The following is a 56,132-nucleotide window of genomic DNA, read 5'->3' as shown; positions in this document are numbered from 1 at the left end:
CTCCAGTGCCGGGAACCGTGCCTTGAGGCGAGATTCCAGCTCGGGCCGCCCGAACGTGTCGGTGGACGAGAGGCCACGCAGCAGCAGGCGCAGCGCCTCGACGATCGGCATCGACCGCGCGTGCATCTCGTCACGCGAACTCAAGGCGACCTCGGTCGAGGCCGCCTCCGAGATCCGCAGCAAAGTGCGCGCGGGGATCTCCATCTCGGTCACCTCGACATCGAGCAGCGTCGCTGCGACCTCGCGCAGTTCCTGTTCGGATTCCTCGGTCGACACCAGCGGGGCACCCTGTGCCTTGGCATCGGCCACCAGTTGTTCGGCGCGTGCCGCGAGCAGCGCGGGCAGTCGGCGCAGCAGCGACGAGGTCGAGATCATCGCGACCGTTCCCGCTCCCTGCCTGCGCACCATCTGCACCGTGACCGGCCGCGTCTCCGCGTCATCGGTCTCGGCTTGCGGTGGCGAGGCCAGCAGTAGTCGCAGCACGCCGAGCGCGGTACGTTGCGGATCGGCCAACCCGTCGGTGTGCAGAGCACCGACCAGCTCGCGGGCCAACAGTTCCGGCGTCGACGCGCCGCCCGAGGTTTCGAGCAGGGTGAGCAGTCGGCCGTTCAGCTCGGCGACGGTTGCCCCGAGCTGCGGATTCTTCGCCCACAGGGTGGGGAACTCACCGAATATCTGGGCGATCCGGGCCGAGGTGACCCCGGCTCGCGGGCCCAGCGCCTGGTAGGTGATGAAGGGATCGTCGGGGCTGTGCGCATGCGATCCGAGGATCATTTCCACGACCTGCCTGCGCATCGCCGACGGTTTCGTCGCGGCGGCGTGCGCGAACATCTCGGCCAGCAGCGAGAGTGAGGTGTAGGTCGCAGACGGCTCGGGCGCGGGCGTCGGAACCGGCGCAGACACCGGCTTCTTCACCGTCGGTGTCTGCCCCACCTGTGGCGCGGTGAACACCGCGACCCACGCATCGCGCATCGCGGCAGCCGTGTCGAACCGCTGTTTGACGTTGCGAGCCAACGACTTCCGGAAGAACCCGGCCAGCGCTTCTGCGCGCGTGCAGCTCATCCCGGTCGACGTGAAGTCCTCGGTGGTGACGGCGACATCGTCGTCAAGAACCTTCGGATCGCTCAGACCGTCCCCGTAGACGGGAGTCCCGGCGGTGGCCATCTCGTACAGAACCACCGCAGCCGAATACCGCTCCGCGGCCGAATCGTAGGACGTGCGAATACCCGTGCCCAGGAAGGGATCACGGTACGGAGGGGTACCGGCATCGGTCTGCTCGACCGGTGCCCGCGAGAGCGAGAAGTCGAACAGCGCCAGCCGAACCTTCGCCTTCGCCTTACCCTCCGGCTTTGCCAAACCGAGGTTGGACGGCTTCAGATCACGATGGGTGATACCAGCTGCATCGAGCGCGACCACCACGTCGAGCAGTTCCCTACCCCAGGTACGCAATTGCGTCTCGCCGAGCGGGGTGTACCGCACGACATCGGCGAGGGTCTGTTCACCACAATTGCTCAGTACCAGGGCCGTACGATTCGCCAGCTCGATCGGTCCCTCGATCAGCTCGACCACACCGGGAACCGGCGGATTCTGCTTGGCGAGTTCGACGAGGACCTGTGCCTCCTCGTGCAGGCGTGAGGTGGATGCTTCGTCCAAACCGACCTTGAGTACCCGCATGCGATCGTCGTGCTCGCGATCGGTGACCAGCACGCCGCGGGCGGTCGAACCCGCGCCGAGTACCCGGACCACATCGAACCGGCCACCGAGCAGCGACCCCGGCGCGGGGTTCAGCGGATCGACCTCGGGAGTCGCGAGGGCGGCGAGTTGAATGTGGCGGTAGTCGGCGAGCTTCGCGGCGAACTGTTGGGCGTCGAATCGCGGGCGGCCCGATTTCGGGTCGGTATCCATCCGCTTCGACACCGACGGGTTCGTCGCTTGCAGTACCGCCGTGCGCAGGGTTGCATCGATGTAATCGCTGCCCGATGCGGCGAGATCCAGGCCGTGTTCGTTCCGCAGACGCTCCTGCAATTCCGCACGGTCGCGGGCCGGAGCTTGGCCCCCGGACAACAAGTAGTAGGCGAGTGCGCCGAGCGAGAACATGTCGAGCGCGAGCCGGTCTGCGTCCGGTGCCCACCGGTCTTCCGGTGCCTGATACACCTCGTCGGCCGGCGCACTACCAGGCTCGGGCGGGGTGCCGATCGGGGTCGTCGAGCGGGTGTCGGCACCGTGGACTCGACCGGCCCAAGACCAGCCGGCCACGCGCACCCGCAGTTCACCGCGGTCCAGCGCATCGGTGTGGATCAGGACGGCACTCGGTCCCAAGCCGCGATGCGCGACGTGGTTGCGATGCGCGTACTTCACCGCTTCGGCGATCTGGGTGAGGACGTCCAGCTGCTGGTCGACGGTCAGCTTGCGCGTGGCCAACGCCAGATCGAGCGGTTCGAAGCCCTGCATTTCCGGGTAGACGATGACGGTGTTCCCGTCGTCGTCCTGCACAAGGTCATGAGGCGCGACGATCGCCTCTTGTCGGAGTGAGGACAGCAATGCGAACTCGCGCTGCATGCGGCGATGCGCCGCCGCCCTTGCCTGGTCCGGCGTACCACGACGGAACGAGACGACACGCGCGCGGCCGCCCTTTCCGGTGCCCTTGTGGGTGGCCGCCCACTCCTGCCAGTCGTCACCACTGGCAAGCGGGGTGCCCGTGGTGATGGTCCACGATCCCGCGTCGCGCTCCGCTCGACGAGCGATCCCCAGGTTCTTCAGGGCCAACGCGATGATGATCGAGAGATCTTCGTCCACCCGTTTGGCGTCGGAAGGAGGTTCGAGGATGCGGGTCGAAATGGCGGGCAGTCCCGTTTCCTGCTCGAATCCGTCCGGCCCGAAGAGACTCGACTTCGCCAGATCGGACATGTCGACCTCGAACGGCGAGCCGTGCAGAAAGACGGATTCCTGCACGTGCGGTAGCGCGCGCTGTACCTTACCCACATCGAGCCCGTACTCCTGCGCGACCTTGCGGGCTTCCTCGCCGATCCGCGTCGCGAGTCGCTGTGCTTTGCGGCGAGTGAGCAACAGCGGGGAACGCTGGGTGCGCTTCTTGCCGCTCGGCAGGGTTCGGACCCAGCTCGACTCCGTACCGCTCAGCTTGCCGACATAGTGCTTCAGCTCGATCAGGTGCAGGCGGCGCCGCCCGAGCACCAAGGCGTCGATCTCGTGCCACTGGCCGTGGTTGTCCATGAACTCGAAGTTCGTCCACGCCCGGTACGGGGCAGCCTGCGGGACGACGTAACGAAGCATCGCCAAACCGTCCGCTTCATGCGGAAATGCCGACTTGGAGACCTCGACCCACCGGTCATCACTCTGCGTCACGTCACCACCTACCGCTCGTCCCCCCGCGGCCGAAGGCGGGTCGCGTGCTTGAACGGCTGACCTTACCAATCCGACTGCAATACCGAGCATCGGTCCGCGGACGGTTCGCCGTCGTGTGATTTCGGTCCTTGACAAAGGCGTTGCATGTTGACATTCCACGGGCATCGTCCCGCATCCATGCGAGGTCCTCTCGGTGCCGTGTCCATCCGGATGCGACTCGGCCGACCACCAGTGGCCGCGAGGATCTTGTCGAGCACACCGACTATCTGATCGGGCGAGCACGCCCGCAGCCGGTGGCTTCGGCCTATGTCGATCCGTCGCTTCTTGTAGACCCCTGGGCGGCCGCTGCAATCCCTAGCCTCGCTTGCCACAACAAGTGACGAGTCGAGATCGCTGTCGTCAGTGATGGAGTGAAGCAGCGTTATTTAGACCCGGTGGGATGTGGGTAGTGGAATCTGGACCCGTTACCGGTGCAGCTATCGATGGCGGTGTACTGGTAGACGCGCTTGCGGCGATGAGGCCGGTGGTTGTGGCATTTGTAGCGTTGCGAGGCCGGCAGCCGGTTCATGCCGAGCCATTCAGGAGGCGCTCTGCCGCGGACTGGCTTGTCAAGACGTCGTGTTACCCCGCAGATACATCGAGATCTCCAACGGCCCGAAGTGATAGTGGCAGCGTACTCGCCCAGTCCTCTACCCCGTCGAGGCCTCTCGTCGTCGTAGTGGTGTTTCCATCGGTAGAGGACATTTCCGCTGACCCTATTTGGCACGACGTAGCACGGACGAACGTCGGTTCGCGGGTCTGACCAGCTCTGTCTCGCTCCAGACCCGTTCGGCCCCAAGGCCACTCCCTACTCGCCTAGAGCGCAAACCGTCAACAACCTCTGCCAGTTTTTAACTAGCGGACTCGCATTCAAGATGCGCTACGATCTTGGTCGTTAGGTTGCGGCCCGACGGGCTTCCGCTGATCGGATATGCCCCTGCTGCACGAGGTTTCGTGCTGCCAGGGGGTACTGGGCGTGTTGGAGAGGACTCTGCGGACGACTGCGGCAGAGGTATTGGAGTGGTCCCTGGAGGCAGTACTAGTTGACATGATCGTGGAGCGTCAACGGAGGAAGCCGGGGCAGGACAACGCACAGACGAAGTCGTGGGCGGCCAGCCTACCTGAGATCGCCGGCGATCTGGTCGAAGCGGGTTTGGGTGAAATCGAGATGCTGGTCGAATTTCGCCTGCCGGAGACGACATCACGGGCAGATGTGATTCTCGCCGGGGCTAATCCTGTGACCGGCGCCGACAGCTACGTGATTGTGGAACTCAAGCAGTGGAGCGAGGCGGAGCTGGTCCACAACTGCGATCGCATCGTCCGCGCGAGCAACGTGGTGGGCGACCAGCTTCATCCGATCGAGCAGGTACGCGGGTATTGCAGGTACCTCTCTCGCTATGTCGAGGTGCTACACAATCGGCCTCAGGCCGTCCACGGTGCCGCCTACTTGCACAATGCGACCGAGAAGTCGATCAGCACGTTGAGGGCCAGGCACGGCGACCAGTTCGGAAGGCTCTTCACGGGAGAGGGGCAGGTCGAGTTTCAGAAATTTCTCGCGGCCCGACTTTCGCCGGCGCCGAGCGATGCCGCCCAGCGGTTGCTGGACAGCAAGATCCTGCCGAGACCACACCTTTTCGAGTTCACCGCATCGGAACTCCGCCATTCCACCGAACTTTCATTGCTGGACAATCAGGACCTGGCCCTCCAGCGAGTGCTCGAGCAGGTCCGCTTGTCGCATGAGCGTGCGCAGAAGAGCGTTGTGATTGTGACGGGCGGGCCAGGTAGCGGGAAGAGCCTGATTGCGGTCAAATTGCTCGGTGAGCTGGGGCGACGTGGGTTCAGGGTTCGACACGCGACCGGATCGAATGCGTTCACCCAGACGCTTCGGAAGTACCCGGCGAAGGGCTCGGCAGAGCGGAAGGAACTCTTCCAGTTCTTTCGGACTTTCGCTTCGTACCGCACGAACGAGCTCGATGTGTTGATCTGCGACGAGGCGCATCGCGTCCGCGAGGTGTCAACGAACCGCTTCACTCCGAAAAAGGAGCGGGAGAAGCAAAAGGCTCAGCCACAGATCGATGAGCTTATGAATGCTGCTAGGGTCCCCGTGTTTCTGTTGGACGAGCATCAAGTTGTCCGCCCAGGCGAGGTCGGGACGTATCACGAGATCCAAGCACATGCTGCACGTGCAGGGAATTTGGTTCACACGATCCCATTGTCGGGGCAGTTTCGGTGCGGCGGTAGCGAAGAGTACGACGAGTGGGTGCGGCGACTCCTTAGAATGCGGCCAGGCGGCCCGACCTCCTGGGCTGATGATCAGCACTTCGAGGTCCGGGTGGCGCAATCGCCTCAAGAAATGCAGGACTTCCTGCGCGCAAAGTATGACGCGGGTGCGACGGCGCGCATCACCGCCGGATACTGCTGGCCGTGGAGCGAACCGAACGCGGATGGCACGCTCGTCGATGATGTTCGAATCGGGTCGTGGTCGATGCCATGGAACTCCAAAGCCACTCGGGAACTTCGTGGCGCACCATCCAGTCCGTTCTGGGCGACAAACCCCGCCGGGTTCGAACAGGTGGGCTGCATCTATACGGCACAAGGTTTCGAATACGACTGGGCAGGAGTCATCATCGGCCCTGACCTGGTGTTCCGCGGCCGACGTCTGGCTACAGTTCGGGACGGAAATCTTGACAAAATAATGAAATTGAAGAGTCTGCACGACGACCGGTTCGACGAGCTGATCCGCAATGTTTACCGGGTCTTACTGACGCGTGCCATGCGGGGTGTTGTCATCTACTCGACCGACGAGGAAACTCAGCAGTTCCTAATGGAACTGATGCCTGGCTCAAAGGTGTAGAGGCTCAATCGTTGGGCACCCGTATACCCGATAGCCGGTCAGATCGGTGATTGGTGTTTCGACGTACGATCCCCCGACTGTGTTGACGGGTGTCGCGGCGCCTGCCTACGGGGACAGTTGGTCCGGCAGTTGGTGAGTTGACTGCCGGATCTGCTGCACGATCGGGGCTGCTTTCCGGACCAATCATTGGGTTGGGCCGAACGTCTCGACTGCGTCAAACCCACGGAGTGACCACTTGACGAGGCTCGGTGCAGGAAATTCCAGCAGGCACCGAGTTTGCAAGAATTCCTTCAGCAGGGCAACGGTGGATTGACAACGGATTCCGTGGGGAGTGGCCGGTCGGCAGTGCTAGTCGCTTCGATGAATCAGCGGCGCAACATTGCGGCCAGCTGACCGATCGCTACATCGAAGCGTTGTCGGGCAGCCTTCGGGGCCAAGCCTCGCTGGGAACAGTGCGGCACGCCTTCCGGGAATACGTAGAGATCCGGGCGGTGGATGGCGGCCCGGCGCCAGCCGTCTTCGGCTGCTCTGCCCAGGCAAAGAACGATTTCCAGGCCGGGGCACTGGGCGATGAATTCGCGGGTCCATCGGGTGCCTCGGTCGCGTTCGGAGGCCAGGGACGCTCCGTTTTCGCGGCCGGTGGGGAATGGGCAGACGTTCCAGTTGACGACTGAGTGCCAGTCGATGCCGTGGGCGGCGTAGGCCTCGCGGCAGTTTCTTGCCGTCGCGTCGTTGTTGTCGGGGCTGATCAGGCCGGAACCTCCGTTGCGGGCGGCCTCGGCTTTCGTGGACGGATTGTCGAGCAGGACGAGTGCTCGTGCCTTGATTCCACCTAGATCGGGGTCGACGTAGGGCACGTGGCCGTGCGGAATTCCCTCGGCGTCGGCGATCCTGTCGGCTAGGTCGTTCAGAGGTCGAACGTGGGGTGCGCGGATGCGGGAGTGCTTGTCCGCCAGGACATCGAGTAGACATTGCGTCCGTAGACCGTCATATGGGGAGTGTGACAGTGGCCGCCGACATGTTCGGATCATTGGCCGAATGAGCGTCGGAGGTTTGCGTTGATCAGGGTGTTGATGCGGTGGCGGAGGTGGCCGACTGTTGAGGTGTCGAGGTCTGGGGAGGTGACGTAGAGGGTCCAGCGGAGGTGAGTGCCGCCGTGGTTGTCGGATGGGAGGTCGAAATGTAGTTGGGCGGTAGGGTGTTTGGGCCACAGAGTTGTCCAGATGACGCGGTTGGGGTAGGTGCTTTCGAGGACCTCGGGCCGTTGTTCGTCTGTCAGCAAGATGAGCCAGGGTCGGGTGGGGTCGCGATCGGGGTTGGTGAGGGCGGCGAAGACTGCGTGAGGTGGGGCGGGTTGGCTTCGCCGACGGCTGCCGATGGCGTGCATAGGCAGAGGGTAGTTGGCGGCGGCTCAGCCGGCGGTCAGGTCGATGCCGAGTTCGGTTCGGCCGCACTGGGTTGCTTGGTTGGCGAGGAGTGTGCGGAGGGGTTGGGGGATTTCCTCGCGGGCTTCGGAGATCGATTGCCAGATCGCCGGGTCCTGCGTCGTGACGGTGGCGACGAAGAGTTCCAGGTTGTCGGATTCGTTGAGGAGAGTCAGGGAGCGGAGTCGGGATGAGACGTCCTGGCGGAGGGCGATTTGTATCAGGGTTGTGGTGCAGTCGGCGGTGGGGGCAGCTTCGAGCGCTTCTCGGAAACTGCTGTCGGTGAGGGTGTTTATGGCGGTGGCGAGGGTGTCGTGGGTGGTGGTGGGGAGGTCGTTGAGGAGGGGGAGGGCTTCGGGCCAGAGGTTGTGGGTGGCGGTGGCTTCGATGGCGGCGGTGAGGTAGGCGGGGCGGTGCATTACCGGGAGGGAGGCCAGGCGTTTGCGGTCCGGGTCGGTGAGGGCGAGGGCTACGGGGAGGAGGGTGGGCCAGTGGTTTTCGGTGTGGGCTTGTTCTATGAGGGTGGTTAGGGAGTCGTCGGGTTCTGTGGCTACTCGGGCGGCGACGGTGTGGAGTTGGGTGGGGGAGAGGTGGGTGGCTAGGGGGAGTAGGGAGAGCCAGAGGTTTTGGGTTAGGGCTAGGTCGGCGATTTTGGTGAGGAGGGTGGGGTTTTGCATGGCTGGGCGTTGGGCCAGGCGTTGTAGGGGTTGCGGGGACATGCCTGCTGCTACGGGGAGGAGGGTGTCCCAGGCGTCGACTTCTTCTACTGCGGTGATCAGGCCGTCGATGACTTCGTCGTCTTGGGCGGCTACGACATCTGCCAGTTTTGAGCGTTCGGTGGGGCCGAGGAGGGCTAGCAGGGTGATTGCTTTGGGCCATTCGCCTGCGTCGTGGGTTGCGCGGATAACTCCGGGGACGCGGTCGGTGACGATGGTGAGGAGACGGTCGGCTGCTGAGGTTTCCTCGAGGTAGTAGCCGACCTGGAGGATGTCGAGATCGGAGGCGTGGGGGAGGGCTGCGCGCAGAACCGAGTCGGGGACCGAGCCTGCGAGGTTGCCCATGGTCAGATAGTCGCCGCGGCTGATCAATTCGCTGGCGACGGCTGCGGCCATCGGGCCGGGGACCTGGGCGATCAGTTCGACTGCTCGGCGGGGGTCGAGGGTGAGGGTGGCGTCGGCCAGGAAACTGGGAGAGAGGGCGCTGGCGATGGCTACGGCGCGGGCTGGGTCGACGGAGCCGGCGAGTGCGGCGGCGAGGACGGGGCCGAAGGCGGCTTCGGTGATCTTGGCGGCGATGGGGGCGGGGACAAGTTTGGCGGCGGCGCCGACTCGCTGCATGCGGCGGGCTTCGCGGCGGGCGGTCAGATCGGTGATCTGGTCGCGGAATTCGCGGAGGGCCGCAGGCGGGAGGGTGGCGAGGAATGCCAGGTCGGCGGGGTCGCGGTCGAGGACGCGGGCCAGTTTGGCTAGTTCGACGGTGGTGTGGTGGGTCGCGGTCATAGTCCGAGCACCTTCTTCACGGCGGGGCGGGCCAGGCGGGGGATGAGGCGCATGCCGGAGTCGAGGGCACCGTCGAGGGCGGTCTTGCGGTGGTCGAGGGCGGCGCGGACGTAGTTGTCGAGGAGTGCCAGCTCGTCGGGGGTGAGGGCGGCGAAGTCGGGTGGCGGTGGGGCGCCGAGTGTTGCGGTGAGTTGGCGCAGGGCATCCGACACGGACCGTCTCCTTCGATGCGATGTCCGGAAGTTCGTACTGCCGGTACGGATAACGATACTGCCGGTACGTGGTGTCTTCTGTAAAGAGTCCTTTGCCCTCGATGCATGGATTTCCTCGATCGTACTGCTGGTACGTGTATCGTCTCGACCGTGACCCGCGCCAGTCGACGACCTCCGCCGGTGAGCCGGGATGTCATCGTCGACGCCGTGATCCGGGTGCTCGATCGTGACGGGCCTCATCCGAGCATGGAGGCTTTCGCGGTCGAGGCCGGGATCACGAAGCCGCGGCTGTATCGGCAGTTCACCGACAAAGGTGACCTCTACGCCGCCATCGGTACGCGATTCGCCGACTCGGCGTTCGCGGCGACGGGAACCGACCTGACCCTGCTGTTGCAGCCGCCCAACGCCGCAATCGATCGTGCGCTCACCGACTATGCCGTCGGAATTCTGGCCCACCCCAATGTTTTCCGGTTCCTGACGCAGACGAGTGCGAATCGCGAGGGTGCGACGGGCCAGTACGACCTCGCCAGTGCGGTGGCGGGTCGCTTCGCGGAAAGAGCTCGGGCGGTAGCGGATTCGATTCCGTTGGATGCCGAGGGGATCGAATATCTGGCGCGGGCGATCGTCGGCGTGATGATCGTGCTGACTGATCTGTGGCTGAGTGACCCGAAACCGGATTCCGGAGAATTCGTCAGCAGGGTGCACGAATTGGTGTGGGGGATGATCGATGCGTTTCTTCGGGGGCGGGGGATCACGGCCGATCCAGAGGTGCCGATCTTTGTCACCCTGGCCGCGTTGAACCCGGATGCGGGCGAAGTCTGAGGCATCGGCGACGTGGCTTGCGGTATTGACTGAAATGGCCACGACCTGGGCCGACGACCAGGTGGAACCGCCGCAGGGTGCGGTTTGCTGGCGAAACGTCCGGCGGATGTCGAGTTGCCGGACGAGTCACCTTGTCAGTCACGAGGTCGGTGGGGGAGTGCGAATGTCGCGAGTGCCTCCTCGATCCGCTCGACGCGCTCCGGTGGCATGTGGTGTCGGACGTCGTGTGTCGGTCGGGACAGGCGGCGCACCAATTCATCAACGGTGTGGACGTAGCGGCGGTTCAGTGCGGGCAGGTTCAGTTGGACACGGTTTTCGGTGAAACAGACCCCGGTACGCACGATCGTGGCCTCGCCTGCGCGCTGAAGCTGCTTCATCAACAGCGTGCTCTTGAAATAGGCCAGCTCCAGCACATTTCCGTGGTCGATTCGCCGACCGTTCGCCGCGGTCTGGATCCAGTGGTCGGTCTCGATATCGACCGAGCCGGACCAGGCTTTCAGCTCGATCATGTGCAGGCCGCTCGGAGTGGTCAGCAACAGATCGATCTCGTATGGCTTCACGCCGGTCGCCGGGAACTCGAAGTTCGACCAGGCACGCCACGGACTGGCGGACGGTAGTCGTTCGAGGATCGCGGCGAGTCCGCGGCGTTCGTGGATGTGTTCCGATTCGGTGATCGGAGTCCAGGCCATCGTCGTCGGCTTGTCGATGGGTGACGGGCGGTGCCGCGGCATAGCGGCCGGGTTGGGCCGCGATGGGGGCGTTACCGGGACTCAGCCGAGCCGGCGGATGTCGCCGCGGACTCGGTAGAAGCCGCCTCGGGCGGATTCGGAGACCGCGTCGACGACGTAGCGGGCGCCGGCGAGGCGGATGTCACGGGGGAACTGGACGTTCCAGCCGGGGTCGTAGCCGGGGGAGATGACGTGGACGCGGAGGGAGTCGCCGTGTTGGAGGCATTCGACGATGACGCCGGTGCCGACGTCGGTGGTGAGTTCGAGGGTGGTGCTGGGGGCTACGGCGGAGAATTCGGGGGCTTTCACCGAGCGGGTGGTGGGGAGGACGCCCTGGTCGGCGTCGCGGATGGCGGATTCGCTGACATCGAGGCAGGCCAGGGCGCCGGAGGTGGTGACCAGGTAGAGCTTTTCGTCGTGGTACTGCATGGAGTAGGCGGAGCCGCAGCCGGTGGCGAGTTTCCACAGGCGGGTGCCGGTGGCGTCGAAGCAGTAGACCGAGGAGTGGGAGTCGCCGGCGAAGACGTAGCGGCCGTCGGGGGAGGCGGCGCAGGAGAAGACGGCGGCGTCGCACTGGTAGGTGCGGGTGGCGGCGCCCTGCTTGGTGATTTCCTCGACCTGGTTGTGGGAGGTGCCCGCGTAGACGGTGTCGGATTCCTGCCAGCCGAACAGGACCGCGCCGCGGGTGGACGAATTCCACTGGGAGCGACCGGTTTCCAGGTGGTACTTGGTGACGCCGGCGCTGTGGCCGTGGTAGACGCCGGTGGGGTCGACGCGGACCATCCAGCCGGAGTTGCCCTTGCTGCGAGCGGACCAGAGGGATTCCTCTTCGTGGTCGATGACGGTCAGGCCACCCGCGGAGTCGGAGGCGGCGAGGATGCCGTCGTGGATGTCGAGCCAGTAGACGTCGTCGGCGGAGACGTCGTAGGCGGCGCGGGGGACCTTGCCGGACAGGTCGTAGACGCGGCCGTCGTCGCAGCCCGCGTAGATCCAGAAGTCGTCGGCGACGATGCATTTGACCGCGTCGGGCAGTCTGTAGCTGTTGGTGACGACACCGGCGGGGGAGAGGGTGAAGACCTCGCCGTCCTCGTTGCCGACCCAGCAGCGCTGCTCGTCGACGAAGATGCCGAAGGCGGCGGCGCCGGAGTCGAAGCGCCACAGCACGGGGGCCGACTTGGCGGTGGAGCGCTGGCTGGTGATGCTGCGGCGGGTGACGGTGCGGCGTTCGCGCGCGCCCATGACGGCGGGGGCGTAGCCCTTACGTACCTTTTCGCCGATCTTCTTCTGCGCGGCCGACTTCGCCTTGTCCTCGGTGGCGAAGGAGCTCGCTTTGGACTGGCCCTGCTCGCCGATGCGGCCGTAGCGGATGTTGACGTTCGTTCCGGTGACGATTACCTCGTAGAACTTGTGCGAGGAGCCCGCGTCGTCGGACAGTTCGAGATAGGTGGTTTCGGCGGTCATGCGTCCTCGCTGAGCTCGTGGAGATCGAATGCACGAAAAGTAGCAAGGGGCACCGACATTCGGTGCGGTGCTCGTCAGAGGTGGTATATCCGGCAGTCGGTGGGGTGGACGGATGCAGTCCGGGTGCGCTGGACCGCTGCCCGGCGAACAAGCCGGTAGCGCGCGTCGGCAGTTCGACCCGACTACAGAATCCGGCTCCCAGATGGTGGGATCGAAGAGTTCCACGCAGACGCGGGATCGGCGAGGACCTCGCGATGCCGATCCTTGACGGGTTTGGTCCCGGAGAGGTGAGAAACCACTGCGCCGATCATCGCGACAGGCCGTCTTTGTAACGACACGCGGCGAAAGGATTGCGGGATCGCGTCGGGTGATAGATGCTGGTCCAACTGTTGGTGCGTATCTGGGCGTGACTTTTCCGCGACCATTTCGTAATCTTACGGTGACCTGCTCTCGACAATGACTGGTGATAGACAACGTGACTGCTTCGCATCGCAAACCGTCGGCTCCCAAGAGTCGGCTGCCGCTCGCCGTATGCAGTCTCGCGGCGACAGTTCCCGGCATGTTGATGATGGTGATGCGGCCGGGTGCGCAGGTCGAGGCGGTGGCTTCGGTCGAACCGCTGTCGACGTCGGCCATCGAGGTCGACCCGATCGCCGCGGCGCCGACGCACGATGCGCCGCAGCCGGGGCCGATCGTCAGGGCGGATGACGAGATGGCGGCGTTGTCAGCGCTGAAGGTGAAGGTGTTGTGCGGGACGGAGTTCAACGGGACTCTGCCGCATGTGGCGCAGGTCGGTAACCTGCTGCAGAAGATGTTCGGGGTCTCGGACATCGGTGGTGCGCACGGTCGCTACGACGGTGACCATGGTGCGGGGCAAGCACTCGATGTGATGACGGGCAACCTTGCCCTGGGCAATACGATCGCCGATTTCGTGCTGGCCAACAAGGCGCGCTTCGGTGTCACCTACGTGATCTGGCAGCAGCGATACAACGACGGCAACGGCTGGTCCTACATGGAGGATCGCGGCAGCCCCACGCAGAACCACTATGACCACGTGCACATTTCGTTCGAGTCGTCGGGCGCGACCAACATCGCCTGCTGATCGCGCGAAGTCAGGATCTCGTCTCGAGCTCGGCCAGAATCGGTTCGGCCTGGTTTCGCAGTAGTTCCAGCTGACGGTCCGGGGGGAATCGTTCGGGGTCGAAGACTGCCTGGATGCCGATGCCGTCGATGAGGATCGTGAGGGATTCGGCCGCGCTGTCGAGATCGGGGCCCGGTCGGTAGCCGACGGAGGTCAGGACCAGTTCGAGTGCCTCGCGCCAGGCTCGGTAACGCGCGCGTTGTTCGCCGGCGAGCTCGGTGTCGTGGGTGGCCCAGTCCCAGAAGGCGATCCACACCTGCCATTCGACACGACGGGTTCGATCCATCGGCAGGCACTGACTCAGCAGCTCGTACAGATCGGCGGACTCGGGGGCCATGCGGGTCACGCGGTCCGCGACAGCGGTGGATGCCGCGCCGAGCGCCGCCCGCAGCACGGCGCGTTTGTCCGCGAAGTAGTGCACGACCATGCCGGTGGTGCATCCGGCCTCGGCCGCGATGTCGCGGACGGTGGTGTGCGCCAAGCCTTTGGTGGCGATGACCTGGCATGCCGCAGCGCTGATCGCGCGGCGACGCTCTTCGTGATCGACGATTTTCGGCATTGACACGAGAGTTTACATACCCGTTATTATGTAACCGTGGTTATGCAAAAACTGCGGGTGGTGAAGCGACTGATGTGGGTGACCGACCTCGGCTTCCTCGCCTACTGGGTCGTCACCGCACTGGGGCTGATCAGCGTCGGGTCGGATGAGTTTCTCCAGCAGTGGAACTGGTCGTTTCTCGGACTCGATGCCGCGGCGATCGGGTTGGGGTTGGCCGGACTCGCGCTCGGCAGGCGCTCGGCCCTCTCGATCCCGCTGATCATCGTGTCGTTGTCGCTGACCTCCGCCGCAGGGCTGATGGCGCTGAACTTCTACGTGATTCGGGGTGAGTACAGCCTGATGTGGTGGATTCCCAACCTCTGGTTGTTCCTGTTTCCGGTCGTGGCGCTCGCCGGGATCGTCCGCGCATGGAGCGAAATTGGAACGCGTTCTAGCAATGCTGCCCATCGTGTGGGCTGTCCTCCTACGGTGTGAGGAGGTTCGGTTTCTACGAAGGAGTATGTGGACATGGGACGGTTGGCCGGCAAGGTCGCGGTGATCAGTGGTGGTGCGCGCGGGATGGGGGCGGCGCATGCTCGGCGGTTTGTCGCCGAGGGGGCGTCGGTGGTGATCGGGGACGTGCTCGATGACGAAGGCGCCACGGTGGCAAAGGAACTCGGGGACGCGGTGACCTATCGCCATCTCGACGTTCGTGAGCCGGAGCAGTGGGCGGGGATCGTGGCTGCCGCGGTCGAGGAGTTCGGTGGGCTGCATGTGCTGGTGAACAATGCGGGGATCGTCAACGGGAATCTGTTGGTGGACTTCGCGTTGGACGAGTGGCAGCGGATCATCGATATCAATCTGACCGGGACGTTTCTCGGGATGCAGGCGGCCGTTCCGGCGATGAAGGAAGCCGGTGGCGGGTCGATCGTGAACATCTCCTCGGTCGAGGGGATGCGGGGGAGTCCTGGCCTGCATGGGTACACGGCGACGAAGTTCGCGGTGCGTGGGCTCACCAAGTCGGCGGCGCTGGAGCTCGCGCCGCAGGGAATTCGGGTGAATTCGGTGCATCCGGGCCTGATTTCCACGCCGATGACCGAGGGGATCCCGGCGGACTTCCTGCAGATTCCGCTCGCGCGGGCGGCCGAGCCGGATGAGGTGTCGGCGCTGGTGGCGTATCTGGCCTCCGACGAGTCCTCGTATTCGACCGGCGCGGAGTTCGTGGTGGACGGCGGTCTCACTGTCGGTGTACCGCACAAAAGCTTCTGACCTGGCGTGCAGCCCGTTGTGGGCGATCTACTCACCGGAACGGGTGATTTCGGCGCGCGAAAGCGAGGAAGATGGAAGGTATGGCCCCCAACAGTGCGAAATATCTGATCAGCAACGGCACCGACGACCGGGTGTCGCTTTTCGATGACGGGCGCGTGAAGGTTTGGTCGACCACCCATTTGTGGACCGAAGAAGGTCGCGAGCGGCACAACGCCCTCGGCGAGACCGTGCTGCTCGGCATCGGGCGCACGCTCGGTGAGCCCGGCCCCGTGGATCGGCGCCAGCAGTGTGACGCGGAGTTCGAGCTCGACCCGGAGAAGGGTCACACGGTGGCTGCCACCGTCGGCGCGGACAACGGGACGTTCGTGCAGTTCTTCCATGACGGCAAGATCGCGGTCGGCAACGACGGACGCGATGTGGCGACTGTGTTCAACGCCGGCCGGGAAACGACGTCGGCTCGCGGGACGACCGGAGTCGGTGGGTCGGTGATGGTCACCTTCGGTGGCAGCTACCGACCGAGGACCAAGCGCGAGAGTGACTTTCAGGTGGAATTGAGCGAGGCCACGGCCCCGCGGCCCAACCGGCTGTACAAGGACGAGTTCCTGGTGAAGTAGATCCGGCGATCCGGGGCGACCGATCTGGTCGCCCCGGCTCCGGGTTCGTCAGCCGTAGTAGCAGACGTAGTGCATGGTGTCGACGACCTCGATGTCGAACGAGCTGTCGCCGGGGACCTTGAACGACTCGCCCGCACGGTAGGTGATGGGCTCGGTCGTACCGGCCAAGGTCACGTTGGCCTCACCCGCGACCAGCTCCATGATCTCCGGAGCGTTGGTGGTGAAGGTGAGCGACGACGGCTGGATCACGCCGACCGACACCGAGGCGCCGTCGGGCAACTCGAGGCTGTAGCTGACGCACTTGCCGTCGAAGTAGACGTTGGCCTTCTTGCTGACGGAGACGTTCTCGAACTTCGACATGGGTCCTTCCGAGGGGGTGAGGGGACCCTTAGTCTAGGTCAGCTGCCGAAGCGGGCCAGGACCGAGCTGGCTTCCTGAGAAGCGGTGCCTTCCTTGGCGAGGTGGGCCATGGCCTCGGGGATCTCGCGGCCGTGGTGGGCCATCGCCTGGGCGTAGAGACGGCCTGCCCGGTACGAGGAGCGGACCAGCGGGCCTGCCATCACACCGGCGAAGCCGAGTTCTTCGGCGACCTTGGAATGCTCGACGAATTCCTCCGGCTTCACCCAGCGGTCGACCGGGTGGTGGCGGGGGCTCGGACGCAGGTACTGGGTGATGGTGAGGATGTCGCAGCCCGCTTCGTGCAGGTCGCGCATCGCCTCGGTGACCTCTTCGGGGGTTTCGCCCATGCCGAGGATGAGGTTGGACTTGGTGACCAGGCCCGCCTCGCGGGCGGCGGTGATCACGGCGAGGGAGCGCTCGTAGCGGAAGGCGGGGCGGATGCGCTTGAAGATGCGCGGCACCGTTTCCAGGTTGTGCGCGAGGACCTCGGGGCGCGAGGAGAAGACCTCAGCGAGCTGGGCCGGGTCGGCGTTGAAGTCGGGGATGAGGAGTTCGACGCCGGTAGCCGGGTTGCTCGCTTTGATGGCGCGCACGGTCTCGGCGTAGAGCCAGGCGCCACCGTCGTCGAGGTCGTCGCGGGCGACGCCGGTGATGGTGGAGTAGCGCAGGCCCATCGCCTGGACGCTCTCGGCGACGCGGCGGGGCTCGTCGCGGTCGAGGGCGGCGGGCTTGCCGGTGTCGATCTGGCAGAAATCGCAGCGGCGGGTGCACTGCTCACCGCCGATGAGGAAGGTGGCCTCGCGGTCTTCCCAGCATTCGAAGATGTTGGGGCAGCCCGCTTCTTCGCAGACGGTGTGCAGGCCCTCGGACTTCACCAGGCTCTTGAGCTCGGTGTATTCGGGGCCCATGGTGGCGCGGGTGCGAATCCACTTGGGTTTGCGCTCGATCGGTGTCTCCGCGTTGCGCGCTTCGATGCGCAGCAGCTTGCGTCCGGCGGGGGCAGAGGCGTCGACGGAAGTCACCGCACCGACTCTACGCTCGGGGCCTGCGCGTTCGCAGGGGCGGTGGTGCGATCAATGTCATGGGGCCGAACGGGAATTTCACCGTCGAGCGCGGCAACAATCGCGGCGGCCACGAGGGGCTTGAGTTCGGCGACGGTGACTTCGCGGCCGAGTTCGCGGGTCAGCGTGGTGACGCCGGCGTCCTTGATGCCGCAGGGCACGATCGCCTGGAAGCCGTCGAGCGCGGAATTGCAGTTCAGGGAGATGCCGTGCAGGGCGACACCACGCTGCACGCGCACCCCGATCGCGGCGATCTTGCGCTCGGCGAGCAGCTCGGTGGCGGGCAGCCACACACCGGAGCGGCCTTCGATGCGGCCGCAGGTGATGCCGAGCCCGGACACGACCTGGATCAGGGCCTCTTCCAGGCGCCGGACGTAGTGGACGACATCGACCGGCTCGGCGAGGCGGATGATCGGGTAGCCGACCAGCTGGCCGGGCCCGTGCCAGGTGATCTTGCCGCCGCGGTCGACCTCCACCACCGGGCTGCCGTCGATCGGCAGATCCTCGGTCTCGGTGCGGCGGCCCGCGGTGTAGACCGACGGGTGCTCGAGCACGAACAGCCGGTCGGAACCTTCGCCTGCGGCGCGCTGATCGGCGGTCTGCCGTTGCAGTTCCCAGGCGGCGTGATAATCGATGAGTCCGAGATCCTCGACCACGATCGGGGTCGTATCGAATCGAGCGGACGCGGTGGGGCGCGTGTCGTTCACCGTTGTGACGTTACGCCGGGGGCCCGGCGCGGCCAAAGAGGGTCTCAGGGTTCGATCGGGAAGTTGCGCTGCATCAGGGTCAGGTCCATCCAGCGGCCGAATTTGTGGCCGACCTCGGGGAGTTCGCCGACGGTGTGGAAACCGAAGCGTTCGTGCAGGACTATCGACGCGCTGTTGGTGGACTCGATGGCGGCGATCATGGCGTGCACGCGGCCGGAATCGATGGCGCGCGCGATCAATTCGGTGAGCAGGGTGGTGGCTACGCCGCGGCGCTGAAAACGGCTGTCGACGTAGACCGAGTTCTCGACGGTGAAGCGATAGCCGGACTTGGGGCGCCACTGGCCGTAGGAGGCGTAGCCGGCCACCTCGCCGTCGATTTCGGCGATCAGGATCGGCATGGCGGCGTCGGTGCGGGTGGCGAACCAGGTGAGGCGGTCGTCCAGGTCCACTTCGTCGGTGTCCCAGATCGCGGTCGACTCGGCGATGTTGGTGTTGTGGATGGCGAGGACCGCGGGGAGGTCGGCCTTGTCGGCGTCGCGGATCAGCATCGGCTCACCCTCTGCCGACAGCGGCGGCCAGCGCGGCGCCGATGGTCGGGTGCTGGTAGGCGTACCCGGCCTCTTCCAGCACCGCGGGGATGGTGCGTGGGCCGTGCAGGATCGCGTCGGCCAGCTCGCCGACGAGGGCCTGCAGGGCGAAACCGGGGACGATGAACGGGGTCGGCCGGTGTAGTGCGCGGCCGAGGGCGCGGTTGAATTCCGCGTTGGTGACGGGGGCGGGGCCGGCGACATTGATCGGGCCGGAGATCTCGGGGTGAGTGAGCGCGAAGACGATCGCGCCGACCTCGTCGTCGAGGGAGATCCACGGGAGGTACTGGCGGCCGCTGCCGAGGCGTCCGCCCAGACCGACCCAGTACAGCGGGTGCAACTTGCCGAGCATGCCGCCGTTGCGGGCCAGCACCACGGCACTGCGGAGCAGCACGATGCGCGCGCCCGCTTCGGCGGCCGGTTCGGTGGCGGCTTCCCAGTCCCGGCACAGAGTGGCCAGGAAATCCGTTCCGGCGGGCGACGTCTCGTCGATGATCGCGTCACCGGTCTCGCCGCCGTAGTAGTGCGAGCCGCTGGCGTTGACCAGGGTCGGAACACCGGTGGCGGCCACCGCGGTGGCCAGGACATCGGTGGGGGTGATGCGGCTGTCACGCAGCAACTGCTTGTAGCCGCCGTTCCAGCGACGGTCGGCGATGCCGGCACCGCACAGGTTCACCACCGCGTCGGCCCCGCGCAACGCCCGCTCGTCGAGCTGGGCGCGCGCGGGATCCCACGCGAATTCGTCCGGTGCGGCGGGAGTGCGCCGCACCAGGCGGGAGACCTGGTGCCCGTCGCGGCGCAGTGCCGCGACGAGCGCCGTCCCGATCAGGCCGGACGAACCGGCGATGACCACCTTCATGAATTCCTCGACTACAGGCCGAGATCGGCCTCGAACGCCGAATCTTCCAGCCGGTGCTTGATGGTGGAGACGAACCGGCCCGCGTCGGCACCGTCGATGAGACGGTGATCGTAGGTGAGCGGCAGGTACACCATCGAGCGCACGCCGATGGACTCGCCACCGGCCTCGTCGGTCACCACCACCGGGCGCTTGACGATCGCGCCGGTGCCCAGCATGGCCGCCTGCGGCGGAACCAGGATCGGGGTGTCGAAGAGCGCGCCCTCGCTACCGATGTTGGTGATGGTGAAGGTGCCACCGGACAGCTCGTCGGGCTTGAGCCCACCGGTGCGCGCGCGGTTGGCGATGTCGGCGATCGCGCGGGCCAGACCGGCCAGCGACAGGTCGCTGGCGTTGTGGATGACCGGCGAGAGCAGACCCTGCTCGGTGTCGACCGCGATCCCCAGGTGCACCGACGCGTGGTAGGTGATTTCCTTGGTGTCCTCGTTGTAGGACGCGTTCACGTTCGGGTGCACACCGAGCGCCTCGACGACGGCCTTCGCGAAGAACGGCAGGTACGTCAGGTTGACGCCCTCGCGCGACTTGAACGAGGCCTTGGCGAGCTGACGCAGATGCGCGATCTTGGTGACATCGGCCTCGTGGACCTGGGTCAGCTGCGCGGTGGCCTGCAGCGATTCGCGCGTCTTGGTCGCGGTGATCTGGCGGATCCGGCTGGCCTTCTGCGTGGTGCCGACGAGGGCGGCCAGCTTCGGGGCGGCGGACTGTTTGGCCGCAGGCGCGGGTGCGGCGGCGGCCGGAGCCGGAGCGGCGGCGGGCGCCTTCTTGGCCTCGGCGGCGGCGAGCACGTCCTGCTTGCGGATGCGGCCGCCGACACCGGAACCGGTGAGGGTCGACAGGTCGACGTTGTTCTCGTCGGCCAGCTTGCGGACCAGCGGGGTCACGTACGGGGTGCTGCCGTTGGCCGACGCCGGGGCGGGAGCTGCCTTGGCAGCCGGAGCCGGGGCGGGCTTGGGAGCCGGAGCCGGCTTGGGAGCCGGTGCCGGTTCGGGTTTCGGCGAGGGCGCCGCGGCGGCGGGCGCGGGAGCCGGTGCTGCCTTGGGCTCGGGTGCCGGTTCGGGCTCGGGGGCAGGCGCGGGGGCGGGCTCGGCGGCCGCGGGCTGACCGCTACCGATCACACCCAGCTGACCACCCACATCGATGACGTCGTCTTCCTGCGCCGTGATCTCGAGCAGCGTGCCGGCGACCGGCGACGGGATCTCGGTGTCGACCTTGTCGGTGGACACCTCGAGCAGCGGCTCGTCGACGTCGACGGTGTCACCCACGGCCTTGAGCCAGCGGGTCACAGTGCCTTCGGTCACCGACTCGCCCAGTTCGGGCATCTTCACGGGCGTGCCGGAAGCAGCGGACGCGGCAGGCGCGGCGGCCGGGGCGGGTGCCTCGGCGGCAGGTGCCTGCGCGGCGGGCGCGGGCTCGGGTTCGGGGGCCGGCTCAGGCGCGGCGGGTGCGGCAGCAGGCTCGGGTGCGGTGGCGGGGGTCTCGCCGGCATCGCTGATCACGCCGAGTTCACCGCCGACCTCGACGATGTCGTCTTCCTGGGCGACGATCTTGGAGAGCACGCCCGCGGTCGGCGACGGGATCTCGGTGTCGACCTTGTCGGTGGAGACTTCGAGCAGCGGTTCGTCGACCTCGACCGTGTCTCCTTCCTGCTTCAGCCACCTGGTCACCGTGCCCTCGGTGACGCTCTCACCAAGGGCTGGCATCTGGACGGAGAAGGCCATGTCCTCTGACTCCTCTGAGTGTGTACCCGGCGGACATCCGTCGCGGGTCGCGGCTTTCGTCCACCCCACCGGTCTCGGCGGAGCACCCGGGAAACGTTGGTTCTTGTTCCGGCAACCATCCTTGCACTCGTCCGTCGCGGGTGTAGCGCAGGGCGGCGATCCGGGCGAAGCTGGCACCATGGAATGTACGGCGGTGAGCAGAATTCCGCCGGAATGTAGGAGGTCGAGCCGGATGGGTTTGCTGGATCGTTTCCGTGGTGGGCGCGGTGCGAGCAGGTCAGGCGCGCGCGAGACCGCGTCGGAAGTGAGCGCCTTGGCGGACTGGGCGCGGACGCGGCGCGGCGTCGAAGCCTTCGTCGAACCCAAAACGACTGTGACCGATGTCACAGCAGTGCTGGTGGCCGCCGACGGTGAGTGGACCCGTCGCATCGTCGGGGAGAAGGGCGCGCGGCGGTTGGCCGGCGCGTTGAAGATCCCCGTCTACGACGTGAACCGCACCGGCTATCCGCAACGCATGCGCGACTTCGATGCCCGCCGCCGCATCGAGGAGCGGCGGGCTCGCGAAGCCGAGCTGGAGGAGTGACTACTCCGCGCCGATCTCCTCGATCACGGTGATCAGCGTGCGGACCGGAACGCCGGTGCCACCCTTGCCGATGTAGCCGAACGGTCCGCCGGTGTTGTAGGCCGGACCCGCGACGTCCAGGTGGGCCCACTGCACGCCCTCGGGCACGAAGTCCTTGAGGAACAGTGCGGCCGAGAGCATTCCGCCCCAGCGGTGCGGCGCGACATTGGCCAGGTCGGCGACCTTGGAGTTGAGGTCGGCACGCAGTTCCGCGGGAAGCGGCATCGCCCAGCCGTTCTCGCCGACCGAGCGCGAGATCGCGGCGACGCGATCGCGGAACTCGTCGGTGCCCATCACGCCCGGGGTGCGGGTGCCGAGCGCGACCATCTGCGCACCGGTGAGGGTGGCGACGTCGATCAGGTAGTCGGGCTCGTCCTCGATCGCGCGCACGATCGCGTCGGCCAGGATGAGACGGCCCTCGGCGTCGGTGTTGATGACCTCGACGGTGGTGCCGCCGTACTGGGTGAGCACGTCGCCGGGGCGCTGCGCGGTAGCCGAGGGCATGTTCTCCGCCATCGGGACGGTCGCGGTGACGGTGACCGGCAGGCCGAGCCGCGCGGCCAGCAGCACGGTGGCGATGACCGCCGCGGCGCCCGCCATGTCGGAGGTCATGTTCTCCATGTTGGCGGCGGGCTTGATCGAGATGCCGCCGGTGTCGAAGGTGATGCCCTTGCCGACGAGCGCGATCTTCTTCGGGCCGCCCGCGTAGGTGATCCGGATCAGGCGCGGCGGACGCGAGGAACCCTGGCCGACGCCGATGATGCCGCCGTAGCCGCCTGCGGCGAGCGCGTTCTCGTCGAGCACCTCGACCTCGAGGCCCGCCCCGACGGCGAGGATCCGGGCCCGCTCCGCGAACTCGGCCGGGTAGAGCGCGCTCGGCGGGGTGTTGACGAAATCGCGTGCGGTGGCGATCGCTTCGGCGACCAGCTGTGCGCGCAGGAGCTCGAGAGTGCCGAATTCCGGCCCGGGCACCAGCAATTCGAGGCGGACCACCGGGCGCTCGTCCGGCTTGGGCGCGCTCTTGGACTTGAACGACGAGAAGGTGTACGCGCCGAGGTAGAACCCTTCGGCCGCCGCACCGAGATCGATGCCGGACAGGGTGGTGGCGACGAGTTCGGTGCCGCTGAGCGCGCGCCCGGCCACACCGGCGCTACGGCGCACCTGTTCGGCGTCGACCTTGTCGGCCGCGCCGAGTCCGACGGCGAGCACGCTGGTGACGTCGGCCAGCGCGGCGGGCGCGGGCACCCGGGTGAGTTCCTCGGGCTTGCCCTTGGCGCCGACCGAGCCGAGAGCGTCCAGCAGTTCCGCGCGAACCTCGGCGGTGAGCACGTCGCCGAACAGGTCGGCGGGCACGATGGCCGGTCCGTTCTCCGAGGACGTCAACCCGATCACCAGCACGTCGGTGTCCGCGGCGATGGTTTCGGTACGCGCCAGTTCCGGTCCGAGTGAACGATCTGCAACAGCTGTCATTGCCCCAGGTTATTCGGTCGCTATCGGTGCTCGCATCACGAGTCCGGGTGGGCGGGTGTGCGGTACTTCGATCCGGCTGTCCCGGAAATACTGGGAATTACTGGACAATACTGGTAGCTGTGGATACGCTCCGACTCGTGACGGACTCGGCCGAGGAGCTGGAGGTGCGCATCTCCGGTTTGCGGGCCGAGGTGCGACGGGCGGCCGCCGGTGGGGACCGGGCCGGGGCGCGGCAATTGCGCGCCGAACTGCGCAGGGCAGAGTTGGCCTGGGACGCGGCGGTTCTCGGTTCGATGCCGGAAGAGGCGTCGGAGGCGCCGGGGGTGCCGGTGCGTGAACACGTACATCGCGCGCTGACCTTGCTGTCGGTACCGTCGTCGCCGAAATTGGTGCTCGCTACCCATGACGCGTTCTTCTCCGGCGAGCTGCTGCCCGCCCGGCTGACGAGCCTGCGCCGTGACGAGGAGCGGTCCTTCCGGTCGGCGCCGTACGCCCGCCCGTACTACCTGTGCGCGGCGCTCACCACCGATCTGCTCGCTCCCGCGCGCGGTCTGATGGCGGTGAGTTCGTGGCCGCTGGAACGGCGGATGGTCGGCCCGTTGAGTCCACGGGTCGGGCTGCTGGTGTCGGCTATTCGCTTGGCCGAACATCTTTCGGCGCAGCCTGCGGGGGAAACGTCGGGTTTGCGCGTACTGTGGCGGCTCGCCGTGTCGATTCCTGGCATCTCCACCGCCCCGGACTCGCTCGACCCGGCGAAGGTGATCGAGGCCGCGCGGCGTGAGCTCGCGGTGCACGAGGACGAGGACGCGAGGCAGCGCAATTCGGCCGCGCGTCGGGCGGCGGATCAGCTGGCGGATCCGGCCGCACAACTATTCGGTGTTCGGCTCGGCGTAGCCGATCGGCGACGAATCGAGGTGAAATGAGCACTCTCGCAGCACAGTTGGACGAGTTGCGCGGCGAAGCCCCCGCGACCAGGCACAATGCCCGCACCATCGCCGCGCTGACGGCCAATCCCGGATGTGCCCGCCGCGCCCTGCTCGACGCGGCCGCGGTGGACAAGACCGTGATCGCCCAATCACTGGGATTCCCGCCACAATTCGGTCAGTCCCAGTTCGCCATTACGCGCGGCAACGCTTTCGAGGCGATGGTGAAGGCGAACGGTTGCGCGGAACTGCTCGCCCTGCTGCGTGACAAACTCGGACTCACGATTCCCGAAGTCGCCTACCACGACCTGAATTCGGTGGGGGAGAACACCGGCAACGCGGTGCGCTGTCAACGCACCAGGCAATTGCTGAAGAGCGCGATCGCGGCGGGCGACGGCACCCTGTTCGACCACCCGATGCTGCGGCTCGATATCGCCGGCGCGACGGCCTATCTGGAACCCGATGTGGTGGCCGTGCAGTTGGACGGCAAGTTCCATGTGGTGGAGGTCAAGGCTTTCCCGGTGATCGACGGGCAGGCGGATCCGGCGCAGGTGGCGGCCGCCGCGCGTCAGTCCGCGGTGTACGTGATCGCTTTGCGTGAGCTGATGGCCGAGATCGGCGAGTCACCGGAGATCGTGTCGCACAATGTGATTCTGGTCTGCGCGAAGGACTTCTCGAATCGGCCCACCGCCGAACTCGTCGATCTGCGCAAGCAACTCGCCACGGTCTCGCGCCAATTGACCCGGCTCACCGCGATTCCCGAGCTGCTCGACCTGCTGCCACCCGAGGCCACCTTCGCGCCGGGGGAGAACCTCGAGAAGACGATCGCCGCCATCCCGGCTCGCTACGCGCCCGAGTGCATGTCGAGCTGCGAGCTCGCGTTCGCCTGCCGCGACGAGGCCCGCACCTGCGGCTCGGTGGACGCGCTGGGTCGCGGGGTGTGCGATGTGGTCGGTGGCATCGAGAACATCCACACGGTCCTCGGCCTGGCCGACGGAACGCTGGAACCCGGCCCCGAGCACGCCGACATCACCGCCATGCTGCGGACCGCCCATCGGCTGCGGTGGGAGATCGCCGGATGAGCGTCCTGGCGGCCCTGGCCAAGGCCGAGGCCGTCCGGGCCGGCCGCGCGCAGGCGACCGCGGCGGTGCGCCACATCCACCTCGCCGAGCGGCCGCTGGTCGCGGTGCCGTTGCGGCTGGCGGGGGAGGCAGCGGCGCCGGTGGCGATCATGATCGGCACCTCGGCCGGCGACCAGAACGTGCTGGCAGTGCCGCAGCCGCGCGACCGCGTGCTGCGGCTGCGGTTCATCGAGCAACTGGCCGATGTTGTGCTGCCCTATCTCTCGACGTTCCTCGTCGAGACCGAGGAGCTCACCAGTAAAGCGGGTGAGACCTACACGCGGTGTCTCGACGCGCCCCAGATGTGGACACCGAACCCCGGCGGCGTGAATTTCCTGAAGCTGCTGGGGCGTTCGGTGCGGTTTCACCGGACTGATGGGGACAACCCCGTACCGGAGTCGATTCCGCTGCTCGGGCGCTGGCTCACCTGGTTCGGTGATCGCGCCGAACATCCCGGGTCGGCGGTGTTGCCCGCGATGACGACCGTGCTGTCGTCGCATTGGGCGTCGGGCCAGTCCAGCCTCGAAGACGGCAATCTCGCGGCCCTGCTCGGCTGGATCGACCCGCCGCCCGGGTTGACCGGCGCGGAAGCCGCTGCCCTGGCAGAGGACCCGCTGCTGTCGCCGCCCGCGGGTCCGGCCACCGATCCCGGATTCGACAACGAGGAACTCGCGCCGCTGATCGCCGCCTACAACGCCGCACTCGACGACTCCGCCAGATCTGTCGCGGCCGAACGACTCGAGCGCTCGCTGCGTGGCCAGCTCGAACCCACCTGGCAGCTGATGTGGCGTTCGATCGAGCTGCTGAGCGCACTGCCCGAAGGCGCCAGCGTGGAGAACCGGTGGACCGATGATCGCGGTGCGTTCTCCCGCTTCGCCGCCGATGTCGCCGAGGGTGTTCCGCAGGCCCGCCGCGATTCCGCCGTTCCGGCGGTGCGCAGACTGCTGGAGCGGGAACGGGCGCTGGAAGCCCTGCAGGGGCAGTGCGCTTTCGATGATCCGCTGCGCATGCTCGAGCACCGTGTCAGCGGAGCGGCGTTCCGCGGCACCGTCACCCACAGTGAGCCCGAGCGCCTCGATCGTTCGGGATCGCGCCCGAAACTGCGCCCGCACATCCATATTCGGACCGCCGATCCGTTCATCGCCGTGGTCGGGGAAGAGCTGACCTGTGTCGAGCGGCCGAAACAGTCGGGGCTCGTCGTCGAGATCGACGGTGACACGATCGTTCTCGAACTGTCCGGCGGAATGGGGCGCAAACTCGTCGCCGAGCCGGGCAGTGTTCCCGAGGAAGGCGATGACCTCGGTTTCGCCCGCTTCAAACCGGCACCGTTCAACGGGATGCTGAATCTGCCCGCGCGCGAGGAGACGCCGTGGACCCACGGAGGTCCGCCGCCGGAATGGACCCCGCCGACCGACGAGGAGGGGGACGAACTCCAGTGACCACACCGGACGAGGCCGTCGCCGGAATTCTCACCGACCTGCGCGACGAGAGCCATCGCGCGATCGTCGTCGACTCCCCACCGGGAGCGGGCAAGTCGACGCTGGTGGTGCGCGCGGCTCGCCAGCTCGCCGAGGACGGCGACCAGCGGATGATCGTCGCCCAGACCAACGAGCAGGTCGACGACCTCATCGACCGGTTGGCCGCCGCCGACCCCGCACTGCGGATCGGGCGGCTGTCCAGCGCGGCTTACGTCGTGAGCGATCGGGTGGATCGGCACGGCAATGTCCGGGTCGCCAAGCAACCCGGCGACCTCGCCGACCGCACCATCGTCATCGGCACCGCGGCCAAGTGGGCCACCATCACCGAGGGCAGCTGGTCGCACGCGATCATCGACGAGGCCTACCAGATGCGCTCGGACATGTTGTTGCGCATCGCGAATCGGTTCGATCGCGGCCTGTTCGTCGGCGACCCGGGACAGCTCGACCCGTTCGCGACCGTCGAAACCGCGCGCTGGGCCGGTCTCACCTGGGATCCGACGATGAGCGCGGTCAGCGTGATGCTGGCCAACAACGACCACATCCCCACCCATCGGCTGCCGGTGTCCTGGCGGCTGCCCGCCACCGCCGCACCGGTGGTGTCGAAGGCGTTCTACCCCTTCACCGAATTCCAGTCCGGTACCGGATTCGGCGACCGGCGCATGGATTTCACGACCCGCGGCCTGGGTGGGCCGGTCGACGCGGTACTGGAGGAGGCGGCCGAATCCGGGTGGGGCTGGTACGAACTGCCTGCCCGGCACACCCTGCGCACCGACCGTGACGCCGTCGCCGCGATCGCGGCGATCGCGGCCCGGCTGATCGAACGCGGCGCCACCGCCCACTCCGAATCCGGCAGCCACCCGGTGACCACCGAGCGGGTCGCGATCGGCACCGCGCACCGCGACCAGGCTGACGCCATCCGCACCGCCCTGCGCGGCACCTGCGCCGAACCCGTCACCGTCGACACCGCCAACCGGCTCCAGGGTCGCGAGTACGACGTCACCCTGGTGCTGCACCCACTCTCGGGCCGCCGCGACGCCAGCGCCTTCCACCTCGAGGCGGGGCGGCTGTGTGTGCTGGCCTCCCGGCACCGCCACGCCTGCATCCTCGTCGGCCGCGCCGGCATCCCCGAACTCCTCGACGCCCACCCCTCCGCCGACCCGGTACACCTCGGGGTGCCGGTGAAGTTCCCCGACGGCTGGGAGGCGAATCAAGCGGTGCTGAGTCATCTGTCGGGCCATCGGGTGCGAGCGGCGGCGCTATAAACCGCACCGGCCGTTCCGATGCTGCGAGTTAGCCTGATACACCCTGTGTTTCGACAATTCGCGACTTCGCGCGCACGCTCGGGCCGTCGGTTAGTCTCACGGCGAGACACGCGTGGTGGGTGGCCCATTAGCGGCACCGGCACGCAGCGGGGCGCCGGGGCGTTCCGGGGAGCGGAAAGATTTCAGATTTGAAGATCAGGCGTACCGGTGTTCGTGGCCGGGTCAGTGTGCGTATCCGGTTGTTGTCGATGGTGCTCATCTCCAGTGTCATGCTGTTGGTGGTCGGTGGTGGCGGAGCCGTCTATCTGGTGAATTCGGCCAGGGATTCCACCGACTGGGCCGAATTGGCGAGCAGTACCACCGGGCCCGCGATTCTCATGGTGTCGGCATTCCAGGAAGAGCGCAGGCTGTCGCTGCTGCGGCTGGCCGGTGACGTGTCGTCGGCGCCCGCGCTGGCCACCGCCAAGCAGCGTTCCGACGAGGCGCTCGCGGCGGTGATCGCGAAAGGCGACGCGGCTCGCGCGCTGAATCCCGATGGTTCCCGCGAGGACATCGAGGGATACAACAAGCTGTTCTCCATGGTGCCGACCGTGCGCACCGGCGTGGAATTCCTGCGGATTTCCAGCGACGAGGTATTCGGGTTCTACACCGGGGTGATCGGCACGATCATCGCCGCGTCGATGCTGGCCGCCCGGGTCGCGCCCGAGGCGAAGGTCGGCATCGAATTGGGCTACGCCGTAGAACAATTGCGTGCGGCGGAAGCGCTGTCACAAGCCGATACTCTCGGCTCCGTCGCAGTGGCCACCGGCGAGATGAGCGCTGCCCAGCTGGTCGACTTCGGCCGTCGGATCGGCGAATTCCGCGGCGAGGCAGCCTATTCCGCGACAGTGCTGAAAGGCCGCCGCCTGGCGCAGCTCTCGGAGATCACCGCGAGCCCGCAGTGGCAGCAGGTCATCGCGATGCAGGACGCCATCCTGCTGCGCGGACCGATATCCGTACGCGACGGGGAGGCCGGGCTCCCGATCGGTCTGGCCGACTGGCAGGACGCGTCCAAGCACGTCGGCCTGGCCTTGCAGAAACTGTGGGAAGACCAGAGCGGGGACGCCCACGTGATCGCCAGAGAGCAGGGCGAACGCGACACCGACAGCGCGCTGCTGGGCGGTGCGCTGATCGCGCTCGCCGCGGTGGCCGCCTTCCTCGTCGCGCTGGTGATGGCGAACCGGTTCATCGCGCGGATGCACCGATTGCGCCACGACACCCTCGAACTCGCCGACGAGCGGCTGCCGGAGGTGATGCGCCGGGTCGCGACGGGGGAGACCGTCGACACCGCGGCGGAGGGTTCGAGCCTGGACTTCGGTACCGACGAGCTCGGCCAGGTGGCCGCGGCGTTCAACCGCGCCCACGTCGCCGCGATGTCGGCCGCCGTCGCGGAGGCGCAGACCAGGGCGGGGATCAGTACCGTCTTCCTCGACATCGCGCACCGCAGCCAGGTGGTGGTGCACCGCCAGCTCGCGCTGCTCGACCGCGCCGAGCGCGACGAGAGCAACGCCGATCAGCTCGATCTGCTGTTCCAGCTCGACCATCTGGCCACCCGGGCCCGGCGCAACGCCGAGAACCTCATCATCCTCGGCGGCGAACAGCCGGGCCGTCGGTGGCGCAAGCCGGTCCCGCTGCTCGAGCTGGTGCGCGGCGCGATCGCGGAAAGCCTGGACTACACCAGGATCGCGGCCAAGCAGATGCCGGATGTGCGCGTCTCCGGGCACGCCGTCGCCGACGTGATCCACCTGCTCGCCGAGCTGATGGACAACGCGACCGCCTTCTCCCCACCCGAGACCCAGGTCGTGGTGTCGGGGATCGTGGTCGGTCGTGGGGTCGCGGTAGAGGTCGTCGACCAGGGGCTGGGCATGTCGGAAAGCGATGTGGCCGAACGCAACGCGATGCTGGCCGACCCGCCCGCGTTCAGCGTGGGCACCCTGGCCGGAACCTCGCGGCTCGGACTGTTCGTGGTGGCCACGCTGGCGGGCAGGCACGGCATTTCGGTGCGGCTGTCGGAATCGGTCTACGGCGGCGTGCGGGTCGTGGTGCTGATCCCGTCGGCGCTGGCCGAGGCGTCCGATCCCGAGTCGGCGATCTCCGGCCAGTTTCCCGCTGTCTCGCCGCGACCATGAGCGACGAGCGCGAACACTGGTACGAGGACGAGGCTGGTCCGCTGGTGCGCCTGTACGCCGTCACCGGCGGGCGCGCCAAGGCACAGCGTTCCGACCTCGAGCTCACCACCCTGCTCGTCGACGCTCGCTCGGGTGCCCGTTCACGTCTGCTCGCTCCCGAATACGACCTGATCGTCGAGTTGTGCCGCACGCCACTGTCGGTCGCGGAGGTCTCCGCCCACCTGCACCTACCCCTGACCTCGACGAAGCTGCTCATCGGCGACCTGATCGACGAGGGCCGGCTCCACGCTCGGGGGCCGCGAAACCAGATGAGCACCGCCCCGGACCTGGACGTCCTACGGGCGGTGCTCGCCGGGATCAAACGGTCCTAGGCCGGCTCGTCAGGCTTTCGTCACCGATACCGGCCGCGTCGACAGTGTCGCGAGTTCGGCATCGAGATCGGTGGGCTCGGCCGGTCGGCGCGGAATGGTCATCGCGATACCGGCCGCCACGAGCGCGACAGCGGCGCCGATCAGCAGCCCGACATGGAACCCGGCCTCCGACGGCACGGCGTGCCCGGCGAAGTCGGTCGTCATATTCGCCAGCACCACACCCACAACGGCCGCCGACACCGACGTACCGAGCGAGCGCATCAGCGTATTGATGCTGTTGGCGGAGGCGGTTTCCGACAGCGGCACCGCACCCATGATCAGCGCGGGCATGGCGCCGTAGGCCAGGCCGACACCGATGTTGGTGATGCAGACCATCGCCATCAGACCCCAGGTCGAACCCATCAGCACGGCCGACGAGCCATAGCCCATGGCGATGATCAGCGCCCCGACCGCGAGGGTGACCTTGGGTCCGCGCGCGGCCGACAGTTTCGCGCCCGCTGGTGACAACGCCATCATCATCAAGCCGCCCGGCGCCATCCACAGACCCATGCCGAGCATGGTTTGTCCCATGCCGTGGCCGGTGGCCGAGGGCAACTGCATCAACTGCGGCACGATCAGCGCCTGGCCGTACATGGCGAAGCCGACCAGAACGGACGCGGCGTTGGTCAGCAGCACCTGCGGCCGGGCCGTGGTGCGCAGATCGACGAGCGGGTCGGAAGTCCGCAATTCCCACCGTCCCCACGCGGCCAGGGTCACCGCCGAAGCGGCGAACAGCCCGAGCGTCGTGGTACTGGTCCAGCCCCAACCGGCGCCCTTCGACACCGGCAGGAGCAGGAATACCAGACCCGCGCCGAGTCCCACCGCACCGACGAAATCGAACCGTCCACCCGCGTCACCGCGCTTCGCCTCGGCCGGAACCAGGGTCGCGATGAGCACTACGATCAGCGCGCTCAGCGCCGCCGCGGCCCAGAACAGGACCCGCCAGCTCGCGTACTGCGCGACCGCGGCCGATACCGGCAGACCCAACGCACCACCGACCCCGAGCGACGCGCTCATGAGCGCGATCGAGGAGCCCAGCCGCTCCGCGGGAAGCACATCGCGCATCAGGCTGATTCCCAACGGAATCAAACCGACCCCCATGCCCTGGATTCCGCGTCCGATCAGCATGGGTACCAGCGAGGAGGACATGGCGGCGATCGCGGCGCCCACGATCAGAAATCCACCGGAGACCAGCAGCATGCGGTGTTTTCCGTAGAGGTCACCGAGCTTGCCGGCGACCGGGGTGAACACCGCTCCGACGAGCAGCGTCACCGTGATCACCCAGGACGCGTCGGCGGCGCTGGTGTGGAGCAGTTGCGGGAGTTGGCCGATGATCGGCACCACCGCCGTCTGCGTAATCGCGGCGACGGTGCCGCCGAAGGCGAGGACGCCGACGACCACCCCGGGTCGCGCCGTCTTTTCCGAGATCCCCACGTACCGCTCCTATCGACAAACACGCACGTTATGTACAGAGCACAAGATATGCATACTGCATTAGATGTGCATAATACACATTTTCAGGCGCGTGAGCTTCATCGAGAAATCGCGACGTAGGTCGTAGTTCCGCTAGTGATCCGCGGGCAGGGCCGCGATCGGCCGTGGCCAGTACTCTCCTGACCGGCGTTCGATATCGGTGTTGAATCGTCGCAGGTAGCCGACGAAGGCGGCGATATCCTCGGCCGGCCAGTCCTCGAGGATCGAGTCGAGGGCGTCGACGATCAGGGCTCGTTCGGCGTTCAACCGGCGCTCACCCTTGGATGTGACCCGAAACTTGCGCGCCATCCCGCCCTCGGGATCCGGAATCCGCTCGATCACGCCGGTCCGCATCATGGCGGCGGTCTGCCGATTGAGAGTCGAGGCATCCAGGCCCAGTGCGTCACTGAGCTGGCCGATGGACATCAGTCCACCCATCCGCAGCCGGCTCAGCAAGATATAGGCGCTGCGGTCCATGGCGTCGGGCCCCCGGCGCGATCTCAGGCTGTGGCGACCCAGGAGCATGGTCTCGAACTCGACCAACTGCGTCGCCTTGTCCATCTCAGCCCTTTCCGCGAATTCGCACCGGCCCGGCCGCGCGGTGGATCACCACATGTGTACCGACCACACTACGTGTCCGCTGCACATCGACACGGCTAACCCAGCCGGGCCGCGAGCCGTTTCGCGTTCATGTAGCCGATCGCCTCGATGGTGACCATCGGGTTCACGCCGGGGGCGGTGGGGAAGCTCGACCCGTCGGCCACCACGATGTTCGGCACATCCCAGGTGGCGCCGTCCGGGTCGGTCGCCGAGAGCTCCGGCGTGCCGCCCATCCTGGCCGAGCCCATGATGTGCAGGGCGCCCATCGAGCAGCGGCCGGGGCCGTAGCCCGCCTTCTTCGCCGCGGCGTCGAATTCCGCGAGCGAACCGCGGGTGCCCGGTTCGAACGAGATGCCCGCCTGATGACCGGAGAAGATCCGTTGCGCGCCCGCGGCTTCCAGGATGGAGGCGGCGCCGACGATGCCGGTGTGCAGGTGCGCGGCGTCGTAGTCGGACAGCTGGTATTTCACCACCGGTTCGCCGGACTTGTCGATCGAGACGGTGCCGGGGTCGCGGTCGCGGGTGATGATGCCGATGGAGTTCGTGCGCGCGAAATCGAGCATGGTGGCCCGATGTTGCGCCGCGCCGCGCCAGCTCATGAAGCCGGTGGCCAAACCGGGATGGACCGGGCCGGTCTCGTAGATCACGCCGTAGCCGTTGCCGTCGAGGTTCGCGTGGTGCCTGCTGATGCGGGCCTGCAACGCCCCTTCCCACGGGCGGACGTCGTCGTCGAAGACGCCGAAGACCGCCGCGGCCGGGTGCAGGCGCAGATACCGGCCGATGTTCTTGTTGCGCAGACCGGATCGTCGCAGCAGCGCCGGTGTCTGGATCGCGCCCGCGGCGACCACGACCGCCTTGGCGCGCACCGTGATCTCGACCCCGGTGGCGGTGACCGCCGAAACCGATTCGGCCCGGCCCGCTTTCACCGTGATCGCGCGGACGTCGGCGCCGACCACCAGGCGCGCACCGTGCTCGGCCGCATCGGCGAGCCAGGTCTTGGTCGCCGACTGCTTGGCGCCGAGGCGGCAGCCGTAGCCGCAACGCCCACACTCGATTCCGGCGTCACAGGCGTCGCTGACATTGCGCGGCAGGGTGTCCACATCCCAGCCGAGCGCGCGCGCACCGCGCTCGAGAATGCCGTCGCGCGCCGAGAGCGGTGACTTGCTGTCGGTGACGCTGATCCGTTTCTGTACAGCGGCCAGCGCATCACCGAACTCGTCCTCGGCGAACTGCGGCACGCCGGTCTCGGCCCATTCGGCACGGACCGTGTCGGGCGTCGGCAGCGAGGTGCTCCAGTTGACCACGGTGCCGCCGCCGAGGCAGGTCCCCGCGACGAGGGTGATCTGGCCTTCCGCCGAGGAGGCGGGTCCCGGCGCGTACAGGCTGGTCAGCGCGTCGAGTTCGCCGTCGCCGAAATCCTGGTCGTCGTAATAGTTTCCGCGTTCGAGCACGATCACGTCGAGGCCGGCTTCGGCCAGCACCGCCGCGGCGGCACCGCCACCGGCGCCGGAGCCGACCACCACCACATCGCATTCGAGCGCGGTGGATTCGGTGAACCGCAGCGGTGACAGCGGCGGCTTCGGGGCGGTGTCGAGCCGGCCGACCGGCGCCGGGTAGCCGATCTCCGCCCATAGCGGATTCGTGCCGGTGGGACCGGGGCTCACGTTGTAGGCGAGCAGGGAAGCCTGCTTGAGCGCCTGGAAGATCGCCCGGGCGGGGGCGAGGCCGGAGTCGGCCAGGCGCAGCAGGGCTGCCTCGCGCTGCTCCTGCGAGAGCGTGGAGAACCGGCGCAAGCCGCTGCCGGTGAACAGGCCGAAGAGGCGAGAATCCCACAGTCCCAACAGCGTTGCCAGCTGCTTCTGCTCGGCTTCGCGAGGATTGCGCCCGAGGATGCGGAAGATCGTGTCGACCGCGCCGATATCGGTCGCGGCGGGCAATCCGCGCCCGTCGCCAGGGAGAAACGTATCGCAGATCATGCCCAGCGCGGCCCGCTGTTCGGCTGTCGGTTCCATGCGGAAACCACCCCTTTTCACTCTGGGGTGATTTCTATCACGGGACACGCGACCGCGCTGGGGGTCAACAGGTTTCGGGCCGGGCGGTGCTAACGCCCGGCCCGGCCTCCGCGATCAGTCGGCGGTGAACTGGATCGTTTTGAGCGACGGAGTCGACAGGTCGACATCGGCGCGGGTGACAGACTGCGTCGCCGAATCGTTGCGGTAGGCCGTGAGCTGGTAACGCCCGGGCTGTAGTCCGCGGAAACTCACCTGCCCGTTGGCGCCGGTGGACATGTGCCGGTGAATATTGTCGCCACAGGCGTCGATGCCGGTGAGGACGATCTTGCCGCCCGCGATCGGCGTGCGGTGCTTCGCGGTGATCAGCACCGCGTCGATCTGGCCCGCGGCCGCCGGGCTCGCCCCGCGGACTCCCTGGCCGTTCTGCCGTGCCTGTCGTAGTTCCTCGCAGGGCGCCGCGTCCTGCGCGATCGAGTCGTCGGCGCCGGGGTGAGCCCCCGTGGCAGTCGCCGCCGTCCCCATCAGAGCTGTTGCCGCCAATCCGATCGCCAAACACTGGGAAATGACAAATCGTGGCATCGCGCCGTCTTCCTCCTACTTCCTGGCCTGACCTGAAAGTGCACGTGGACATTGCTGAGGTAACGCTCGGGCGGCAACAATACTGACGGGAATTCCGGCGCTGAAACCGGTGTTCCATAGAGGCGGTTGTGGCCGATTCGTGCGACCGTTGAGCCCTCATGAAGGAGGATGTGTGAGCGACACTCGTAAGGCGATTCTGGCCGGTGGATGCTTCTGGGGCATGCAGGATCTGATCCGCCGGCAGCCCGGCGTGCTGGCTACCAGGGTCGGTTACACCGGCGGGACCAACGACAATCCGACCTACCGCAATCACCCGGGCCACGCCGAGGCCGTCGAGATCGAATACGACCCGGCGCAGACCGACTATCGCGCGTTGCTCGAGTTCCTGTTCCAGATCCACGATCCGACCACCAAGGATCGCCAGGGCAACGATCTCGGCGACAGTTACCGTTCCGCGATCTTCTATCTCGACGACGATCAGCGCCGCATCGCCCTCGACACCATCGCCGATGTCGACGCCTCGGGCCTGTGGCCGGGCAAGGTCGTCACCGAGGTGACCCCGGCGAGCACGTTCTGGGACGCCGAGCCCGAGCACCAGGATTACCTGATTCGCTACCCCGACGGCTACACCTGCCATTTTCCTCGTCCCGGCTGGAAACTCCCGAAGCGCGAGAACACCGGCAAGTAGCGTTTTCCATATGTCATGATCGGCTGTGTCGGCGTGACCGTGACGTCGGATCGGAGTACTCATATGAGCGGCAGCGGCCGTCTCGAACGATGAGGGGAAGCGATTCGGATGACATATGGACAGCAGCAACCCGGTTATCCCCCGGCGGGACCGACGCTCAGTGTCGGTGACGCCATCGGGTACGGGTGGACGAAATTCAAAGACAACGCGCTCGTATGGATCGGGATGGTGGTCGTCGCATTCCTGATCCAGGCGGTGATCAGCTTCCTGTTCGGGCTCGGAAACTCCGGCGACACCGATTATGACGGCGGTGTCAGTTTCGGGTTCGGGCTCTGGCAGATCCTCGGCACCATCGTGAGCACGGTGATCGGCTATCTGATCTCGGCGGCATTCGTGCGTGGCTCGCTACACGAAACCGATGGCAACAAGCCCGGATTCGGGTCGTTCTTCCAGTTCACCAATGTGGGTGCGGTGATCATCGCCGGCCTGCTGGTCGGTCTGGCGACCGGCATCGGCCTGCTGCTGTGTGTGCTGCCGGGCCTGGTCGTCGCGTTCTTCACCTGGTGGACGATGCAGTTCGTGATCGACCGTGACCAGGACGGTGTCACCGCGATCAAGTCGAGTTTCTCGGCGATCTCGAGCAACGCGGGAACGCTGCTGCTGCTCGCGCTGGCGCTGTTCGGTATCAACATCGTCGGTGCGCTGCTGTGCGGTCTCGGCCTGCTCGTCACGATCCCGTTGACGATCATCGCCTCGACCTACGCCTACCGGGTTGTCACCGGTGGGCCGGTCGCCGACGCGGCGAAGACCCCGGAGCCGGGATACCCGCAGCAATATGGCGGGCCCGCAGCGGGATTCGGCGGGCAGCCGGGGTACGGCGGTCCGGAAGGCGGACAGGGTTACGGCGGTCCCGGCTACGGCGGTCCCGAAGGTGGACCGGGTTACGGCGGGCCTGCGGGCGGTCCCGGTTACGGCGGTCCCGGCACAGGCGGACCGGGTTATGGCGGTCCTGGCACCGGTGGTGCGGGTTACGGCGGTCCTGGCACCGGTGGTCCGGGCACGGGCGGACCGGGTTATGGCGGTCCCGGGTACCCGGATGGTCCTGATCTGGGCAAGCCCGGTGACCAGGGCTGGGGTCCTGAAGGCAACCGCTGAGAAGCTGATCCCGAGGGGCGTGCGATGTCGTTCATCGCACGCCCCTCGTGCTGTTCACTCGCAGCCGATGCCGTCTCCGTCACGGTCGAGGCCGTAGTCGTCGGGGCCGATCACCGTGACGCGGCCGGTGTAGACGGGGCCGTTGCCGCTACCGCCTTCGCAGTCCACATCGCTGACGATGGGCAGGCACGGGGTGTAGGAATCGTGGCAGTTCGAGGGCTGCGCTGCTGCGACGGTCGGCGTGGCGATCGCGAACGCGAAGGCCGCGATGACGGCGGAACCGAGGGTGACGGCGTATTTCATTGTGCTCCATTCAATTATCCAGCGGCGCACAGTGTTTCACGGGCGGGTGATTTGTCGGAAGTTTGCTTGTCGATACCTGCCGGTAGCATCGGGGGACTCGGACAAGGGGGAGTTGATCGATCCGCTACCCGGATTGCATTCGGTGGGTTTGGCTCTCGCCGACCACGGAAAATGGTGGAGCCAAGCCTATTTCGCCGAGGTTGCCCGTCGCGCCGATCAGGTTGCGGTGATGTCCTATGACACGGCGATGCCTACCCGAGCTCTCTACAGCGGGTATGTGGCGCAGCAGACCGAACTCGCCGCCGAGGTGACCCCGGACGGAGTCGATCTCTTGATGGGTGCACCCGCCTTCTGGGCCGACGACCCAGGCCATCACGGTGCTGCCGAGACCGTTGCCGCCGCGGTTCGGGGAATTCGCCTCGGTCTGACCGACACCGATGTCGGCCGAGCGAATTTCGGTGTGGCTCTATACGTGGATTTCGCTGCCACGCCGCAGGATTGGGCCGACTATCGACGAGAGTGGTGTCGAACAACCGAATGAATTCGGCGACCGTCCGATTCCGGTTCGGCGGCACTATTGGTTCTCGGCCGCCTGTTCGTCCGGTCTAATCCGTGGTGGGGACGATGGCGGGCGCGCGGATCTCGGCCAGCCACGGGTGATCCGGGTAGAGCTGGATCAGCCAGGAATTCAGCCGGGTGAGCCGGTACTCGGGGAGCAGGGGCAGGACGCGGAGGAAATCGGCGTAGTCCTTGGGGCGGTTGGCTTTCGCCTTGAACAGCAGCACGACCTCGGGGATGAGATAGGGGATGCCGTTGGTGGTGGTGCGGATGAGTTCGGTGTAGGAGAGAGTGATCGTGGGGTCGCGGCGGCAGATCCAGGTGTCGCCGTCGTGCGGTTCACGGAAGACGTCGAGATGGAAGGCGCCGGTGAAGGGGTCGCGCAGCCAGGTCTGATGGAGTTCGGGGCAGGACGCGGCCACGGTATAGGGCCAGAGCTCGCCACTGCCGACGACGTCCCATTCGTACTCGGGAAAAGCGGCCGCGATCTCAGGGAAATCCATTCGGGGGACGGTGATTTCGATGTCGTCGTGGGCGCGGGAGATCGCGCCTGCGAAGAGGTCGAGGGCCCAGCCGCCCGCGACGGCCCAGGGGGCCGGGCAGGTGGCGAGGCGGGCGGCGACCACGCTCGGGGTCCACGGGTCCCAGCGGCGGGCGGCTTCGGTTGCGGTGATCGGACGTCCCCCGTCCGGCGAGCTCATCTATCCATCCTCGATACCCACGGCCGGGGACGCAAGGCTGTTGTGGGCGATGGTGATCGAGACGAGACGGGTTTGTGAGGAAGTCAGCGTCGGCGGTCGGCGAGCCAGGCCAGTGGGCGGCGGTGGTGGGGTCGTGGGCGGTTTTCCCAGCGGGGATTGTCCTCGTTGCGGCGGTAGGCCGGGATCCGGCCCGCCACGGAGAAACGGAAAGCGGTGGCGATGCCCACTACTTCGCCGTCGGCGGCGACGGCGACGGGGGTTTTCGAGGTGACGGTGAGTTCGTGCATCTGACGTTCGCCGTAGACGCGGCTGTGCCCGATGGCGGCGAGCATCAGGGCGATGACGGCGCGGGTGCGGGAGAACCGGACGTCGGCCCGGAGCCAGCGGACGTCGAGCAGGCCCTCGTCGAGGCGGGAGCGGAAAGCGGGCACAGCGCCGTGCGGGTGGTAGGGGCCGTTGCCGATGAACAGGAACCACATGTCGTGCCAGCGGTCGTCGAGCCGGATGTGGATCGGCTCCGCGCGGCGCAGGGTGACGACGAGGGCGGCGGCGAAGGCGGGCCACTTGCCCCAGCGGTCTTCCCACTTCTCGCGCAGGCGGACCAGCTCGGGGTAGGCGCCGATGCTCGCGGTGTTGATCCAATGGTGGGTGTAGGGGCCGTCGGTGGTGTCGAGTTCGACTGCGGCGATGTCGACTTCGACGGCCTCGCCGGTGCCGGTGGCATCGGCCACCTCGCGCAGGTCGTAGACGCCGAGGTCGCGGGCGAAGTGGTTCAGGGTGCCGGCGGGGATGACGACCAGGGGCAGGTTGTTGCGAACCGCGACAGCTGCGGCCGCGGCGATGGTTCCGTCTCCGCCCGCGGCGCCGACCGCGAGGACCGAGGTGCGGTCGCTCGCCGCGCGATCCGCGGTGTCGGCGTCTGTCGCGACAGCGGTGTCGACCGCTTCCTGTAGCACCTCGACGGCGTCACGGCCGGGTTCGGTGCGTACCAGGGTCGCGGCGGGCAGGGCTTCGGCGATGTCCGCCGTGGGGTCGTAGGAGGAGTCGCCGGAGCGGGGATTCACCAGTAGCAGCAGACCTTTGCCGTCGGCGAGGATCGGCGCGTCGTGCACGACGTGCGCGTCGGCTTCGTCGGATTCGCGAATAGGCCACCAGCGGCGGGTGGTGAGAGCGACAGCGGTGCCGACGCCGGCGCCGACCAGCACGTCGGACGGCCAGTGCGCGCCGGTGTGGATGCGCGAGTAGGCGACGGCGGCGGCCACCGGCGCGACGGCGAGCGCGGCGCGCGGGCTCTCCAGGGCGACGGCCGTGGCGAAGGCGGCGGCATTGGCGCTGTGGCCGGACGGGAAGGACGACGACACCGGCGCGGCGACCAGCCTGCGGCCGAGCGGCATCAGTTCGGCCGGCGGCCGCCGCCGCGGGATCAGGGTCTTGAGCACGAGGTTGACGACGAAACTGCTGCCACCCAGCGCGATGACGCCGCGCAACGCCGCCCGTCGCGGGGGACCCGGCTGCACCGCGAGTGCCGCCGCCACGGCCAGCCATAGACCGCCGGTGTTGGCAGACCGGGTCAACCGCAGCATGCCGCGATCGACCGACGATTCCGGAATTCGGGACACCGCCCGGCTCATCGTGTCGTCCATCCGGGCGACATGGCCGAAGCGTGCTCGGGGCAACTCACTCACACCCAGAACACTACCGCCGTTGGGCGTCACGATCTTTGGACACGGACAGCGCCACCCGTGCGCCCTCGATGGCAAGGCCGCGCTGTCCGCGTCGACAGGTCCCGCCGGCCGAGCCGGAGGCGCCGATCCGACGTACGTTCGTGCCCGCGATCCTCGCCCGGCGGGCGACGCGCGAAACCGGTCGGATCCCCGCAGTTACGGGGGCAGGAAGCGGTAGGCGCGCCGCCCGATAAACTCTGCCCATGACCGACACCGCGCTGCTCGAGGGCCCCATCCACGCTGTTCATATCGAACTCGGCGCCACCTTCGCGCCGTTCGGCGGGTGGGAGATGCCCGTGCAGTACGCGGGCACGGTCGGCGAGCACACGGCGGTGCGCACCACGGTCGGGCTCTTCGACGTGAGCCACCTCGGTAAGGCGACCGTCGCGGGTCAGGGAGCCGCGGCTTTCGTGAATTCGGCGTTGACCAACGACCTGGGCCGGATCCAGCCGGGAAAGGCGCAGTACACCCTGTGCTGTGCCGAGGACGGCGGCGTGATCGACGACCTGATCGCCTACTACGTCAGCGACGACGAGGTGTTCCTGGTGCCGAACGCGGCCAACACCGCGGCGGTGGTGGCCGAGTTGCGCAAGGTCGCTCCCGAGGGGATCACCGTCACCGACCAGCATCGCGACTACGCGGTGTTCGCGGTGCAGGGGCCCAAGGCCACCGAGGTGCTGACCGCGCTCGGCCTGCCCACCGAGATGGAGTACATGGCCTACGCCGACGCCGAGTGGCAGGGCCGTCCGGTGCGCGTGTGCCGGACCGGCTACACCGGCGAGCACGGCTACGAGCTGCTGCCGACGTGGGCTGACGCGGAGCCGCTGTTCCGCGCCCTGATCGCGCAGGTCGAGGCCGAGGGCGGCCAGGCGGCCGGACTCGGCGCGCGCGACACCCTGCGCACCGAGATGGGCTACCCGCTGCACGGACACGAACTGTCCCTCGACATCACCCCGAACCAGGCCCGTACCGGCTGGGCCGTGGGCTGGAAGAAGCCGGAATTCTGGGGCAAGGCCGCGCTCGAGCAGGAGAAGGCCGACGGCCCGCGCCGTACGCTGATGGGACTGAAGGCACTGGATCGCGGCGTGCTGCGCCAGGGCCAGACCGTGCTCCGCGACGGCGAGCCGGTCGGCGAGACCACCTCGGGGACGTTCTCACCGTCGCTGAAGGTCGGCATCGCGCTGGCGCTGCTCGACACCGACGCGAAGCTCGAACCCGGCGACGAGGTGGAGGTCGACGTCCGTGGGCGCAAGCTGCGCGCCGCGGTCGTCAAGCCGCCGTTCGTCGACACCAAGACCAAGTAACTCCCCCGTAGTGGGGGCGAGACAGCACCGAATCGGCCCGGATAGGATTCCCACCATGACAGTCGCCGCACAGTTCACCCGTATCCCGCATCCCGCGCCCACCCCGGCGCAGCGGCGGGAAGAGGTACTGGCGGCCCCCGGTTTCGGACGGTTCTTCACCGATCACATGGTGTCGATCGACTACGCCGACGGCCGGTGGGGCAACGCGCGCGTCGAACCGTACGGCCCGCTCTCGATGGACCCGGCGACCATGGTGTTCCACTACGGCCAGGCGATCTTCGAAGGGCTCAAGGCCTACCGCCAGCCCGACGGCGAGATCGCGACCTTCCGCATCGATGCCAACGCCGCGCGGTTCCGCCGCTCGGCCGCGCGGATGGCGATGGCGGAACTGCCCGAGGAACTGTTCATCGAGTCCGTGCGCCAGCTCCTCGACGTCGACGCCGACTGGGTGCCCGCGGCCGGTGGCGAGGACTCGCTGTACCTGCGGCCGTTCATGTTCTCCACCGAGGCGGGCCTGGGCGTGAAGCCCGCGTCGGCCTACAAATACCTGCTGCTCGCCTCGCCTGCCGGGGCCTACTTCCCGCGCGGTGTGAAGCCGGTGCGGGTGTGGCTGTCGACCGAGTACGTGCGCGCGGCTCCCGGCGGCACCGGTGAGGCGAAGGTGGCGGGCAACTACGCCTCGTCGCTGCTCGCGCAGGCGCAGGCCACCGACGAGGGCTGTGACCAGGTGGTCTGGCTGGACGCCTGCGAGCGGCGCTACGTCGAGGAGATGGGCACCAACAACCTGTTCTTCGTGTTCGGCACCGGCTCGGAGGCGCGGCTGGTGACCCCCGAGCTGTCGGGTTCGCTGCTGCCCGGTATCACCCGCGACTCGCTGCTGACCCTGGCGGCCGACTCCGGCTACCCGGTGGAGGAGCGCAAGATCTCGGTGGAGGAATGGCGCAAGGGCGCAGAATCCGGTGAGATCAGTGAGGTCTTCGCCTGCGGGACGGCCGCGGTGATCACGCCGGTGGGCTGGGTGAAGTCCGGCGACGGCGAATTCGCCATCGGTGGCGGGGAGCCCGGTGAGGTGACGATGGCGCTGCGTGACACGTTGACCGGAATCCAGCGCGGAACTTTCGCCGACACCCACGGGTGGATACGGACTCTGTAAGCGTCACAACAGCATTCGGGAGCGGGTCCCTGGCGTAGGGGCCCGCTCTTGTGCTGTTCAGCCCGGCATCAACGCCTGCCACTCGCCGAGGGACTTCGGGCGCAGGACGTAGTTGGATTCGCGGACGGACGACAGCGCGGCGCTGGGGGCTTCGGAGTACCAGTGGCCGGGGTAGACGACCGGGTTGCCGTCGAGGGCGGCGAGTTGGCGCAGGCTGCGGAACATCTCGTCGGTGTCGCCGCCGGGGAAGTCGGTGCGGCCGCAGCCGTCGATGAACAGGGTGTCGCCGGAGATGAGGCGGCCGTCGAACAGGAAGCACTGGCTGCCCGGGGTGTGGCCGGGCGTGTGGAGTAACTCGATCTCGAAGGCGCCGACCTTCACCTTGTCGCCGTGGTCGTGGCCGGTCAGTTCGCTGGGGGCGATGCCGGTGGTCTGGGCGACCCAGTCCAGTTCGAGCTTGTTGACATGGACCGGGACGCTGGTCTTCTCGAGTAGTTCGGCCACGCCGCCGAGGGTGAAACCGAGCATGGTGCCGCCGACGTGGTCGGGATGATGATGGGTGGCGAGTACGCCGGATACGCGCATGCCGTCGGCCTCCGCGACCTCGACCAGGTCGGCCGCTTGGTAGGCGGGGTCGACCAGGAGGGTCTCGCCGGTCTCCCGGTCGCCGATCAGATACGCGAAGTTGCGCATCTGCGTGGCGATCGGATCGCCGACGGCGTAATCCCGGCCGGACAGCAGCTGGCGGAAGTAGAGGCGCTCGGATGACATGCGCTCCACTGTATTGCCACCGGTGTGCTGGCGACGCACCCGAGTACCGTTGACCGGACGGTCTGTGGGAGCACACAATCGCCGATATCTTGGACTTGTGACCAGTAAGAGTTTGCGGTAACTGAGCGTTTCGCTATAACGCCAGCGAGAAGCCCACTGCGGCAATCGAAACCGTGATCTCCACTACTGCGCCGAGAATATCGCCGGACAGGCCCTCGAAACGGCGGACACAGTGCCGGGTGACAGCGACGGTCGCCGCGAGGGCGGCGATCACGACAACGGGGCCGAGCCAGAGGTTGTCTGGAACCGCCCACACCGCGGCGCCGACGGCGAGCGCGGGCCAGATCCACACGGCGGCGCGCGGCTGCGTGCCCGCGACCAACGCGCCGAAACCGGCGTCGGGGGCGGCGGGGGTGCCGGTGCGGCACGCCGGCACGACCGCGACTCGGCCCGCGGCGACGGCGAGGACGAGCGCGAGCCAGCGGTGCTGATCGGCCAGCGTCGCGAAGGCCACCGCTTGGACGGCGACGGCGAAGACGAGCGCGGCGACGCCGAACGGGCCCGCACCCCCGGACTTCATGATCTCGCGGGCCCGCTGGGGCGGGCCATAGCTGCCGAGCCCGTCGACGGTGTCGGCCAGGCCGTCGAGATGCATGCCCCGGGTGAGCACGGCGAGCAAACCGACGACGAGGAGACCGGCGAGAAGGGCGGTCAGGCCCGCGCTGACCAGTAACCAGAGGGTGGCCGCCGCGAACGCTCCCAGAGCGAGCCCGATCAGCGGGGCGAGAGTGATCGCGTGTCCCGCTGTACGCCGGTCGACCAGTGCCGGGCCGGTGATCGGGACGACCGTCAGCCAGGAGACCGCGAGCCGGAGCGCGTTCACTTGGCCAGGTCGACGGTGTCCGATTCCTCGGCCGAGGTGCTGACGCCCGCGTCGGCGAAGGTCGACATCTCGGCGAGGGTCGCGACCGCGGCCCGCAAGATCGGGAGGGCGGTCAGTGCCCCGGAGCCTTCGCCGAGGCGCATCTCGAGGTCGATCAGCGGGGTCAGGCGCAGGTGCTTCAAGGCCAGGTCGTGAGCCGGTTCGGTGGAGCGGTGGGCCGGCAGCCACCAGGCTTTCGCGCCCGCGGCGATGTCCTCGGCGACCAGGGCGGCGGCGGTGACCACGACGCCGTCGAGCAGCACGGGCGTGCGACGGACGGCCGCCTGGGCGAGGAAACCGGTCATGGCGGCGAAGTCGGCGCCCGCGGCGACGCGGAGCAGGTCGACGGGGTCGGTGGCGACCGGGCGGGCACGGCGCATGCCGTCGCGGATGGCGGCGACCTTGCGGATCCAGCCCTGGTCGTCGACGCCGGTGCCGCGGCCGACCGCGGCGACGGGTTCGGTGCCGGTGAGGACGGCGATGAGGACGGTGGCGGGAGTGGTGTTGCCGATGCCCATGTCACCGGCGATGAGCAGGTCGGCGCCCGCGTCGATTTCCTCGTCGGCGATCGCGCGACCCGCGGCCAGCGCGGCGGTGACCTCGGCGTCGGTGAGCGCGTCCTCGCGGTCGATGGAACCGCTCGAGCGACGCACCTTGTGCTGGGCCACCGAGGGGTCGGTGTCACCGTTGACGGCGATGTCGACGACCCGCACGGTCGCGCCCGCCACGGCGGCCAGCGCGTTCACCGCCGCGCCGCCCGCCAGGAAATTGGCCACCATCTGCGCGGTGACCTCGCTCGGATACGCCGAGACACCGTGCTCGGCCACGCCGTGATCGCCCGCGAACAGCACCACCCTGGCGCGTTCGAACTGCTGGGGCGGGCATACGCCCTGGCATGCGGCGACCCAGTTGCCGAGTTCTTCGAGCCGTCCCAGTGATCCGGCCGGTTTGGTGAGCTGCGTCTGGCGCTGCTCGGCCGCCGCGCGCACCTGCGCGTCCGGGGCCGCGACCGGGTCGAATCCGTGCGTCACTGGCAAGCCTTTCGGAGGTGGTACAGGGTGTTCGACGCTCATCTTGCCCGGATCACGGTGCACGGCGGTGACCGGCCCGGCTCATTTCAATCGAAGCGGCAGCCCAGCCACGATGAGGTACGCCTCGTCGCACGCCCGCGCGAGACGCTGGTTCAGCGCGCCGATCTCGTCGCGGAACAGCCGCCCCGAGCGGGTCGCGGGGATCACGCCCATGCCCACCTCGGGCGATACGATCACCAGCCGTTCCCGGTAGGACTCGACGGCGTCCACGAGCGTGTCGCAGTCGGGGGTGACGGTGCCGCGCGGTGCGTCCCAGGCGTCGCGGGCGTCGAGGCGGGCGGTGAGCCAGGTGCCGATGTCGTCGAGCAGGGTCGCGGGCGCCGCGGTGGCGAGAACCGTTGCGGGCTCGGTGTTCTCGACGGTCGTCCAGTGTTCGGGGCGGCGGTCGCGGTGGACGGCGATCCGGTCGGCGAAGTCGTGATCGGTAGGATCGACCACGGCGGTGGCCAGGTAGCGAACCGAGGATGCGTCGGTCAGCACGGCCTCGGCGAAGGCGGATTTTCCGGAACGGGCGCCGCCGAGCACGAGGACGCGGGCCGAGGAGGACCTGTCTGACATGTCAGCACGGTAGCAACCGGCGACCACGCGCCACTGGCGACACCGTCGGCTGCCGAGTCAGGCCGACAGCGCGTCCAAGATCATCGGGCGAGCGGTGGTGAGGGCCTGTTGCCAATACGGCCAATTGTGGGTGCCGTTGACGATGTCGACACGGGCGGAGACCCCGAGAGCGGTGGCCCGGTCGCGGAAGATGCCCGCGGCGACCACCGTCATCGCCTCGAGGCTCATCGCGTTGAGGGTGTTGCCGAGGCCGTAGGGGACATCGGCGGCGCCGGGGATGCCGTTGCCGGTGGTCACATAGAGGGGCAGGCCGCGCAGTCGCTCGACCTGGGCGGTGGCGTCGTTGCGGGCCCACGCGGGGTCGCCTGCCGGGCCCCACATGTCGTCGACGTTGAAATTGCCCTCGTCGAGCATGGCGACGCGCATGGCCTGGTTCCACATCGGGTAGGTCGGGTTGACGAAGCCGGAGAACGAACCGGCGAAGCGGAACTGATCACGGTGGTGGGCGGCGAGGGTGAGTGCGGCGTTGCCGCCCATGGACGCGCCGACGATGGCGTTGTTGGTACGCGAGACCCCATATCTGGCAAGGAAATCGGGCAGTTCACGGGTGAGGAACGTTTCCCACCGGTAGGTCGTCTTCTGGCCGTTGGTGCTGCTGGGCCGGTACCAGTCGGTGTAGAAGCTGGAGTGGCCGCCGACCGGGAACACCAAAGTGACGTTGTCGCCGGCGAATTGGCGCAAGGCATCGGTGTCGGTGGTCCATTGGCTGTGGTCGTCGGGGGCGCGCAGACCGTCGAGCAGGTAGAGCGCGGAGCTGCCGCCGCGCGCCGCCCACTGCACCTGGACCTTGATCGGACCCATGCTCGACGGAACGATCAAGTCCTCGAAACCGCCCGCGGGCGTCCGCATCACCGGTGCGGTGATCGGCGCGGCAACGGCCGCGGAGGTGCCGAGGGACGACACGACCACAGCCGTAGCGGCAATCGTGAGAGCTCTGCTCAGCCGACGAAATCTTCCCCACCCAGCGTGAAACACCTTGCTAGCCGACCAGTTCCCGCCGGTCGAGTCAAGCCGATTGTGGGGCTTCACAGCTTCGATCGCCACTACATGGCTTGCCATGTAATATGGGAAGTGGCGGCAGCGGATCGACGGAGGGTTGGGATGGAACAGATCGAGCGGGATCCCATGGATCGGGCCGATTCCCTGGGATACGTGATCAATCACCTGGCGCGGCTCATGGAGCAGGCGCTGCGTGATCGTATCGCCGAGTACGGCGTCGTACCGGGGCAATTCGCTCAACTACTCGCGCTGTACGAGGAGGAAGGGGTCTCGCAGCTGCGGCTCTGCGAGAAGGTGCGGATCGACCAGTCGACGATGGCGCACACCCTCAAACGGATGGAGCGGGACGGCTTGATCGAGCGCATCGCCGACCCGCGCGACGGCAGGCGGTCGCTGATCTACCTCACCGACCGGTCCCGTGCGCTGCGCACCGCGCTGACCGCGGCCGCCCGGGAGGTGAACGACCTCGCCACCACAGGTTTTCCCGACGTGGACGGTGACGAGTTCCTCCGCATGGCTCGACAGTCGATCGGCAATCTCGAGGCCGATCGTGGGGCGTGAGGGGCGAACCGTGGCATCCCGGATCCATCCCGTCGCGGGCGCGGTCGGATTGCTCACCGTGCTCACCTTCTGGACGTCGACGGTGGTGAGCGAACTCAGCGGGTCCACAGCGGCGATCGTCGCGGTCAAGCTGGCCATCCCGTGGGCCCTGCCGATTCTCGTGCTCGCGCTCGCCATCACCGGCGGCACCGGCTTCCGACTGGCCGGGAAGTCGGCGATGCCCGCCCTCCTCGCCAAGAAGCGCCGGATGCCCTTCATCGCGGGCAATGGCTTACTGGTGCTGATCCCCTCGGCGATCACCCTGGCGGTGCTCGCCGGCCGTGCCGAGTTCGGGCCGTTGTTCTACGGCGTGCAAGCGCTGGAACTGCTCGCCGGCGCGACCAATATCGTGCTCATGTCGCTCAATGCGCGCGACGGATTCCGCGTCACCGGCCGCTTCGGGCACCGTTCCGTGACGGAGTGAAGCTCGGCTCAGCCGGCCGCGCCGAAGCGGCGGCGGTATTCGGTGGGGGCGATGCCGACCTGGCGCTGGAAGTGGTGGCGCAACAGAGCGCCGGAGCCGAAGCCGGACTCGTCGGCGATCCGTTCCAGGGCCATATCGGTGGTTTCGAGCAGGTGCTTGGCGAACAGGACGCGCTGAGTGGTGAGCCATTTGACCGGGGTGGTGCCGGTTTCGGCGGCGAAGCGGCGGGCGAAGGTGCGGGTGGACATGCTGGAGCGGGCCGCGAGCTCGTCGACGGTGTGTGGGTGGGCGAGGTTCTCGGTGAGCCAGGCCAGCGTGGTGGACAGGCCGATCGAACTGCACTCGGGGACCGGCTGCTCGATGAACTGGCGCTGGCCGCCGTCGCGCTGCGGCGGCACGACCATGCGGCGCGCGATGCCGTTGGCGGCGGCGGTACCGATCTCGCGGCGGACCAGGTGCAGGCAGGCGTCGATGCCCGCGGCGGTACCCGCGCTGGTGATCAGGTTGCCTTCGTCGACGAACAGGACGTCGGGGTCGACGGTCGCATCGGGGAACATCGTGGCGAGTCTGTCGACATAACGCCAGTGGGTGGTGCACTTGCGGCCGTCGAGCAGACCGGCCGCGCCGGCCAGGAAGGCGCCCGAGCAGACGGTGAGGACGGTCGCGCCCGCGTCGGCCGCCCCGCGCACCGCCTCGAGTACCCGGTCGTCGTACTGGTCGATCGGGGAGGCCGGGATGGCGACCAAGTCGGCCTTCGCGAGTTGGTCGAGGCCGAATTCTGGGGTGACCGCGATGCCGGGGGTGGTGGAACGCAGTGGCTTGCCCGGGTCGGCGCCGCAGACCCGGAAGTCGAAGCCGGGTAGGCCGTCGGCGGTGCGGTCGAGGCCGAAAACCTCACAGACGACACCGAATTCGAACATCGCGAGCCGGTCGCTGAGGACCACGGCAACCTTCGAGAGCATGCCTCATCGTAGCTGGCTGAATCTTTACGCACAATGACAGAACAGCCACTCTCGGCTGAAAATCATCGAGCGCAAAATTACTGCCATGCTTACTTTTCTGATCGTCCTCACCGCCATCATCGGACTCGCCGTACTGATCGGTCGCGGCACCGCCGGCTCCACCGGGATCGTCGACCGCGACGCCCAGCGCATGGACACCGAGCTCAAAGCCATCGCGGGCTACGCCGACTACATCCGCCCGAGCCATCACTGAAAAGACGAATGCCGCCCCATCCGCAAGGATGAGACGGCATTCGGAAGTCCGGTCGAACTCAGACCGCGTCGCCGGGGCCGACCCGCGGCTTCGGAGCGCGCATCTTGCGGATCTGCGAGGCGCGGACGAAGGCGTACCAGCCGAGCTTGAAGCCGGTGTCGGTGGTGTCGGGGAACCGTTCGATCACCCGGTTGCTCACGATCTTGCCCAGGACGAAGCCCTCGATGATCATGAAGACCATCATCACCAGCATGGCCAGGGTGACGATGGTCTGCAGGCCGGGGGCGACGAACATCGACAGGATCAGCACCAGCGCCATCGGCATGAACAGGCCGACGAGGTTGCGGCGGGCGTCCACCAGGTCGCGCACATACGCGCGGACCGGACCCTGATCGCGGGGCAGCAGATACTTGTCCTCGCCGGCGAGCATGCGGGCGCGGCGGTCCTGCACGGCGGCGCGACGGTCGGCGGCGGCGGCCTTGCGGTCCTGTTTGGTGCCCTTGACAGCCTTGCGGCGCGCGCGGGCTTCCTTGGCGGTCAGCGGGGCGGGCGCGATCGGACCGCGCCGCTTGCCTTCTGCCTCACGCCTTTTCGGCGTCGGCCTGCCCTTACCGGGAGTGGTCGACGCCGTGGCGGCGGCCTGTTCGGAGTCGGACACCGACGGGTCGACGGACTCGTCGATGGTGCTGGACTCGTCGCGACGAAACAATTTCACGTTCACCAGGCTATTCGATGATGCCGACCATCGGGAAATGCGGTCCGCTCAGCGGTGGGCCCGGTCTCATCCGTGGCCGGGCTGCGACGTAGATCACGTCGTCACAGGGCGTACTGTGGGCACAAGCACCCAGGTGGCGTCTACTGGCTGCGCCGAGGGTGGCAAAATAGGAATAGCAGTTGCTGCGACAGCGTTGAAGACAGTCGTGCGCTGTGCACCTGAGGTCCGTTGACGGGCTGAGTCGAACTAGGAGTGTCCATGACTGTGCAGAACGAGACCGCCACCGAGACCCACGGTGCGACGCTGACCGACGCTGCCGCCATCAAGGCGAAGGCGCTGCTCGACCAGGAGGGTCGCGACGATCTGGCCCTGCGGATCGCCGTGCAGCCCGGTGGCTGTGCCGGTCTGCGTTACCAGCTGTTCTTCGACGATCGCATCCTCGACGGTGACATCGTCGTCGAGTTCTCCGGCGTGAAGCTGGCCGTCGACCGCATGAGCGCCCCGTACATCGACGGCGCCTCGATCGACTTCGTCGACACCATCGAGAAGCAGGGCTTCACCATCGACAACCCCAACGCCACCGGTTCTTGCGCCTGCGGCGATTCGTTCAACTGATGTTCGGCGCCGCGGGTTAGCGGCGCCGTAACCTCGCCTTCGAGGGCGCGCCCGGGATCATTGTGGTTGCGTGGCGAGGTAGCGAACAGGTGAACCACAGGCGGTAGCGCTTGCTAACGTTGAAGTCCGGGATCGGGTGATCCCGGACTTTCTGTTTTCCTCGTCTAGCGTCGAAGGGGCCCTGCCTCGTGTCTGTTGCCGTGTCCGCATCCATCGCCACCGACCACCTCATGCGCTTCCCCGGCCGGTTCGCCGATGCGCTGCTCGCCGATCAACTCGATCATGTGTCCTTGAGCTTCCTCGTCGACGATCTGCAGATCCGCCGCGGCGGAGTGGCGGGCAACATCGCCTACGCGATGGGCCTGCTGAAGCAGCGTCCGGTGCTCGTCGGTGCCGTCGGCGCCGACTTCGCCGAGTACCGCCAGTGGCTGGAGGCCAGCGGCGTCGACTGCTCGGCGGTGCACGTGTCCGCGACATCGCACACCGCCCGGTTCGTGTGCACCACCGATGAGACGATGGCGCAGATCGCGTCCTTCTACCCGGGTGCGATGAGCGAGGCGCGCGATATCGACATCGCCGCGATCGCCGCCGCGCACGATGTCGACCTGGTGCTGGTCGGGGCGAACGACCCCGACGCGATGGTCGCGCACACCCGCCAGGCCAAGGCGCAGGGCATCGCCTATGCCGCCGACCCGTCCCAGCAGCTGGCCCGTCTCGACGGCGCGCAGGCGACCGAACTGGTCGACGGCGCCGCCTACCTGTTCACCAACAAGTACGAGTGGGCCCTGCTGCAGCAGAAGACCGGCCTCAGCGAAGCCGACATCACCGCCAAGGTCGGCATCCGGGTCACCACGCTGGGCTCCGAAGGTGTGCTCGTCGTCGACGCCGACGGCACCGAGGTCCGCGTCGGCGTGGTGCCCGAGGTGGCCAAGGTCGACCCGACCGGTGTCGGCGACGGTTTCCGCGCAGGCTTCCTCACCGCCCACCGCGCCGGCCTGACCCTGGAACGCGCCGCCCAGCTCGGCTCCCTGATCGCCGTCCTGATCCTGGAGACCACCGGCACCCAGGAGTGGACCCTCAACACCGAAGACGCCCTCGAGCGCCTCACCAAGGCCTACGGCTCGGATGCCGCCGACGAACTGGCCTTCCTGCTCTGACGGACAGAACGCGAACGCCCCCTGGATCTTTCGATCCAGGGGGCGTTCTTCTGTGCGTCTACAGCGAGACCGGGTAGACCGGTTCCTGGATCTCGGGCTTGATGCGGTCCTCGACGAAGATGCCGTGCCAGACCATGAAGACCAGGACGGTCCAGAGGCGGCGGCTGTGGTCGGAGACGCCCGCTTTGTGGTCGCGGAGCATCTGGAGGACGGCCGGCTTGTGCAGCAGGTGGTCGGTCTGGGACTCGGCGATCTGGGTTTCGGCCCAGTCGTAGAGTTCGGTGCCGCGCAGCCAGTGGCGCAGCGGGACCGGGAAGCCGAGCTTGGCGCGGTGCAGGACGTGGTCGGGGACGATGCCGTCCAGGGCCTGGCGCAGCGCGTACTTCGAGGTTTCCTTGGTGATCTTCTGGTCGAACGGGATGCCCTCGGCGACGCGCATGACCTCGTTGTCCAGGAACGGCACGCGCAGTTCCAGGGAGTTGGCCATGGTCATCTTGTCGGCCTTGACCAGGATGTCGCCGCGCAGCCAGGTGAACAGGTCCAGGTGCTGCATGCGCGCGACCGGGTCCCAGCCCGCGGACTGAGCGTAGATCGGCGCGGTGACGTCCTGGTGGGTCCACTCGGGACGGAAGTCGCGCAGGACCGCGCGCAGCTGGGCGTCGTTGAAGCTGCGGGCATTGCCGTAGTAGCGGTCTTCGAGGCTGAGCGAGCCGCGCTGCAGCAGCGACTTGCCGCGCTTACCGTCGGGGATCTTGTCACCGAGCTTGCCGAGCAGCTTGCGAGCACCGGCGGGCAGGTATTCGAAGGGCTTGAGCGACAACGGTTCCCGGTAGATCGTGTAGCCGCCGAACAGCTCGTCGGCGCCCTCGCCGGAGAGCACGACCTTGACGTGCTTGCGGGCTTCCTTGGCCACGAAGTACAGCGGGACCAGGGCCGGGTCGGCGACCGGATCGTCGAGATACCAGACGATCTCGGGGATCGCGGCGGCGAATTCGGCGGGGGAGACCACCTTGACGATGTGGCGGGCGCCGATCAGCTCGGCGCTCTCGGCGGCCACGTCGACCTCGGAGTAGCCCTCGCGCTCGAACCCGGTGGTGAAGGTGATCAGCTTCGGGTTGTGGCGCATCGCCAGCGCGGCGATGGCGGTGGAGTCGATGCCGCCCGACAGGAACGAGCCGACGGTGACATCGGCGCGCATGTGCTTGGCGACCGAGTCCTCCAGGGCGGCGGCGATCTCGGCGTAGCGGGCCTTCTCCGAGCCCGCGACGAACGGGCGAACCCGGAAGTCGGGGCGGAAATAGCGGGTGACAACCGGCTCCTGGCCGACCTTCACCGTGGCGTAGTTGCCGGACTCGAGGCGACGGATGTTGCGGTGCAGCGACTCGGGCTCGGGCACGTACTGCAGCACCGTGTAGTGCTCGAGCGCGCGCGGGTCGAGCTCGTCGGACAGGTCCAGCGGGCTCAGCAGTTCGAGCAGGCTCTTCTTCTCGCTGGCGAAGGCGGTGCCGCCGGGGCCGGTCGCGATGAACAGCGGCTTGATGCCGAACGGATCGCGCGCGAGGAACAGTTCCGAGGTCTCGGTGTCCCAGATCGCGAACGCGAACATGCCGCGCAGCTTGCGCACGGCCTCGGGGCCCCAGAAGTGGAAGGCGGCCACGATGGCCTCGCCGTCACCGTCGGTCGCGAAGATCTTGCCCTCGGGGAATTCGGCGCCGTGCTCGGCGGCCAGCTGCTCGCGCAGCTCGAGGTAGTTGTAGATCTCGCCGTTGAAGGTCATCGCGTACCGCTGCGGGTTGTCCGCCGGGCCCCAGCGCAGCGGCTGGTGCGAGTGCTCGATATCGATGATGGACAGGCGGTTGAACCCGAAGATCATGTGATCGTCGTGCCAGGTGCCCTTCTCGTCCGGGCCACGATGCCGCTGGCAGTGCAGCGCGTCGTACACCTGATCGACCACCGCGGTCGTCGCGGAATCAGCTGTCAGGAATCCGAGCAGTCCGCACACGGTGTCGCCCAACCTTCTCTCGTTCGATGATGGGTGGCCACAACGGGCCGAAACGCTGTGTCCGAGTATGCCGCACGCCTGCCCGACACGCCGCGCTCGCCCGCTCGCGCGGGGTGCGTAGCCACCAGACGGGGGTCAAACCGCAGGTCGCGATGTTCGGTGCGGTCACGGCGGAGTGTCGAAAGTGACCCCGCGACAAGACAGTGCCTGCTTTGGTCTACGCTGCGTAGTACTCAGGTCCTTCTCAGGTGTGCAGGCGTCACAGCGGCAATACTTCGGGACGGCCTGAAACTGCTTTGAAGAGGTGTCGAACGGGCGAATCGCCGCCCGGACGACGCAATGTGTCGGAATGTGTGGCGACCAGGAAGGCGTGAGCGTGGCGCACAAGGCGAGCGAAGAGATCGGGGCACGACCCGAGAAGGGTCGGCAGGGCCGGATCCTTCGGCGGGCCGGGCTGGCGGTGTCCTTGGGGATCACCGCGATGCTCGTCTCGGGCTGCTCGATCGACAATGTTTGGCTCCGGTTCGGCTGGCCATCGGGTATCACCCCGCAGGCCACCCGCATGCGTGAGCTGTGGACCTGGTCGGTGCTGGCCGCGCTCGCCATGGGCGTGCTGGTCTGGGGTCTGACCTTCTGGACGATCATCTTCCACCGCAAGCGCAAGAACTCCCCGGAGTTCCCGCGTCAGACCGGCTACAACGTGTCGCTGGAACTGACCTACACGGCGATCCCGTTCGTGATCATCGCGGTGCTGTTCTACTTCACCGTGGTCGTGCAGAACTACGTGCACGAGAAGACCGACAACCCGGATGTCACCGTCGACGTGACCGCCTTCCAGTGGAACTGGAAGTTCGGCTACCGCAACATCAACAACGTCGGCGGTCTCACCTGGAACGGCATCGACACGGAGAAGGAGCTGCTGAACGAAGAGCAGCTCGCCGAATACCGTGAGCTGAAGAACGACAAGGGTCACCCGCAGCCGGGCCCCCTGCACGGCAAGCCGGCCAACGACATCCTCTCGTACCTGCACTACGACAAGGTCGAGACCTTCGGCTCCAGCGAAGAGGTTCCGGTCCTGGTGCTGCCGACCGGTAAGCGCATCGAGTTCCAGCTCGCCGCCGCCGACGTGATCCACGCCTTCTGGGTGCCGGAGTTCATGTTCAAGCGCGACGTGATGCCGAACCCGAAGGAAAACCAGTCCGACAACGTCTTCCAGATCTCCGAGATCGAGAAGGAAGGCGCGTTCGTCGGCCGCTGCGCCGAGATGTGCGGCACCTACCACTCGATGATGAACTTCGAGGTCCGCGCGGTCTCGCCGGAGAAGTACGCCAAGTACATGCAGGCGCGCATCGACGGCAAGACCAACGGTGAGGCGCTGGCATCGATCGGCGAGTCGCCGGTGGCCACCTCCACGTACCCCTTCAACACCAAGCGTGATGCCAAGAGCGCTTCGGTGAACGAGAGCAAGTGAGGATTCTGATATGAGGATCGAAGCGCGGATCTTCGAACTGCTCACGGCGTTCTTCATCCTGGTGGGCATCGTTTACGGCTTCTTCACCGCCCAGTCGCGCACCGGCATCGAGTGGGCGGGCACCACCGCGATCGTGCTGACCGCGGGTCTGTCGCTGATCATCGGCACCTACTTCCGGTTCGTCGCGCGTCGCATCGACCTGCGGCCCGAGGACTACGAAGAGGCCGAGATCGTCGACGGCGCCGGTGACCTGGGCTTCTTCTCGCCCGGTAGCTTCTGGCCCATCCTCCTCGCGGGCGCCGGCTCGGTGACCGCGCTGGGTCTGGCGTTCTTCCAGTTCTGGCTGATCGGCCTCGGCGTGGTGCTCGTGCTCGCCGCCGCCGCCGGCCTGGTCTTCGAGTACTACCTGGGTGCCGAGAAGCACTGATCCAGCAGGAAAACGGTCGCCGCGACGCCCTCAGCCGAGGGAGTCGCGG

General features: G+C 67.3%; 54 protein-coding genes (1 of these 54 running past the window's edge). 25 read left to right on the top strand and 29 right to left on the bottom strand.

Annotated features, from left to right (window positions below; genetic code table 11):
* Positions 1 to 3,363: the 5' portion of a protein kinase gene (locus ACFULV_RS27780; protein WP_378661662.1), read on the bottom strand. 750 nt of this gene lie to the left of the window's left edge; 3,363 of the gene's 4,113 nt are visible here — the first part of the coding sequence; it begins with the start codon at positions 3,361 to 3,363; its stop codon lies off the left edge, out of view.
* Between the two features lie 1,087 nt (positions 3,364 to 4,450).
* Here ACFULV_RS27780 and ACFULV_RS27775 point away from each other — a divergent pair.
* Entirely contained in the window at positions 4,451 to 6,256 is a 1,806-nt protein-coding gene (locus tag ACFULV_RS27775) for a DUF2075 domain-containing protein (RefSeq protein WP_378661659.1), read from the top strand.
* Positions 6,257 to 6,621: 365 nt separating this feature from the next.
* On the opposite strand, the gene ACFULV_RS27770 is transcribed toward ACFULV_RS27775, so the two are convergent.
* The 3 genes from ACFULV_RS27770 to ACFULV_RS27760 form a co-directional block, all read right to left on the bottom strand.
* A complete protein-coding gene (locus ACFULV_RS27770) occupies positions 6,622 to 7,113 on the bottom strand; it encodes a uracil-DNA glycosylase (RefSeq protein ID WP_378661656.1) in 492 nt (163 codons plus the stop codon).
* A gap of 554 nt (positions 7,114 to 7,667) precedes the next feature.
* Positions 7,668 to 9,179, bottom strand: coding sequence for a hypothetical protein (locus ACFULV_RS27765; RefSeq protein ID WP_378661653.1), 1,512 nt, complete (start codon positions 9,177 to 9,179; stop codon positions 7,668 to 7,670).
* Positions 9,176 to 9,391, bottom strand: coding sequence for a hypothetical protein (locus tag ACFULV_RS27760; RefSeq protein ID WP_378661650.1), 216 nt, complete (start codon positions 9,389 to 9,391; stop codon positions 9,176 to 9,178). Before ACFULV_RS27760 ends, ACFULV_RS27765 begins: the two co-directional genes overlap by 4 nt.
* Positions 9,392 to 9,541: 150 nt before the next feature.
* On the opposite strand from ACFULV_RS27760, the gene ACFULV_RS27755 reads away from it, so the two are divergent.
* Positions 9,542 to 10,213, top strand: a complete 672-nt coding sequence (locus tag ACFULV_RS27755; RefSeq protein WP_378661648.1) for a TetR/AcrR family transcriptional regulator — start codon at positions 9,542 to 9,544, stop codon at positions 10,211 to 10,213.
* Positions 10,214 to 10,347: 134 nt separating this feature from the next.
* Here the strand turns inward: ACFULV_RS27755 and ACFULV_RS27750 are convergent, their stop codons facing one another.
* A complete protein-coding gene (locus ACFULV_RS27750; protein WP_378661645.1) occupies positions 10,348 to 10,944 on the bottom strand; it encodes an NERD domain-containing protein in 597 nt (198 codons plus the stop codon).
* Between the two features lie 39 nt (positions 10,945 to 10,983).
* Positions 10,984 to 12,402, bottom strand: a complete 1,419-nt coding sequence (locus tag ACFULV_RS27745) for a WGR domain-containing protein (RefSeq protein ID WP_378661642.1) — start codon at positions 12,400 to 12,402, stop codon at positions 10,984 to 10,986.
* Positions 12,403 to 12,877: 475 nt separating this feature from the next.
* On the opposite strand from ACFULV_RS27745, the gene ACFULV_RS27740 reads away from it, so the two are divergent.
* The gene (locus ACFULV_RS27740) at positions 12,878 to 13,504 is read left to right on the top strand and encodes a hypothetical protein (RefSeq protein WP_378636434.1); all 627 of its coding nucleotides are present in this window, start codon (positions 12,878 to 12,880) and stop codon (positions 13,502 to 13,504) included.
* Between the two features lie 10 nt (positions 13,505 to 13,514).
* On the opposite strand, the gene ACFULV_RS27735 is transcribed toward ACFULV_RS27740, so the two are convergent.
* On the bottom strand, positions 13,515 to 14,102 hold the full coding sequence (locus ACFULV_RS27735; RefSeq protein WP_378636437.1) for a TetR/AcrR family transcriptional regulator: 588 nt from the start codon (positions 14,100 to 14,102) through the stop codon (positions 13,515 to 13,517).
* Positions 14,103 to 14,144: 42 nt separating this feature from the next.
* Between ACFULV_RS27735 and ACFULV_RS27730 the strand changes: the two genes are divergently transcribed.
* From ACFULV_RS27730 to ACFULV_RS27720, 3 genes are all read left to right on the top strand, one after another.
* Complete coding sequence (locus tag ACFULV_RS27730) at positions 14,145 to 14,576, top strand: DUF5360 family protein (RefSeq protein ID WP_378661737.1); 432 nt, start codon at positions 14,145 to 14,147, stop codon at positions 14,574 to 14,576.
* Between the two features lie 33 nt (positions 14,577 to 14,609).
* Positions 14,610 to 15,350, top strand: a complete 741-nt coding sequence (locus tag ACFULV_RS27725; protein WP_378636439.1) for a glucose 1-dehydrogenase — start codon at positions 14,610 to 14,612, stop codon at positions 15,348 to 15,350.
* 80 nt (positions 15,351 to 15,430) lie between these two features.
* Positions 15,431 to 15,964 (top strand): hypothetical protein, encoded by a 534-nt coding sequence (locus tag ACFULV_RS27720; protein ID WP_062991977.1) that lies wholly within the window; start codon positions 15,431 to 15,433, stop codon positions 15,962 to 15,964.
* A gap of 48 nt (positions 15,965 to 16,012) precedes the next feature.
* Here the strand turns inward: ACFULV_RS27720 and ACFULV_RS27715 are convergent, their stop codons facing one another.
* From ACFULV_RS27715 to sucB, 6 genes are read right to left on the bottom strand one after another with little or no spacing between them, the layout of a single operon-like run.
* A complete protein-coding gene (locus ACFULV_RS27715) occupies positions 16,013 to 16,324 on the bottom strand; it encodes a pyrimidine/purine nucleoside phosphorylase (protein ID WP_378661639.1) in 312 nt (103 codons plus the stop codon).
* A gap of 38 nt (positions 16,325 to 16,362) precedes the next feature.
* Positions 16,363 to 17,385, bottom strand: coding sequence for a lipoyl synthase (lipA, locus tag ACFULV_RS27710; RefSeq protein ID WP_378661636.1), 1,023 nt, complete (start codon positions 17,383 to 17,385; stop codon positions 16,363 to 16,365).
* Positions 17,382 to 18,131 carry a lipoyl(octanoyl) transferase LipB gene (gene lipB, locus ACFULV_RS27705; RefSeq protein ID WP_378661633.1) on the bottom strand — a complete coding sequence of 250 codons (750 nt, stop codon included), beginning with the start codon at positions 18,129 to 18,131 and terminating at the stop codon, positions 17,382 to 17,384. Before lipB ends, lipA begins: the two co-directional genes overlap by 4 nt.
* A 44-nt stretch (positions 18,132 to 18,175) precedes the next feature.
* The gene (locus tag ACFULV_RS27700) at positions 18,176 to 18,679 is read right to left on the bottom strand and encodes a GNAT family N-acetyltransferase (protein ID WP_378661630.1); all 504 of its coding nucleotides are present in this window, start codon (positions 18,677 to 18,679) and stop codon (positions 18,176 to 18,178) included.
* A 4-nt stretch (positions 18,680 to 18,683) separates the two neighbouring features.
* Entirely contained in the window at positions 18,684 to 19,577 is an 894-nt protein-coding gene (locus ACFULV_RS27695) for a TIGR01777 family oxidoreductase (RefSeq protein ID WP_378661629.1), read from the bottom strand.
* 11 nt (positions 19,578 to 19,588) lie between these two features.
* The gene (gene sucB, locus ACFULV_RS27690) at positions 19,589 to 21,352 is read right to left on the bottom strand and encodes a 2-oxoglutarate dehydrogenase, E2 component, dihydrolipoamide succinyltransferase (protein ID WP_378661627.1); all 1,764 of its coding nucleotides are present in this window, start codon (positions 21,350 to 21,352) and stop codon (positions 19,589 to 19,591) included.
* Between the two features lie 232 nt (positions 21,353 to 21,584).
* Between sucB and ACFULV_RS27685 the strand changes: the two genes are divergently transcribed.
* Positions 21,585 to 21,935, top strand: a complete 351-nt coding sequence (locus ACFULV_RS27685; protein WP_378636459.1) for an oxidoreductase — start codon at positions 21,585 to 21,587, stop codon at positions 21,933 to 21,935.
* Here the strand turns inward: ACFULV_RS27685 and ACFULV_RS27680 are convergent, their stop codons facing one another.
* The gene (locus ACFULV_RS27680) at positions 21,936 to 23,444 is read right to left on the bottom strand and encodes a leucyl aminopeptidase (RefSeq protein WP_378636461.1); all 1,509 of its coding nucleotides are present in this window, start codon (positions 23,442 to 23,444) and stop codon (positions 21,936 to 21,938) included.
* Between the two features lie 137 nt (positions 23,445 to 23,581).
* Here ACFULV_RS27680 and ACFULV_RS27675 point away from each other — a divergent pair, with 137 nt between their 5' ends.
* The 6 genes from ACFULV_RS27675 (at position 23,582) to ACFULV_RS27650 (ending at position 30,767) form a co-directional block, all read left to right on the top strand.
* Positions 23,582 to 24,367, top strand: a complete 786-nt coding sequence (locus ACFULV_RS27675) for a hypothetical protein (RefSeq protein WP_378636463.1) — start codon at positions 23,582 to 23,584, stop codon at positions 24,365 to 24,367.
* Positions 24,364 to 25,449, top strand: coding sequence for a hypothetical protein (locus tag ACFULV_RS27670; protein WP_378661625.1), 1,086 nt, complete (start codon positions 24,364 to 24,366; stop codon positions 25,447 to 25,449). The genes ACFULV_RS27675 and ACFULV_RS27670 overlap by 4 nt, the downstream gene beginning before the upstream one ends.
* On the top strand, positions 25,446 to 26,927 hold the full coding sequence (locus tag ACFULV_RS27665; protein WP_378661623.1) for a hypothetical protein: 1,482 nt from the start codon (positions 25,446 to 25,448) through the stop codon (positions 26,925 to 26,927). The genes ACFULV_RS27670 and ACFULV_RS27665 overlap by 4 nt, the downstream gene beginning before the upstream one ends.
* Entirely contained in the window at positions 26,924 to 28,228 is a 1,305-nt protein-coding gene (locus ACFULV_RS27660) for an AAA domain-containing protein (RefSeq protein WP_378636470.1), read from the top strand. The genes ACFULV_RS27665 and ACFULV_RS27660 overlap by 4 nt, the downstream gene beginning before the upstream one ends.
* Positions 28,229 to 28,416: 188 nt before the next feature.
* Positions 28,417 to 30,396, top strand: a complete 1,980-nt coding sequence (locus ACFULV_RS27655; RefSeq protein ID WP_378661621.1) for a nitrate- and nitrite sensing domain-containing protein — start codon at positions 28,417 to 28,419, stop codon at positions 30,394 to 30,396.
* Positions 30,393 to 30,767, top strand: a complete 375-nt coding sequence (locus ACFULV_RS27650) for a DUF742 domain-containing protein (RefSeq protein ID WP_378661619.1) — start codon at positions 30,393 to 30,395, stop codon at positions 30,765 to 30,767. Before ACFULV_RS27655 ends, ACFULV_RS27650 begins: the two co-directional genes overlap by 4 nt.
* Before the next feature lie 9 nt (positions 30,768 to 30,776).
* On the opposite strand, the gene ACFULV_RS27645 is transcribed toward ACFULV_RS27650, so the two are convergent.
* From ACFULV_RS27645 to ACFULV_RS27630, 4 genes are all read right to left on the bottom strand, one after another.
* On the bottom strand, positions 30,777 to 32,240 hold the full coding sequence (locus tag ACFULV_RS27645) for an MFS transporter (RefSeq protein WP_378661616.1): 1,464 nt from the start codon (positions 32,238 to 32,240) through the stop codon (positions 30,777 to 30,779).
* A 132-nt stretch (positions 32,241 to 32,372) separates the two neighbouring features.
* On the bottom strand, positions 32,373 to 32,840 hold the full coding sequence (locus ACFULV_RS27640; RefSeq protein WP_378661613.1) for a MarR family winged helix-turn-helix transcriptional regulator: 468 nt from the start codon (positions 32,838 to 32,840) through the stop codon (positions 32,373 to 32,375).
* 95 nt (positions 32,841 to 32,935) lie between these two features.
* Positions 32,936 to 34,891 carry a GMC family oxidoreductase gene (locus tag ACFULV_RS27635; RefSeq protein ID WP_378661610.1) on the bottom strand — a complete coding sequence of 652 codons (1,956 nt, stop codon included), beginning with the start codon at positions 34,889 to 34,891 and terminating at the stop codon, positions 32,936 to 32,938.
* Between the two features lie 114 nt (positions 34,892 to 35,005).
* Positions 35,006 to 35,470, bottom strand: coding sequence for a carboxypeptidase-like regulatory domain-containing protein (locus ACFULV_RS27630; RefSeq protein ID WP_378661607.1), 465 nt, complete (start codon positions 35,468 to 35,470; stop codon positions 35,006 to 35,008).
* Between the two features lie 172 nt (positions 35,471 to 35,642).
* Here ACFULV_RS27630 and msrA point away from each other — a divergent pair, with 172 nt between their 5' ends.
* On the top strand, positions 35,643 to 36,158 hold the full coding sequence (gene msrA / locus ACFULV_RS27625) for a peptide-methionine (S)-S-oxide reductase MsrA (protein ID WP_378636487.1): 516 nt from the start codon (positions 35,643 to 35,645) through the stop codon (positions 36,156 to 36,158).
* Positions 36,159 to 36,266: 108 nt separating this feature from the next.
* Complete coding sequence (locus ACFULV_RS27620; protein WP_378661604.1) at positions 36,267 to 37,313, top strand: hypothetical protein; 1,047 nt, start codon at positions 36,267 to 36,269, stop codon at positions 37,311 to 37,313.
* A 54-nt stretch (positions 37,314 to 37,367) separates the two neighbouring features.
* Here the strand turns inward: ACFULV_RS27620 and ACFULV_RS27615 are convergent, their stop codons facing one another.
* Positions 37,368 to 37,616 carry a hypothetical protein gene (locus ACFULV_RS27615; RefSeq protein ID WP_378661600.1) on the bottom strand — a complete coding sequence of 83 codons (249 nt, stop codon included), beginning with the start codon at positions 37,614 to 37,616 and terminating at the stop codon, positions 37,368 to 37,370.
* On the opposite strand from ACFULV_RS27615, the gene ACFULV_RS27610 reads away from it, so the two are divergent.
* Positions 37,600 to 38,157: a hypothetical protein gene (locus ACFULV_RS27610; protein ID WP_378661597.1), complete on the top strand. Its 558-nt coding sequence runs from the start codon at positions 37,600 to 37,602 to the stop codon at positions 38,155 to 38,157. The two genes, ACFULV_RS27615 and ACFULV_RS27610, sit on opposite strands and share 17 nt — an antisense overlap.
* Positions 38,158 to 38,221: 64 nt before the next feature.
* On the opposite strand, the gene ACFULV_RS27605 is transcribed toward ACFULV_RS27610, so the two are convergent.
* Positions 38,222 to 38,875, bottom strand: a complete 654-nt coding sequence (locus ACFULV_RS27605; protein ID WP_378661594.1) for a nucleotidyltransferase domain-containing protein — start codon at positions 38,873 to 38,875, stop codon at positions 38,222 to 38,224.
* Positions 38,876 to 38,958: 83 nt separating this feature from the next.
* Positions 38,959 to 40,560, bottom strand: a complete 1,602-nt coding sequence (locus ACFULV_RS27600) for a phosphatase PAP2 family protein (protein ID WP_378661591.1) — start codon at positions 40,558 to 40,560, stop codon at positions 38,959 to 38,961.
* Between the two features lie 242 nt (positions 40,561 to 40,802).
* Here ACFULV_RS27600 and gcvT point away from each other — a divergent pair, with 242 nt between their 5' ends.
* Both gcvT and ACFULV_RS27590 read left to right on the top strand, forming a co-directional pair.
* Positions 40,803 to 41,903 carry a glycine cleavage system aminomethyltransferase GcvT gene (gcvT, locus tag ACFULV_RS27595; RefSeq protein ID WP_378661588.1) on the top strand — a complete coding sequence of 367 codons (1,101 nt, stop codon included), beginning with the start codon at positions 40,803 to 40,805 and terminating at the stop codon, positions 41,901 to 41,903.
* A 55-nt stretch (positions 41,904 to 41,958) separates the two neighbouring features.
* A complete protein-coding gene (locus ACFULV_RS27590; protein ID WP_378661585.1) occupies positions 41,959 to 43,056 on the top strand; it encodes a branched-chain amino acid aminotransferase in 1,098 nt (365 codons plus the stop codon).
* 57 nt (positions 43,057 to 43,113) lie between these two features.
* Here ACFULV_RS27590 and ACFULV_RS27585 read toward each other — a convergent pair whose 3' ends face one another.
* From ACFULV_RS27585 to ACFULV_RS27565, 5 genes are all read right to left on the bottom strand, one after another.
* Entirely contained in the window at positions 43,114 to 43,827 is a 714-nt protein-coding gene (locus tag ACFULV_RS27585) for an MBL fold metallo-hydrolase (protein WP_378661583.1), read from the bottom strand.
* A 133-nt stretch (positions 43,828 to 43,960) separates the two neighbouring features.
* Complete coding sequence (locus ACFULV_RS27580; RefSeq protein ID WP_378661580.1) at positions 43,961 to 44,710, bottom strand: adenosylcobinamide-GDP ribazoletransferase; 750 nt, start codon at positions 44,708 to 44,710, stop codon at positions 43,961 to 43,963.
* Positions 44,707 to 45,822 carry a nicotinate-nucleotide--dimethylbenzimidazole phosphoribosyltransferase gene (gene cobT / locus ACFULV_RS27575; RefSeq protein WP_378661578.1) on the bottom strand — a complete coding sequence of 372 codons (1,116 nt, stop codon included), beginning with the start codon at positions 45,820 to 45,822 and terminating at the stop codon, positions 44,707 to 44,709. The genes ACFULV_RS27580 and cobT overlap by 4 nt, the downstream gene beginning before the upstream one ends.
* A gap of 39 nt (positions 45,823 to 45,861) precedes the next feature.
* Entirely contained in the window at positions 45,862 to 46,398 is a 537-nt protein-coding gene (gene cobU / locus ACFULV_RS27570) for a bifunctional adenosylcobinamide kinase/adenosylcobinamide-phosphate guanylyltransferase (protein WP_378636513.1), read from the bottom strand.
* 57 nt (positions 46,399 to 46,455) lie between these two features.
* Complete coding sequence (locus tag ACFULV_RS27565) at positions 46,456 to 47,361, bottom strand: alpha/beta hydrolase (protein ID WP_378661575.1); 906 nt, start codon at positions 47,359 to 47,361, stop codon at positions 46,456 to 46,458.
* A 198-nt stretch (positions 47,362 to 47,559) separates the two neighbouring features.
* Here ACFULV_RS27565 and ACFULV_RS27560 point away from each other — a divergent pair, with 198 nt between their 5' ends.
* Entirely contained in the window at positions 47,560 to 48,018 is a 459-nt protein-coding gene (locus tag ACFULV_RS27560) for a MarR family winged helix-turn-helix transcriptional regulator (RefSeq protein ID WP_378661573.1), read from the top strand.
* A gap of 10 nt (positions 48,019 to 48,028) precedes the next feature.
* Complete coding sequence (locus ACFULV_RS27555; protein WP_378661570.1) at positions 48,029 to 48,481, top strand: hypothetical protein; 453 nt, start codon at positions 48,029 to 48,031, stop codon at positions 48,479 to 48,481.
* Positions 48,482 to 48,489: 8 nt separating this feature from the next.
* Here the strand turns inward: ACFULV_RS27555 and ACFULV_RS27550 are convergent, their stop codons facing one another.
* Positions 48,490 to 49,443, bottom strand: coding sequence for a helix-turn-helix domain-containing protein (locus tag ACFULV_RS27550; RefSeq protein WP_378661568.1), 954 nt, complete (start codon positions 49,441 to 49,443; stop codon positions 48,490 to 48,492).
* 85 nt (positions 49,444 to 49,528) lie between these two features.
* Here ACFULV_RS27550 and ACFULV_RS27545 point away from each other — a divergent pair, with 85 nt between their 5' ends.
* Positions 49,529 to 49,696, top strand: coding sequence for a hypothetical protein (locus tag ACFULV_RS27545; RefSeq protein ID WP_378636527.1), 168 nt, complete (start codon positions 49,529 to 49,531; stop codon positions 49,694 to 49,696).
* 58 nt (positions 49,697 to 49,754) lie between these two features.
* Here ACFULV_RS27545 and ACFULV_RS27540 read toward each other — a convergent pair whose 3' ends face one another.
* The gene (locus ACFULV_RS27540; protein ID WP_378636811.1) at positions 49,755 to 50,354 is read right to left on the bottom strand and encodes a DUF3043 domain-containing protein; all 600 of its coding nucleotides are present in this window, start codon (positions 50,352 to 50,354) and stop codon (positions 49,755 to 49,757) included.
* A gap of 315 nt (positions 50,355 to 50,669) precedes the next feature.
* Between ACFULV_RS27540 and ACFULV_RS27535 the strand changes: the two genes are divergently transcribed.
* Both ACFULV_RS27535 and ACFULV_RS27530 read left to right on the top strand, forming a co-directional pair.
* Complete coding sequence (locus ACFULV_RS27535) at positions 50,670 to 51,026, top strand: iron-sulfur cluster assembly accessory protein (protein ID WP_067459056.1); 357 nt, start codon at positions 50,670 to 50,672, stop codon at positions 51,024 to 51,026.
* 230 nt (positions 51,027 to 51,256) lie between these two features.
* On the top strand, positions 51,257 to 52,183 hold the full coding sequence (locus tag ACFULV_RS27530; RefSeq protein WP_378661735.1) for a carbohydrate kinase family protein: 927 nt from the start codon (positions 51,257 to 51,259) through the stop codon (positions 52,181 to 52,183).
* A gap of 58 nt (positions 52,184 to 52,241) precedes the next feature.
* On the opposite strand, the gene asnB is transcribed toward ACFULV_RS27530, so the two are convergent.
* Complete coding sequence (gene asnB / locus ACFULV_RS27525) at positions 52,242 to 54,185, bottom strand: asparagine synthase (glutamine-hydrolyzing) (RefSeq protein WP_378661732.1); 1,944 nt, start codon at positions 54,183 to 54,185, stop codon at positions 52,242 to 52,244.
* A 481-nt stretch (positions 54,186 to 54,666) separates the two neighbouring features.
* On the opposite strand from asnB, the gene ACFULV_RS27520 reads away from it, so the two are divergent.
* Together ACFULV_RS27520 and ACFULV_RS27515 are read left to right on the top strand one after the other, a co-directional pair.
* On the top strand, positions 54,667 to 55,656 hold the full coding sequence (locus ACFULV_RS27520) for a cytochrome c oxidase subunit II (RefSeq protein ID WP_378636817.1): 990 nt from the start codon (positions 54,667 to 54,669) through the stop codon (positions 55,654 to 55,656).
* A 10-nt stretch (positions 55,657 to 55,666) separates the two neighbouring features.
* Positions 55,667 to 56,083, top strand: coding sequence for a cytochrome c oxidase subunit 4 (locus ACFULV_RS27515; protein WP_056816603.1), 417 nt, complete (start codon positions 55,667 to 55,669; stop codon positions 56,081 to 56,083).
* The last annotated feature ends 49 nt before the right edge of the window (positions 56,084 to 56,132 follow it).

It is taken from the genome of Nocardia sp. NPDC057272 (assembly GCF_042668615.1).
Classification (GTDB): Bacteria; Actinomycetota; Actinomycetes; order Mycobacteriales; family Mycobacteriaceae; genus Nocardia.
The sequence above is the reverse complement of the archived record's forward strand: the minus strand, read 5'-3'. Positions and strand labels throughout refer to the sequence as shown.

What these genes read in the sequence shown, in the direction of transcription:
- ACFULV_RS27635 (WP_378661610.1), bottom strand. Translation starts at nt 34,891, where the DNA reads ATGGAACCGACAGCCGAACAGCGGGCCGCGCTGGGCATGATCTGCGAT.
- ACFULV_RS27550 (WP_378661568.1), bottom strand. Translation starts at nt 49,443, where the DNA reads ATGCTCTCGAAGGTTGCCGTGGTCCTCAGCGACCGGCTCGCGATGTTC.
- ACFULV_RS27665 (WP_378661623.1), top strand. Translation starts at nt 25,446, where the DNA reads ATGAGCGTCCTGGCGGCCCTGGCCAAGGCCGAGGCCGTCCGGGCCGGC.
- ACFULV_RS27735 (WP_378636437.1), bottom strand. Translation starts at nt 14,102, where the DNA reads ATGCCGAAAATCGTCGATCACGAAGAGCGTCGCCGCGCGATCAGCGCT.
- ACFULV_RS27650 (WP_378661619.1), top strand. Translation starts at nt 30,393, where the DNA reads ATGAGCGACGAGCGCGAACACTGGTACGAGGACGAGGCTGGTCCGCTG.
- ACFULV_RS27750 (WP_378661645.1), bottom strand. Translation starts at nt 10,944, where the DNA reads ATGCCGCGGCACCGCCCGTCACCCATCGACAAGCCGACGACGATGGCC.
- ACFULV_RS27700 (WP_378661630.1), bottom strand. Translation starts at nt 18,679, where the DNA reads ATGCTGATCCGCGACGCCGACAAGGCCGACCTCCCCGCGGTCCTCGCC.
- ACFULV_RS27515 (WP_056816603.1), top strand. Translation starts at nt 55,667, where the DNA reads ATGAGGATCGAAGCGCGGATCTTCGAACTGCTCACGGCGTTCTTCATC.
- sucB (WP_378661627.1), bottom strand. Translation starts at nt 21,352, where the DNA reads ATGGCCTTCTCCGTCCAGATGCCAGCCCTTGGTGAGAGCGTCACCGAG.
- ACFULV_RS27765 (WP_378661653.1), bottom strand. Translation starts at nt 9,179, where the DNA reads ATGACCGCGACCCACCACACCACCGTCGAACTAGCCAAACTGGCCCGC.
- ACFULV_RS27545 (WP_378636527.1), top strand. Translation starts at nt 49,529, where the DNA reads ATGCTTACTTTTCTGATCGTCCTCACCGCCATCATCGGACTCGCCGTA.
- ACFULV_RS27725 (WP_378636439.1), top strand. Translation starts at nt 14,610, where the DNA reads ATGGGACGGTTGGCCGGCAAGGTCGCGGTGATCAGTGGTGGTGCGCGC.
- ACFULV_RS27720 (WP_062991977.1), top strand. Translation starts at nt 15,431, where the DNA reads ATGGCCCCCAACAGTGCGAAATATCTGATCAGCAACGGCACCGACGAC.
- ACFULV_RS27530 (WP_378661735.1), top strand. Translation starts at nt 51,257, where the DNA reads ATGCGCTTCCCCGGCCGGTTCGCCGATGCGCTGCTCGCCGATCAACTC.
- ACFULV_RS27680 (WP_378636461.1), bottom strand. Translation starts at nt 23,444, where the DNA reads ATGACAGCTGTTGCAGATCGTTCACTCGGACCGGAACTGGCGCGTACC.
- cobU (WP_378636513.1), bottom strand. Translation starts at nt 46,398, where the DNA reads ATGTCAGACAGGTCCTCCTCGGCCCGCGTCCTCGTGCTCGGCGGCGCC.
- ACFULV_RS27685 (WP_378636459.1), top strand. Translation starts at nt 21,585, where the DNA reads ATGGGTTTGCTGGATCGTTTCCGTGGTGGGCGCGGTGCGAGCAGGTCA.
- ACFULV_RS27585 (WP_378661583.1), bottom strand. Translation starts at nt 43,827, where the DNA reads ATGTCATCCGAGCGCCTCTACTTCCGCCAGCTGCTGTCCGGCCGGGAT.
- ACFULV_RS27535 (WP_067459056.1), top strand. Translation starts at nt 50,670, where the DNA reads ATGACTGTGCAGAACGAGACCGCCACCGAGACCCACGGTGCGACGCTG.
- ACFULV_RS27620 (WP_378661604.1), top strand. Translation starts at nt 36,267, where the DNA reads ATGACATATGGACAGCAGCAACCCGGTTATCCCCCGGCGGGACCGACG.
- ACFULV_RS27520 (WP_378636817.1), top strand. Translation starts at nt 54,667, where the DNA reads ATGCTCGTCTCGGGCTGCTCGATCGACAATGTTTGGCTCCGGTTCGGC.
- ACFULV_RS27630 (WP_378661607.1), bottom strand. Translation starts at nt 35,470, where the DNA reads ATGCCACGATTTGTCATTTCCCAGTGTTTGGCGATCGGATTGGCGGCA.
- ACFULV_RS27605 (WP_378661594.1), bottom strand. Translation starts at nt 38,875, where the DNA reads ATGAGCTCGCCGGACGGGGGACGTCCGATCACCGCAACCGAAGCCGCC.
- ACFULV_RS27730 (WP_378661737.1), top strand. Translation starts at nt 14,145, where the DNA reads ATGCAAAAACTGCGGGTGGTGAAGCGACTGATGTGGGTGACCGACCTC.
- ACFULV_RS27715 (WP_378661639.1), bottom strand. Translation starts at nt 16,324, where the DNA reads ATGTCGAAGTTCGAGAACGTCTCCGTCAGCAAGAAGGCCAACGTCTAC.
- ACFULV_RS27695 (WP_378661629.1), bottom strand. Translation starts at nt 19,577, where the DNA reads ATGAAGGTGGTCATCGCCGGTTCGTCCGGCCTGATCGGGACGGCGCTC.
- ACFULV_RS27670 (WP_378661625.1), top strand. Translation starts at nt 24,364, where the DNA reads ATGAGCACTCTCGCAGCACAGTTGGACGAGTTGCGCGGCGAAGCCCCC.
- ACFULV_RS27615 (WP_378661600.1), bottom strand. Translation starts at nt 37,616, where the DNA reads ATGAAATACGCCGTCACCCTCGGTTCCGCCGTCATCGCGGCCTTCGCG.
- ACFULV_RS27590 (WP_378661585.1), top strand. Translation starts at nt 41,959, where the DNA reads ATGACAGTCGCCGCACAGTTCACCCGTATCCCGCATCCCGCGCCCACC.
- gcvT (WP_378661588.1), top strand. Translation starts at nt 40,803, where the DNA reads ATGACCGACACCGCGCTGCTCGAGGGCCCCATCCACGCTGTTCATATC.
- ACFULV_RS27560 (WP_378661573.1), top strand. Translation starts at nt 47,560, where the DNA reads ATGGAACAGATCGAGCGGGATCCCATGGATCGGGCCGATTCCCTGGGA.
- ACFULV_RS27775 (WP_378661659.1), top strand. Translation starts at nt 4,451, where the DNA reads ATGATCGTGGAGCGTCAACGGAGGAAGCCGGGGCAGGACAACGCACAG.
- ACFULV_RS27745 (WP_378661642.1), bottom strand. Translation starts at nt 12,402, where the DNA reads ATGACCGCCGAAACCACCTATCTCGAACTGTCCGACGACGCGGGCTCC.
- ACFULV_RS27640 (WP_378661613.1), bottom strand. Translation starts at nt 32,840, where the DNA reads ATGGACAAGGCGACGCAGTTGGTCGAGTTCGAGACCATGCTCCTGGGT.
- cobT (WP_378661578.1), bottom strand. Translation starts at nt 45,822, where the DNA reads ATGAGCGTCGAACACCCTGTACCACCTCCGAAAGGCTTGCCAGTGACG.